This is a genomic window from Clostridium tunisiense TJ (assembly GCF_000300195.1).
In the GTDB taxonomy this organism is placed as follows: Bacteria; Bacillota; Clostridia; order Clostridiales; family Clostridiaceae; genus Clostridium_J; species Clostridium_J tunisiense.
Genome location: NZ_AMQH01000016.1, coordinates 57,672 through 115,342, shown reverse-complemented (window position 1 = coordinate 115,342; position 57,671 = coordinate 57,672). Strand labels below are relative to the sequence as shown.

Below are 57,671 nucleotides of genomic sequence, written 5' to 3'. Positions count from 1 at the left end.
AAAATAGACTCTTTGAATGGTGTTATGGATGAAGTTATAGATGATTTAAATTCTATAAAAAAGAAAGAAATCTATGACTTAAACACAAAATTTGATCTTAAGAAAGATCTAGATGATGCTGAAAAGGAATTATTAGCAGCCCTATTGATTACTATATCTAATAGTGGTGCAGAAAATAACACATACCAGCAGAAATTCATACGATCGGTAAATTCATACATAGAGATAAACAACCCGCAACTATCTATTGATGTAAGTAATATTGAAAATGTTGATAATTTAAGTTCACAAAAAGCTATTTTGCAAGTAATTATGGAATATTTATTTTTAGAGTATGGTAACTTTGAGTTCTTGGAAGATTATGAAGAAAGTTTATTTGACTACTTTAATGTAAATAAAAAAGGGGTTAATGAGATTAAGGAATGTATAAAAGTAATATATAATGCTACAGGATTTGAAGGTATTGCTGAAAAGTATGGTTATGTAGTTGAAGAGAATATTGAGAATGGAGATAAGGATAAATTAGAAAAAAAATATAGTACCTATGATGGTAGTGATATTTGTGAGAAATGTGCTGACATAATTAATGTAAATGAAAAATACATAATTTTAAAGGATTATTTAGTATATAGCGATAATGTTACTGATAAATTATACAGGGTAAGAAAAAATGATGGTGAAAAAGTTGAAATAAATTCTAAACTAGATATTGAAATTACTCGTGATATTTTTAGAACAGAAATGTTAGGGTGTGGTGAAAATTTATTTTTATTTACTAGAGCCATAAAGAATAGTGTGGTGAAGGTAAATATAAACACTTTTGAAACTTCAATAATAGAACTATCTGAAGAAGGATCAAAGTATCAATGTAGTGAAGATTATTTCATTTATGTAAGTGAACAAGATAACGCAAAGAGACTTGTTAAAATAGATTTAAAAAATAATACCACAGAGACCTTAAAACATATTGTGAATGGTGAAAATGTATTAACCTGTGGAGATTATTATCTTGTAGGAAGAAATGTATATTTTAAACCCCAAGGGTCCCGTGTGGTTCATGGATATCCAATTTCTGATGAGAATTTATTAAACAGTGATAATTTATATGAATTTAACTTAGAAGATGGTACTTTAGAAATAGTATGCGAAATCCCAGGCGGCAGCTATTATTATCTTTCTCCTAATGATACAAGCAGGTATGGAAATATTTTATTTTCAACTCAAAATGGTTTTTCTTTCGAAAAGTTTGGTTATTCATATTTGGATTTGGAAAATCCAAAAGCCATAAGAAATACAGCTATTATGAACTATAGTTGTGATACTTATCCATTCTTAGCATACGATAGCATTTTTTATGTTGTTTTAGATTATAAGATGTCTATAAGAAAGTATAATATTATAACAGGAGAATCTAGCATTATATTGGAGTCAACACAATGTGCTGATAGCTATACCACGGGAGTATTTAAAAAAGAAACACATTATAGCATGATGGGAACTACGCCACAGGTTGTAGGAAGATGGTTATACTACTTAGGAAAAACAAGTAATAATGTACGCAAAGTGTCAATTGATGTACAAATGGGCGAAAGCGAAGTACTTCTTTTAGATGGCAATCCTGTACATAGATATAGATAGTATTTAGGAGGAAGCCTAAAATAAACTACTACAACAAAAATTAACTTTAGCTAAGATCTTATGCAATGAAAATAAATGTAAATTGGAGAATACTAAATGAGAACTAAATTTGTTGAAGTAATAGACACAGATGGTAAAGTATATCAATATAATGGAGTTAAAACAGCTTGTTTGGAATGTGATTTACCTATTTGGTATGGAATATATTCACATAGAACCTTACCTAAAAAGTATGAAGAGACCTTCAGTAAAATAGCATTAGTAAAAGTTGATGATGTTATTAGACATGAGAAAAAGTAAAAGATCTTGTTGATATAACAGGGAATTTATATGGCAACGGAAGAAGCTAGGAGTTTGTAGTTTAAGCTACATAATTGAGATTAAAAAGTTGAAGAAATAGCTAGATCAGTTATGAATTAATATGAAGAGCCATGTGGAGAAATACCATATGGCTCTTATCATCTAAAAGTCTTTTGCTAAGTATTCATAGTAATTCCACATAACAAAATTTTATTTACTGTGATTTTAGATATTTGATTAAGTATTAACAACAAGAAAAAGGATATATAAAGATGTTATACATTCGGTAGAAGATTTAGTATTTTCTAAGGGCGAAAAATCACCCTAATACCTTCAAACCCGCATGAACACTATATCTCCTTATCTTCTTTTATTGATATATGGATATATTGAAATCTTCATATATTTTTTTATGGTTATCTTCTTTTCTTGAAATCGTTAATTCTTAAAATCTTAAAATCACGAGAACACTATAAATCTGTTGTTTTTAGGGGAGAAGAGGCCAGTTTCTATAGCTTTTCATGCAAAGGGGAGCTGTTGTTACAAATTATTGTTGTAAAGCAATAGATAAATATGTCGATAAAAATAATATAGTGAACAATATTTTAGCAAAGTTCAAGTTAGGTTATATTATTAATTTAAAAAGTCATTATGATGAAAAAATACATGAAATTTCAACAAGTTTCTCAAAGTTCTTGTTAAGTTTGTAAGTAAATTGTCTTATAATTACTTGTATAAGCAAGTTTTTATAAAGGAGATTTATTTATGGGATTTATTATATTAATAATGATGTTTGCAGCGATAGTTCAGTACATAGAAGTCAAAAATTATAATAAAAGTAATTACAAAAAAGAAACTAGATACTCCTATACTAAAGTTAGATTTAACTCAGGGTTATACGGGGAATACCTATCATTTAATATCTTAAATAAAATAGAAGGACACAATAGAATACTCGCAAATGTTTATGTTCCAAAAGAAAAAGGTGGAACTACAGAAATAGATGTGGTAATGATTCATGAAAAGGGAATCTTTGTGATTGAATCAAAGAACTACAGTGGATGGATTTTTGGAGATGAAAAGAATAAAAACTGGACTCAAAGCTTTAAAAATGGAAGAAAAGAAAAATTCTATAACCCAATTTGGCAAAACCAAAGTCACATTAGACATCTTTCAAAGTTACTTAATATAGAAGATAAAAATTTAATGAAGTCAATTATTGCTTTCAGTGAAAGATGCACTTTAAAAAAGCTACAGGTATACTCTGAGAGCATAAGAGTCATAAACAGAAATGAACTAGAAAAAACTGTGAACATGATGATACTAGGTAGCTGTTGCTACTTAGGAAGAGAGCAAGTAGATGAAATATATAATAAATTGAAGAGCTATAGCAATGTGTCAGAGGAAGTTAAGAGGAGACATGTGGAGGAAGTTAGGGAGATGAAGGGCTAAAAGCTTAAGTAAAGTTAGTTAAATTAGAAGGAGGAAATATGGCAGGATATATTTTTAGTCTGGATAGTATTAATTCTTTAAGACAATGCATTGAAAATGGAGTTTATAGCACTAATTTAACTTCTCCAAGAAATAATACTTGGGGAGTACACCATGAAGGTACATTTGCAGATTATTTAAGCATGAAGCCAGGTGATAATGTTTATTTCTTTATCAAGAGAAAGGTTTATGGTATTGGGAAGTTGATTAGTATTAAAAATGAATGCAAGTTTCTTAATTTTCCCAATGCGCTTCAGCCATATAATTTCAATAATGAAGAAATAAATGATGAAATGTTAATGAAAGATTGCAATGGGAATACTAACAATAGAATTTTATGCATATTTGAGCCAAGCCCCAACTTTTTCTTAGAGGGAATTGATATGGATGATGTTTTATCGTCAAATCCTAATAGTTTCAAAAATTTAAGAGCATTTTGGAAACTTTCTTTTATAAAGGTAGATGACAATGAAAACAAAGCACTAAGAGATATTATATTAATTAGGAATGAACAATCCATTAATAGAAAACATGATGTATATAACTTTAATACGGAAATTCATAATTATTTTAGTACCAAAGTTAGCAATAACTATTTTGTGAATGAGAAAGCTATATTAATGTATAGTCATAAGGACAGTAAGATTAAACATGAAATGGCGATCGAAGCAGCTATTACTAGTATGGTATCAAGAAGTAATAATACTATATTTGGAAGGTGGGATTATATTTCTCGTCAAGTTATTGCCTCACCATTCAAAGCTATAGATTACATGGATAGGATGGATATATTTGGATATAGATATATAAGTGGTTTTGATACGATTTCAAAGTATCTCGTTTTAGAAATAAAAAAAGATGAAGCTGTATTTGATGCTATAGATCAAGTAATTAAATATGTTGATTGGGTAAGCCAAGAATATACTTTTGGTAACTATGAAATGATTGAGGCTTTTATTGTAGCTTATGATTTTTCTAAAGAAGTAAGAGCTTATAAAAATAATGTTGCTATTAGAAATTTTGCCATAGGGAGAAGACCAATCATTTCAAAAGTTTGGACAAATCTTCGACTCATAAAATACAAATATAACATAGAAAACAGCGAATTAGAGTTTGAAGAAGTTAATTAATAAAAAAACCAGTTCATCTACATTAAACCTATAGATGAACTGGTTAAAAAGAAAATATTAATCAAATAGGCATATTTGATCATAAGCCACTTCATCATTCACTAAATAATGAAGGTTAAGCTCTTTTTCCTTTTCAAAGATACTATTCAAAGTAATGCCCATTTTTTCAACTAAGCTTACAACAAGAGCATTTCCCATGCAGAAATACCTAAAATTTTCGGGCATTCCAGTATCTGTCCAGTTATCAGGGAAACCATTTAGTCTCTCACATTCAACAGGGGTAAGCAGTCTATATCTTCCAGTTTTGAAATCTTCAATTACATGGGTGCTCCTATTCACACTACCTTCGCTAGTAAGCATTGTTCTTCCAGGTAAGTCTAGAGAATCAGGAAAGTTCATACCACCTTCAGAATAAAAATACTCAAAACCATTTTTGTCTACACGTTGTATTTTTTTTGGCCCCTTAAGGTATTTAAACTTCTCTAGTTTTTTTTCATTATTGTCAATAAAGTATTTTTCATCAACTTCTTGCTCTATACGGATTTCTCTTAGGGTTTTAGGTATGAAGTTATCAGCATTAACTTCCATAGTTGTAATTAAACCATTACTCATAACTCCTGAATTTTTAAATTCAAACTTAAAAGAATCAGATATTTCAACTATATCTTCAAATTCATTTAAATTACAAGATAAGTTACTATGTAAAAACTTAGAAGGAAATTGACTTTGAAAAAAGCCATGTGAGAGTAGCCACTTTTCAAGATTGTCTAATTTTCCAAGTTTTTTATAGTATTGAGTTTTATTGTGGAATGCAAAGATAAATACCCTTCTTCTTTTTTGAGCAAATCCATAATCCGCTGCATTTATTATTCTCCATTCAACAGAATAGCCTAATTGCCACAGTGAGTACAACATAATACCAAAATCACGACCTCTTTGTTTGGCAGGAGACTTTAATAATCTATCTACATTTTCTAGGAGTATAAAAGGAGGTCTTTTCTCTTTAACAATTCTATTTATTTCCCACCAAAGAACCCCTTTATGACCTTGTATTCCTTTTGCCTGAGTTCTAGCTACAGAATAATCTTGGCAAGGAAAACCACCAACTAAGAGATTATGATTAGGAATATCAATTGCATTAATTGCTGATATATCTTCATTCACATGGCAGTCGCATTTTCCAAAGTGCTGAGTATAGCAATCAAAGGCGTGTTGAGTTTTTTTTCCTGGCTCCCATTGATTAGCCCAAACAAAATTCCACTCATTATCATCCTGTTCACCATTAAGACCAACTCTAAAACCGCCAACACCAGCGAATAGTTCACATACGGTTTTTCTCATCTTTCACCTCTATAATATCTAGATATTTTTTATTAGTAAAAACCTATAAATACTATTATAATTATAATATAAACAAAAGTAAAGATCAACTTTTATTTTGGGGGGAATTTTATGAGAGATAAAAAAAATACTTATGAAACACAAGAAGAGTTAATGATATATGCTAAAGGGCTTGAAGGCAAGACCTTTGGTGAAATAGATAAAACTAATAGAATTGTAAATGAAAAGGCAAAGGGGAAGCTTGGTCAAATTATTGAAGAGAGCTACTTTGGCTATGAAATAAACTCTAAACCAGAGGCAGACTTTAAGAACCTTAATATAGAATTAAAAGTAACTCCCTACAAGAAAAATAAAAATGGAAGTCTGTCAGCTAAGGAAAGATTAGTACTAAATATAATTAATTATATGGAAGAAATACATAAAGATTTTTATACTAGTTCTTTTTGGATGAAGAATAATAAGCTACTAATTGTGTTTTATAATTATGAAAAAGATAAAACCGTGGGACAGTATGAGATTACAAATACAATTTTGTATGAAATTCCCGAAGAAGATTTACCAACAGTAATTCAAGATTGGGAAACAATAATAGGTAAAGTAAGAAATGGAAAAGCTCATGAATTATCTGAAGGTGATACCTTCTATTTAGGAGCATGCACAAAAGGCAAAGATAGTTCATCTTTAAGGCAGCAGCCTTTTTCAGATATTTCAGCAATGCAAAGGGCATATTCCTTTAAACAATCTTATATGACTCATATATTGAGAAGTAACTTAAATAATGAGTTCTCAGAAAAACTTATTAAAGATGGTAATTTTTCAATCAGAGGGTATGTAGAAAAGCTACTTAAGCCATTTATTAATAAAAGCTATGAAGAATTATGTGAAGTTTACGGACAAGCATCGTGTGCAAAAAATTCAGTTCAACTGTTGATATCAAAAATTTTCAATATAAAAGGAACTGATCTTTCAAAAATACAAGAATTCGAAAAAGCAAATTTAAAGTTAAAAACTATTACAGTAGATAAGAATAATAAAATCAAAGAAAGTATGTCTTTTCCCACATTTAAATTTAAAGAAATTATAGAAACTTCTTGGGAAGAGTCAGACTTGAAAAGAATTTTAGGAGAGCAAAAATACTTATTTATAGTTTTTAAAGAAAACAAAACTAGTGATTTAATATTTAAAGGTTTTAGATTCTGGAACATACCATATGAGGATTTAAATGAGGTAGAAAGGGTATATAGGAAAACCGTAGAAGTGATTAAAGCTGGTGTAGAAATAAAAGAAAAACTAACAAAAAATGGAATTAGGCATAACAATAACTTACCTTCAAAGAGTGAAAGCTATGTCTGTCATGTAAGACCCCACGGAAGAGATGCTAGAGACACCTATGAATTACCAGATGGTAGAAGGCTTACAAAGCAATGCTTTTGGCTAAATAATACTTATATATTAGAGCAGGTCAAGGATTTATTTTATAAATAAAAATATGTTTTAAAAAAATCAAAGGTTTTAACAGAAAGTTTTTACTGTGCAACTAAAATTTTAGCTGCTCGACTGAGGAACTCAAGCTTATATGGGAAATGTTAAAAATTAAGGACTAGTGTTGGTTTTCTTACAAAGACTTTCAAACTACCTAGTACTTAATTGAGGAATATCTATGAAAAATGAAAAAATGGCTAATATTTTTAGAAACAAAATTGAAGCTGAACTTGAACTTATAAACATAGAAAATTTTGAGGAGTATACTATATACTCAAATATTAGTTAAGATTTAATTGATTTTTATGCTAAAATAATTAAAATTGCTATTGATGAGAAAGTTACTGTTACAGGTTATGAATTAAGTGGTGGTAAATATAAAGTTGTATTTTTAATGTCTAATAAAAATGGAACACTATTTAACATCCAAGTCAAAGGATACAAAAGTGGAAATATTAAGTTATTACATGAGTATAATACAAGATTATTTTTAGGGTAAGTAAAACTTTAAATTACGTTAATAGAATAATGTTAACGAAGTTGTTAGAGTAGTTAAATGGTGTAAGAATCCATAAAAAACAAACTTAGAAAATAATTCAGGTTTAAACATAAAATACATAAATAATTCATATTACCATAGAATTTATAATGATTCTATGGTAATATGAAGTGTAAGCAAATGATAATATTCGTAAAATATGAATACGATTTCATGTTAAATTGTATTAGGTTTCAAGATATAAATATACATACTAGATTTTATATGGAATGTTTGTCATATTGCTTTTAAAGAAATTATACAAATTATAATAAGAGGGGGAATTGAGAAATGGCAAAAATGACACAATGTAAAAGCTGCTCTAAAGAAATAGCATCTACTGCTAAATCTTGTCCGGGATGTGGAGCAAAAAATAAAAAACCAATATATAAAAGACCTTGGTTTATAGTAATAGCATTTTTTGTAATAGTTGGAGCAATACGTGGATTAGGTAATGACGATTCAACTAAAACAAACAGTGGAACAACTGGAACTGGACAGGAAATTAGTCAGAATCAAAATAAAGTAGAAGAAAAGAAAGTTGAAGAAAAGAAAGTAGAAGAAAAAGTAGAAAAAAAAGTAGAAGATAACGTTCCAACAGAATATAAGTCTGCATTGAGAAAAGCAAAATCATATGCTGACACCATGAGTATGTCTAAAGCTGGAATATATGACCAGTTAACATCAGAATATGGAGAGAAATTTACTGCAGAAGCAGCTAAATATGCAATAGACAATGTACAAGTAGATTGGAAAAAAAATGCGTTAGAAAAAGCAAAGTCATATCAAGAAACTATGTCAATGTCTCCAAGCGCAATCTATGATCAATTAATATCAGAACATGGAGAGAAATTTACAGCAGAAGAAGCAAAATATGCTGTAGACAATCTGAAGTAGTATATTATCTTATTGGTACCAGACACTGGATAACTCAACTAAATGTTGATAAATGAATAAATATGATGTTTTCGTATACTGAATACTCATATTTGTGCGTTTAAACAAAATTGAGTTGTCTTAAAACTATAATTCACAAAGTATATGAGAGAGAGTTCTAATAAAAATAATTAGTAATAGTTAATGTTTCTACTGGTTTTGCTGTCAAGGATTGTACAGTGAAGAATGTAGACTGTATAATTGATAGTTTTTGGGACAGTTATTTTAAGACTACCTCTTTTTATGAATTTAGTTGATAGAGTATTCATTGTTTTTTTGCATTAAAAATCAATACTGTTTAAGAAAATAGCCAATTTATTGAATAAGATTTAATAATTAATTTTGAGGACATGTAGTCCAATAATTCTACATGTCCTTTAAGTTTACGTAAAACTATTAAATTCAACAATTAAAGTAAAATTTAGTACAAAAATATGAAGAGATTAAGGTAATCATGTTAAGTGATAGTTTAACAGGTAGGTGAGTAAATAACTTAACATGATAATTTAGCTTATAAACTACTGAACTTTAGAATGATTAAACATATTTTTGAAGAATATTGTAACAATATTAACATAATTTATTTATAAGTAAATTCAGTTTTATATAAAATATGAGTTATAACAATCAAAAACTCCATGCTATAATTATAGTATTGGAGTTTTTTTCATACATAAAAATATTTAACTAAGAATTATAAATAGTGTTTAAATAATATAAATAGCTCCGGGTTAGGGGGGAATAACCTTGAATAAAATCATAATACCAGAAAATCAAATAATACTACCTAAGTCAGCAGAGATGATACCTTATAGCAAAGAAGTAGATTATTCAACCTTTTCAAGGGTTTTAGATGATAATGTGGTTACTGCAAGTTATAAGATGTATTGGCTAATTGCCTTGCTTGATGAGGTTTCTTTAGGTAATGTGGAGATTCCGTTTAAAAAGTTAGTTTCAAGGATGGTAGTTAATGCTTGGTATCCAATAAGAGCTTTTAAGCTGAGTTTTGGAAGTTGCGATAATTTAGCTACTGTGGTTAATTACATTGCCGATACCTATGGGTTTGAAAATAATTATGAGGAAACTAAGCTTCTTAATTTCCTATATAATACAGAAGATAAAGCTCTTAATAAGCTGCTAAAGGATTTAACCTTAAATGTTCCCTATAGATTTTTATCTCCTTTTCTTAATGAGAAAGTTCTTCATAAGAAGAAGCCTGTGAAGGAGCTAGAGGAGTTATCTAGGGTAGAGGATAACTGCATTTATGGAATATTTAAAGATCATAATAATGAGAACTTTATAAGAATAAAAGATGGTTGGATAGATTATTTAAAATATAATTATAGGATAATAAAAGGTTGGGCTTATTATAAGTTAGTGTGTTTTCTTCAGAAAAGAAATCCAAATGTACCAGCTATACCATTTAAGCTAGAGCCACCAAGGAAACGGGAGCTTACAAAGGCAACAAATCTTTGGAAGGATGTAATAAGCACATCTAAGATTGTGGATATCTACACAGGAAAGTGTTTTACTGAAGAAAATTATGATCTTCATGGTGGCTTAAGCATAGACCACTTTATTCCCTGGAGCTTTGTGTTACATGATCAAATTTGGAACTTAGTGCCTACCTTTAAGAATATTAATAGTAAAAAGAGTGATGATTTATTAATTTATGATAAATATATAGCTGATTTTTGCGATTTACAATATGAAGCTTTTGCGCATGCCTGTAAGAAAAAAGATAAGGACATTGTTGCTGAGTACACAGATGCCCTTAGAATAGAAAGTATTTATGAATTCTATAAAAACGGTACCAAGGAAATGTTTAGCCAGGAGCTTAAAAAGTGTATTTCCCCACTGTACCAAATTGCTGCTAATCAAGGGTTCAAAGTGAGAGAAAAATTGATTTAATTAAAGTATTGTAAAGATCAAGTTATATTGTTTTGTAAGTTGCAGTTACAATTTCTTTAGTTATTACTGTAAGAGTTTATCAACAGTTAAAGAATGAAACTGAGTTGTAACAAATTATTTCTAAAAGAAAGGCATGAGAACTATGAGTTTAATGAGTAAAGATAACCTAAAAAATATATACTTAATTAGACACTGCAAGGCAGAGGGACAACCTGCTGAGGCAAAGCTCACTGACCTTGGAGTAAGCCAAGCTAAAGACCTTATGGAGTTTTTAAAACCTTATGATATTCAGTACATAGCCTCAAGTCCATATGTGAGAGCAGTGGATACCATAACTCCACTAAGTAAGGAACTTAATTTATCTATAAATATTGATGAAAGACTTAAGGAAAAGGTGTTAACATCAAAGGATGTGGAGGATTTTACTCCGCTGTTAAGAGCTGCTTTTAAGGATATGGATTTAAAGTATGAAGGTGGAGAGTCCTCAAGAGAAGCTACTTCTAGAGCTATAGAGGCTCTAAAGGATTTACTTAAAAGAGAAGAAAGTAATATTGCGATGGTAACTCATGGAGAACTTTTTTCATTGATTGTAAAACACTTTGATAATTCCTTTGGTTATGAAGGCTGGCAAAGCTTAACTAATCCAGATGTGTATGTGTTAACTTTTAAAGATAATGAAATCAATGAAGTTGAGATAAATAGAATTTGGAAGTAAGGATATTGGTAATATAAGTCTATAGCAAATTATTTCGTGGCAGGGAATTGAAGTCATGTTTGTACAATGTTACAAACATAGGGCAAATAGTAAGGGTATATGGTATAATTAACCAGAGATCAATTACTCCTTGTAGTAGGAATATAGCAATATATATGGGGGATTAAATGAAAGCTTTAAGAAAAGCAAAGAGGATATTATTTATAAGTTTATTAGTATTAATGATCATCATAACAATAATATATGTTTACAATAAAATTCAGTTAAAGAGAGAAGCTAAGCTGTTTACACCTTTGGGTGAAATAGTGGAAGTTAATGGGCATAAAATCAGTATTTATACAGAAGGTCATGGAGAGAAAACCCTTGTGTTTATGTCAGGTGGGGGCACTTCTTCTCCAATTCTAGATTTTAAATCCTTGTTCTCACAGTTAAGTGCTGACTATAGAATAGTTGTAATAGAAAAGCTGGGTTATGGCTTTAGTGATATAGTTGATGAAAAAAGAGATATTGATACAATATTAAATCAATCAAGAGCTGCATTAACACAAGCTGGTATTGAAGGACCTTTTATCCTATGTCCTCATTCTATGTCTGGCATTGAAGCCTTGTATTGGGCACAGAAATATCCAGAAGAAGTGAGTGCTATTATAGGACTAGATATGGCAGTGCCAGAAGCCTATGAAAATTATAAATTAAATATGCCATTAATAAAAGCTGCAGCCTTTGCTAACAACATAGGAATAACTAGGATTTTGCCTGGAATAGCAGAAAGTGAAGCTATTAAGCATGGCACTTTAAGCGATAAAGAAAAAGAAATATATAGAGCTATATTTTTCAGAAGAACTGCAACTAAAACTATGCTAAAGGAAGTAGAAGAAATTAAAAATAATGCAAAAATAGTGGACAATGGTAAGTTGCCAAAGGTTCCAATTTTAATGTTTTCTTCAAATGGTAGTGGCACTGGTTGGAATGAAAAACAATGGACACAATTTCAAGAAAATTTTATCAATAAGATATCAGGTGGGAAAATCATTTATCTTAATTGTAGTCATTATGTACATGACCATGAATACTTAAATATTGCAAGAGAAATAAAAGCTTTTATTTCATAATGAAATAAATAAAGTTGAAATAAATAGAATTTGGAAGTAAGGGGTATTAAAAATGAAAGTTTACAATAAATTAGTTCGTGATAAGATTCCACAGGTTATTGAAGGGGATGGAAGAAGGTGTGAAACTTCTATTGTACCAAAGGAGGAGCTTTTACCACTTCTTGAAGAAAAGCTTAAGGAAGAAGTTAATGAATTTATCCAGGATAGAAACCTAGAAGAACTTGCAGATATTATGGAAGTTGTCTTTGGTCTTGCAGAGAATTTAGGTTACTCTGAGGAAGATCTTCTTAAAAAGAGAGAAGACAAGAAGGAAGCTCGTGGAGGCTTTAAAGAGGGAGTGTTCTTAAAGACCGTTGAGTAAGATAAGTTGTAAGTTTGGCTTCTTTAATTGCAAATATTGTTCTTGCAATTTATCAGTTTAACAAGACCTAAAAAACAAACTAAATCCTTTAAAAAATCATATTTATGGTGAAACAAAGGCTTACAAAACGAATACTAAAGAAAGTAGATAGGAAATTTGAGAGATATAATTTATAACAAAGGGGATAATTAGGAGGGTTAATTATGGTAGGGGAAAATATAAAACAATGTGAATTTGAGTACACTAAGTGCTTTTGTGAATATTATAAAGATAAAAATATTATTAGATATAGAGATGACGAACTGAAGGATATGTATTACCACAACTACACATATATAAGAGATAACATGGGCAATGATGAAGTTAAAAAAAATATAGAAAATGAAATATCCTTAGCTGTAAATGAAGGAAAGAAGTTTTGCAATATTCTCTTTGACTTTGCAATTGATGAAACACTGTTAAAGGATTTAAAGTATAAAGGTGAAGTATCAAGAAATGGATATTATTCCTTCGATATTACAAAACTTTCAAATATGAGTTCGGTGAAAGGTTGTAACATAGAAAGAGTATGTAATATGGAAATGGTTGAAGATATTTTATATTGTGACTTACAGTTAGATGAGGCAACATTAGGAAGAGATTTTTGCACTAGAAGATGTCATAGGCGTGGTAAGGTGTACATTTCAGACAAGGGTGTAAATTCTTATATTTGCTATCATAATGGGGAAAGAATTGGCATCTGTGATTTGTTTATTCATGATGGTATTGCGAAAATAGAGGATTTTACAGTTACACCACAGTGTCAGCGTAAAGGCTATGGAACTACAATTCTTAAGCATTTAATTCAAATAGCAATGAATGAAGGGTGTAACACTATTTATCTAGTTACGGATGAGGATGACACTGCAAAAGACATGTATAAGAAACTAGGCTTTAATAAGGTAGGCGAAAGAACTGATATATTCTTTAGATTAAATTAGTTATAAAAAGTGAAAAATTAATTTTTATCAGTGTAGGGGTGAGTTTATCTTGCCTCTTTTTATTTTTGGAGGAAGGAAAAGTATAGATAAATTAAGTTACTCATTTTAGATATAAACTTTTTATCTATTCTAAAGTTATATTAAATATGCATCCCAATATTCAAGGAGATTAGTAATGCCATAATGAGTAACTATTGCTGATAATAAAGTGAATTAAAAAACTGGTAATATATTACTAAAATGTGTAGTATACTGTATATAGGGCAAATAAGTTTTAAATTAAATAGTCATAATTTTGAGCTGTAAGAATTAATTGTTTTTACAGCTTTTTTTGCGTCAAGTTACAATTTTAGGGGGGGGAGAAAATGAGGACTGTAGTTATCAAGGAAATGGAAAGTATGAGTGTTGAAGCTGCTTTTACACTGGACTTTACAGAAAGAAAGGTTAAAGGCTGCATTGGATGTTGGACCTGCTGGTGGACAACACCAGGTAGATGCGCTTTTAAGGACTTGGAGGATTTTTATCATGAGTATATAACCGCTGACAAGGCTATATATTTTTCAAAGGTTTCAAGGGGCTTTGTAAGTAGCAATTTAAAAACTTTGTTTGACAGAATGCTGCCACTTTATTTACCCTATATCTCTTATGATACAGGAGAATCCATGCACGTGAAAAGGTACGAAAAATATCCAGATATTGAGTTTTATTATGAGGGTGAATTTGAAGACGAAGATAGCAGAAAGATTTTTGTAGACTATGTAAATAGGGTGTTTTATCAGTTCCATAACAAGAATGTTACTGTAAAGCCTATTGAAGAATTCATTTCAGAAGGAGGTAGCCAGAAATGAAAACATTAATTTTAAACGGTTCACCTAAAGGAGATTCTAAAAGCTGCAATAGCTTGATTTTTGCTCAGCACTTTGTAAAGGATATGAAAAACCCTTGTGAAATAAGGAATATAGTAAATAGTGATAAAGGGGAGCTAGCTGAGTATATAAAAGCTTTTGATGCAGTTATTATCATAATGCCTCTTTATATTCATGCCATGCCAGGAATTGTCATGGAGTTTTTCGAGGCTATGGAGCCTGCAGCTGAAGGTAAGTCTCTAGGTTTTATTATTCAAGCTGGTTTTACAGAAACCTCACAGGAGAGATTTGTTGTAAGATATTTGGAGAGCTTTACAAGAAGGCTTAATTACAACTATTTAGGTACAGTTTGTAAGGGTGAAGCTGCTGCTACTTATATGATGCCAAAGATGTTTAAGAAGGTACTAAAAATGGTTTCTGATTTAGGTGCTTTTTATGAGGAAACAGGTGCTTTTCATAAAGAGCTAGTTAATAACCTTGGAAAGCCCTATGAGATAAAACAGCCTATGCTTGGAATTCTTAAAGTGGTTACAAGGTCAGGGATAAACAATATATTCTGGCATAGGGAAATGAAAAAGCATAACGCCTATGAAAAAAGGTTGGATAGACCTTATCTCTAACATGCAATGGTAAATAAAGAATATTTATATATTAAAATCTATGGGGATGGAAAGTGATGAAAAGGAAGCATTATTATATTATTATGGGAGCAGGAATGGGAGGAGTAAGTGCTCTCCACCATGGTAAAAAAGATTAACACAAGATTTTTTAGCAACTCCATTTTATGGAAGATTCTGTTATGATAAAATTAGATAAGGCATCTGAAAATAAATAATATGTCAAAGATATGAAGGATATTTTGAGTGAGGCATCGTAAAAAATAAATAATTAAAAATGCGAAAAATATTTTGCGTAAGACAAGGACGTAGGTTCTATTTATAGTAGAGCTATTAATAGGTTCTGTGGACATAGTATTACACAAAATAGGCGAGTAGACTGATTAGTTATTTTTAAAGATGCCTAAAGGTAAGAGGGGGATCTACGGTGAAAAATGTTGTGATTACTGGTAGTACTAGGGGCTTGGGACTAGAAATGGCTAAAGAATTTTTAAAAGCAGGGTGTAATGTTACTATATCTGGATCAAGGGAAAATTCCTTTAATAGAGAAAACCATCGGGTTAAAGGCTTTGAAAAACAGTTTATTTATGTACCTTGTAATGTAAGAAATGTATCAGAGGTTAAAAACCTGTGGAGTAAATCTGTAGAGAAATGGGGAACTGTTGATATTTGGATTAATAATGCAGGGCAAAATGTTCCTCATGAGTTTGTGTGGGATACTGAAGAGGAATATATTGAAGCAGTGGTGGATACCAATATAAAAGGGATTATGTATGGCTGCAAGGTGGCTGTTGAAAATATGCTTAAACAGGGCTATGGTCAGGTTTGGAACATGGAAGGCTTAGGCTCAAATGATATGATTATAGAAAAAACCATTTTATATGGAACTTCAAAGCGTGCACTTACTTATTTTACAAAGGGTTTAGCAAAGGAACTTAAAAATTCTCCAGTTAAGGTAGGTAGATTATCTCCAGGTATGATGCTTACTGAGTTTATTACTAAAGCCCCTACAGGAGAGATTTCTACAGTTACTCAGGATAACCAATTTAAGAAAGTGTTTAACATTTTAGCAGATAAGCCTGAAACTGTTGCAAAGTTTTTTATTCCTAAAATTTTAGAAAATACAAAACAGAATGCACATATTCAGTGGCTTACAAATACAAAGTCTGCTCAAAGATTTATCATGTCACCCTTCAAAAAGAGAGAGCTAATTTAATTATAGGATTAGTGTAATTATAAGATTCCTTACCTAGGAAGAGGATCTAAAGAATCACTAAATCAGAGTGATTTTGTAGTATATGTCCCACCAAGAGGTAGGCTTTTGGAGAAGTTCTACTTCATCTAGTTTGAGCTACAAGCAGTGGTTGTTATGAGCTAACCTAGAGTTTTTAGCAATTACCCTTGTGGATACTATAAAATTATAAGAAAAGCCCTAAATTAATAGGGCTTAATTTTTTCTGCTTATTTAGGAAATAGAAAGCCTCGAGCTTAATAGCTTATTTCAACGCTTCCATTAGTTTTACAGGGTTTACTACCTTCTTTAATTCGTATTCTTTTCCGTTATTTTGAACTTTAATTGTATCTCCAGTTTTTAGTGCTGTTGACCAGAAGATTTCAGGAGTAACCTCTGGATTAACCTCACAGGCTAAAGCGTATAGCCCTGCTACATATGGAATTGACCAGCTCCAGCCTCCTTCTCTGTAGAACACATAATCCTTAGGATCTGTAGGACTTGCAGTGGTTCTTGAATCCATTGGAATTAGTAAAACTTCATCAATTTTTACTCCTGCCTTTTCTCCCATCATAGTATAAAATTCATTACCATATTCATAATATCTGTCTTTCCAAAACAAACCTGGTTCATAGGAAGAAGTAGCTTCTGGATCACTTAAAGGGTTTCTGCCTAAGCCATTAAACATATACCCATCAGTGTTTATAAGTGAAGAGGAAACAACAAACACTCCTGCCTTCTTTGCTCTATCAACAGCTGCATTTACTTCCTCATAACCTTTTTGGCTTTTATCCCAACCAACAGAAATGGAAATTACCCTAATTTTTTTATCCTTAGGAAGGGTATTATTTACTTCAAGGATTCTGTCTATAGACTTTGCGACCCAAGTGAAGTCATATTCAAAATCATTATTTTTATATTCTCCATGAGTTTCCGCAATATAGTATAAATCTGCATCAGGTGCTACCCCTACATTTTTTCCTACAGCTATAGAAGCTACTGCAGGACCATGCATTTGTGCCTGATCGCCAAAAGAATGAATTTCCTCATACATTTTAAGATTATCCTTATATTCAATGTGGTCTACTAAGAGAGGTTGGTCTATTATTGCCAGACCTACACCTTTTCCTGTTATTCCTTTTTTATGAAGCTTTTTTACATTAAGGCCAGGACTTTTGCCAATGTCCATTTGCTTTTTAGGGTCGAACTTGTCAGGTAAACTTTTTGGCCAAATTGTTTTGCTATCAAACTCTGCATATTCTAAATCCTTTGCTTTATCTTTTAAATCAAGGGAACTTAAATCATAGCTCCTAAGATCTAGGGTCTTATCACCCTCGTAAGCAGGATTTGGTGGTGGCAAGGTTCTTACACTTTCACGATTGAAAGTTGCAGGTTCTGGATGTTTAGTAATTTTCACTTGGGTGCTTGGACTTACATCAGTTTGTTTTGTTTCCCCATTTACATCAGTTGTTTTGGCTTTAGGACTACAGGCCGTTACCGTAAGTGACATAAGCAATAAAGCTACTAAAAACACTCTTTTCATTAATATTTAACCCCCCTCAGAAATTGCGATTTATACAAAATAATTGAATAAATATACTTTACCATAAATTAACTTTAAATTCACACAATTGAAGCTATTGTTAATAAAAATTTCAATTGCAAAGTACAAATATAAACTTATGTTCAAATATTAAGTGATAAGTTTACAAAATTCATTTTCTGTTAATCATTGATTTAAAATCAGAGCATATATCCATTTCCACCTGTTCAATTAGGTTCATACTAAGGTATTTTAACAATGGTTTGATAAAACCTTTAAGAAATAGTACGGGCTAAGTTATGGTTTTTGGAATTTTCTCGGGGGTGACTAACATTAGTTCAGATAATATAGCAAAGAATAAGAGAAGTCATCTGACTTCTCTTAATATTTTATAAGCTGCGAACTACTAATTATTTAAAAACTTTTTAAATGAATTATCATCTTGAGGCATCTTCAAAAAATAAATAAGTCAGTATGCTCGTCTATTTTGTGTTATACTGCGTCAACAGAACCCTTTAGATAGCTCCACTATCTAAGGAACCTGTTTCCTTGTCTGCACAAGCTTGCTTGTGAACTCAAAATATCCTTCACATCTTTAACTTGTTATTTATTTTCAGATGCCTTAAATAAATCTTTTAAATTGCCGCCATATTTCTGTTCTAAACTTTTTCTATCATATTTATAGCTAATTTCACCTATGTTATCTACATTAAATTCTATGACCTCAGCATTTTGTACAAGAGCTAATAAAACTACGGCATTTTTTTCTAAAAACTCATTAACTTTTTTATCACTCCAAAATTTATTATAATTATCTTCACCCAAATTTTCCTTTGCTTTATAGTTAATAGTTATGCTGTAAGGTTCTTTATCAGTTTGCAAACTAAATCCTGCATTATACTCATTACCAGGCAACTTTGCTATTATATTTCCTACTGAACTATTATCACCTACATAGGAGTCTTTGTATTTTATCAAATCAAATGCTTCAAGCTGTGAAGTAGTTTTACCATCCTGATTTGATATTTTATCAGAATTATTCCCACAACCTATTAAACTTAATGACACAGTTAGTATTACAGGTACTAATACTTTAAATTTATTCTTCATATAAACCCTCCTGTTTTACAGAATGTTATGGCCCAAATATATATTGATTTAAGTAATGGCTTGCTTCTATTTTTTTATTTGGATACTGAAAGACATGAAATGATTATCCTATAAGAGCTAAATTGTTAATTAAGCAAGGGGATTATTGAAGCTTTAAAAGAATCACTTCATAGGAGAGTTATTTTAAATTAAAGTCACACAAATTGCTTTTAACTTAAAACAAAGGGGAAAACTTCTCCCCCTCTTCATTATAGCATATGTAATTTTTAGATAACAGACTTATAATTTGGGGTTATTGTGTGTATTATAGGAACAGACGTTATTAGAGATAATTGCTTCACCTAGACCTAAAAGAGAGGGAGGAGAATGTTTATGAATTCATATGTGCTTAGCTTTGAGAAAATTGACAAATCAAAGATTTCCATGGTTGGAGGAAAAGGTGCCAATCTAGGGGAGCTATATAAGATTCAAGGAATTGCCGTGCCAGAGGGCTTTTGTATTACCACTGAAGCCTTTAAAAGAGTAATAGGGGAAAAACCACTTATTAAGGAGTTACTTAATAAGTTAGCCCTTTTAAAGGTGAAAGATATAGAGAAAATCACTGAAATTAGTAGTGATATACGCAGAAGTATTGAAGAGGTAACCATTCCACAGGATATTAGTGAGGAAATCACAAGCCAGCTTTTAAGTTTTGGAGAAAATAATGCATATGCTGTTCGTTCAAGCGCTACTGCAGAGGATTTGCCAAATGCCTCCTTTGCAGGTCAGCAGGATACCTATCTAAACCTTAGGGGAAGAGAAGCAATTTTAGACCATATAAAAAAATGCTGGGCATCTCTATTTACAGATAGAGCTGTAATTTACCGTATACAAAATGGTTTTGACCATAGAAAGGTATATTTATCTGTGGTGGTTCAAAGAATGGTTTTTCCACAGGTTTCTGGCATTATGTTTACTGCTGATCCTGTTACAGGGAACAGAAAAGTCTTATCCATTGATGCAAGCTATGGCCTTGGTGAGGCTTTGGTTTCTGGACTTGTAAATGCAGATGTGTATAAGGTTCGTCAGGGGAACATAATTCATAAGCATATAGCAACTAAGAAGTTAGCTATTTACCCTTTAGAACATGGAGGGACAGAGAAGCAGCACATTGAAGCTAAACTTCAGAATAAACAAACACTAACTGATGAACAAATATTGGAACTTCAGGTCATGGGCAGAAACCTGGAAGAGCATTTTGACTCTCCTCAGGATATTGAATGGTGCTTAGCTGATGATAAGTTTTACCTTGTACAAAGTCGTCCAATCACTACTTTATACCCAGTTCCTGAAGTGGAGGATGAAGAAAACCATGTATATATTTCTGTTGGACATCAACAAATGATGACTGACCCTTTAAAACCACTGGGAATGTCTTTTTTTCAGTTAATATCCTTTGGAAAGAGGTTTAAAGCTGGTGGAAGACTTTTCGTTGATGTGGCACAAATGCTGGCTTCACCTGAAAGTAGAGAGGTTTTATTAAAGGGCATGGGACAACATGACCCTCTTATAAAGGATGCAATCACAACCCTTTTGCAGCGAGGGGATTTCATAAAAGTCTTACCAGAGGAGAAGGAACATCAGAACTTAAGCAGAGGCAATAAAAGTGAAGGTCCTAGTAAAGAGGAGCCAGAGATGGATAGTGATCCTAACATAGTTTCAGATTTGATTAAGAAATGTGAAGCTTCTGTTGAAGAGTTAAAACAAAATATTGAGAGTAAGACAGGAACAGAGGTATTTGATTTTATTTCAGAAGATATTGGGGAGTTAAAGAGAATTTTATTTGACGCACAAAGTTCAGCGGTATTTATGGCAGCAATAAATGCTTCAGCCTGGGTTAATGAGAAAGTCCAGCAGTGGTTAGGGGAGAAAAATGTAGCAGACATACTTTCTCAATCTGTTCCAAACAACGTTACTTCAGAGATGGGCCTGGCCCTAATGGATGTGGCAGATGCAATACGTCCTTATCCAGAAGTAATTAATTATCTAGAGCAGGCAAAGGATGACGACTTTTTAGAGGAAATAGTAGAGCTTCAGGGTGGGCAGGAAGCAAAAGAAGCTATTAGCGAATATCTAAAGAAATATGGAATGCGTTGCAGCGGAGAAATTGATATTACTAGACCTCGCTTTAGTGAAAAACCAACTACACTTATCCCTATGATTCTTAGTAATATTAAAAACTTTCAGCCTAAGGCTAGTGAGAGAAAGTTTCAACAGGGAAGGCAGGAAGCGTTGAAAAAAGAACAAGAACTACTAGAGAGATTGAAGGAGCTACCTGATGGTGATGAAAAAGCTAAAGAAGCAAAGGGGAAAATTGATTTAATAAGAAACTTCATTGGTTATCGTGAGTATCCAAAATACGGCATGGTTAATCGTTACTTTCTTTATAAACAGGCTTTACTAAAAGAAGCTGAAAAGCTGGTTCAGGCTAAGGTTATCCATGATAAAGAAGATATATACTATCTTACTTTTGAAGAATTTCGTGAAGTGGTAGCCTCAAACAAATTGGATTATAACATAATAAATCAGCGTAAAGAAGAGCATAAATTATATGAAAAACTAACTCCACCACGAGTTATGACTTCTGAGGGTGAAGTGATTACTGGTAAGTATAACCGTGAAAATTTACCCAAAGGTGCAATGGTAGGTTTAGCAGTTTCCTCTGGAGTTATAGAGGGACGTGCACGTGTAATTTTAAACATGGAAGATGCTAAGCTAGAAAAAGGAGATATTTTAGTTACCTCCTTTACTGACCCTAGCTGGACACCACTATTTGTGTCCATAAAAGGGTTAGTCACTGAAGTTGGTGGACTAATGACCCATGGAGCAGTTATTGCAAGAGAATATGGCTTACCAGCAGTTGTGGGAGTTGAAAATGCTACTAAACTAATAAAGGATGGACAGCAAATTCGTGTTCATGGAACAGAAGGGTATGTAGAAATCTTGTAATGTGATATATAATAGAAATAAATATCTTATCCTAGGATTAGATAAAATAAAGTTTTAACCAAATAAAAATATGAAAACAGTTTTTATATTGGCTACTCACTAAAAAATATATGTAGCAATTAGCCAATTTACCTATTATAGTAATAAACTCACTACAAATTTAAAGTAAATTAAATGGAGGAATGAGTTATGTCAAATATTGAAATATTGAATGTTCTAAAGGATCGTTTTGCAAAAAATATGAATCGTCATAAAGAACTTCAATGGGCTAAAGTGGAAGCAAAGTTGGAAGCTAATACAGAAAAACTTTGGGCACTTAACGAACTAGATTCTATGATTCAGCCTCAATAATTAACATTAGCAAAAAATATGTAACACCACTACTTAATTAAAAGTAGTGGTGTTTTTTACATTTTAATTTAGTGTGATTTTTATGCTTTTATATTGAAACTAAAATATTATTAATGCTTCGTAAACAAAGAACTGGGAGAATGCTTAAGTTATATACTCCTTAATAAAACTCATCTTTATCAATGACCTAAGGTGAGTTTCCTTGAATTTATTTATTTGGTGCAATACCTTTAATCAGCAGTTCTGTCCATTGGGCTGTATAAGGAAGAATTTTTCGGTAGATATGTGGGCTGGAAATCCCTTCAACAAGAGCTTGAAAATAAACTAAAAGAAATTCATCTGAATATTTCAAATCAACCTTGCCTTCTTTACGACCGCGATGGAATAAATCCAACATGATATTGTAGCTTTCCTTAATGTATTGCTGCATCATGATGGATAAACCATCATCACCCTTCTTGGTAGCAAAATCCATTAGATCCAAATAAAATTGCTTGTTGATTTTTTCTAAGTAATTGATTTTATTCTGGCTCATGGCAATAAGGGTTTCTTCAAAAGGTTTATTTTCTGCCATTATTTCTAGAGCTGTTTCCCTTATTTTATTTAAAAAGAACTCAAAAACCTCCTTGATAAGGTTTTCTTTACTACCAAAATATTTAAAGATGGATGTTTTACCAACATTTGCATTTTTGGCAATGTCATCCATTGTTAAGTTTTCTATGCCTGTAGCTGTATTCATCAAATAAAAAGTTGCTTCTAAAACTTGATTTTTCTTCTCTTGTGTCCGTTTTTCATAACCATTCATTAATTATTCCTACTCTCTATATATGATGATTAAAATATTTCTAAGAAGATTTAGTTCATAATTATACTTTTTTTTATTATATAGTAAAAGTTATGAATCATCAAGCATATATATAGTTTTAAATACCATTTTACTTGTTGACTATGGGATAAAAAAGGAATATAATCGAATCAATAAGTGAATTTTAGTTTAAAACATGCTTATAAATAAGATAATATGAACTAAAACATATACTGAAGTTCGAATAAATTCATTTAAAATATAAACGTCGTTTTAAATTAGAAAGCACCTTATAAAACTATTTTAAAATATTTTAATAAGGAGATTTGTATTATGCAAGAAATCGTAAAAGTTCAAGGATTGCAAAAAAAATTCGGTAAATTTAAAGCATTGCATGATGTGACATTCACAGTAAAGGCTGGAGAAGTTGTTGGCTTTATTGGGCCAAATGGTGCAGGTAAATCAACAACCATTCGTACTTTGCTGGGAATTATCAAGAGAGATGCTGGGGAAGTTAAAATTTTTGATAAAGATGTTTGGAAGGATAGCCTTGAGATTCATAAGCGAATTTCTTATGTTCCCGGGGATGTGGCTCTTTGGAGCAGTTTAACTGGTGGTGAAATTATTGATTTATTTATTAAATTACATGGTGGTGGAGATAGGGATAAGCGTGACTATTTAATTAAGCGTTTTGAACTAGATCCTAAAAAGAAGGCAAAAGGCTATTCAAAAGGAAATCGTCAAAAGGTTGGCTTGATTGCAGCATTGTCAGTTGAGTCAGATTTATATATTTTCGATGAACCCACTTCTGGACTTGACCCTTTGATGGAAGCAGTGTTTCAAGAGGAAGTTGAAAAGATTAAGAAGGCAGGGAAAGCAATTTTACTGTCCTCCCATATATTAAGTGAAGTTGAACGTTTAGCAGATAAGGTGGTTATTATTCGTCAGGGTAAGGTTGTTGAAACTGGCACATTAAATGAATTACGTCATTTAACTCGTTCTACAGTAACTATAGAAACAGAAGGTGATGTGGCTAAGATAGCAGCTGTTAAGGGTGTCCATGATTTTAAGCATAAGGACAAGGAAGCTACCTTCTCAGCAGATAATGAATTTATCAATGATATATTATCCGAAGCTGTAAAATTAGGTGTTAAGAAGTTTGAATCTGTGCCACCAACCCTTGAAGACTTGTTCATGCGACATTATGAAGTCTAAGAGCTGGAAGGGGGGAAAATGCTATGAGAGAAAAATTTGCACGTTGGAATGTACTATTTGTGCAATATCTTAAACGTGATTGGAAAAAAAATATCATCTGGATTCTAGGGTTAGGCTTATTTGCAGGTGCTTATGTTCCAGCTTTTGAGGAAATTGGGAAGGGACAAGGCTTGATAGGAATGTATGAAACCATGCAAAACCCTGCCATGATTTCAATGGTTGGTCCCACACCAATAGATAAGGCAGCAGACTATACTTTGGGTGCAATGTATGCCAATGAAATGTTGTTATTTTGTGGTTTGTTTGCCATGATTATGGCAGCGCTCCATGTTGTTAGTCATACTCGTAAGGAAGAAGATCATGGGCTTACTGAACTAGTGCGTTCCTTCCAAGTAGGACGTCAAGCTAATTCTCTTGCTGTGATGATGGAAATAGTTATTATCAATATTTTGTTAGCTCTTTCTATTGGTGTGGTTATGACTAGCTTTGGTGCAGCTACAATTTCCACTGAAGGATCATTTTTGTTTGGTGCATCCATAGGAATAGCAGGAATTCTTGGAGCTTCCATTGCATTAGTTATGGCACAAGTTATGCCAACATCATCTGGTGCAACTGGTTCATCTCTTGGAATTGTAGGTTTGCTCTACATTGTTCGTGCTGGTACAGATGTGTCAAATGTTAATTTATCAATGCTGAATCCAATGGGGTGGACTTATCTAACTTATCCCTTTACTAAAAATAACTGGTATCCGCTAATTTACGGTATAGTTTTTTGTATACTTGTTGTGGTTATGGCTTTTGCTCTTGAAGGTGGCCGCGATATGGGAGCAGGTTATTTACCTGAAAGAGAAGGACGTGCAACAGCGAAAAAGTCATTACTATCCATACCTGGTCTCTTTATAAAGCTTAATAAAGGTGTAATAATTTCTTGGTCAGTTGCTTTCGTAATTATGGGGGCGGCCTATGGTTCTATTTATGGAGATATGCAGACTTTTATTGAGGGCAATGAAATTGTTAGCAAAATGTTTATGCTAGCAGGGGTTTCACTGGAAGAATCCTTTACAGGAACTATTATGATGGTAATGATTGGATTAGTCTCTATTTTACCAATTGCTATAGTTAATAAGCTTTTTTCAGAAGAGTCGAGATTACATTTGAGTCAGCTTTATTCAACAAAAGTTACTCGAACTCAACTCTATTGTACTAGCGTTATAATTGCAATAATTGCTGGAGTAGTAGGGATTTTACTAGCTTCAGTAGGTCTTGGTGGTACAGCAATTTCTGCAATGGGAGACAGTTCAGTGATGAATATTGGAGATTTTATTGCAGCAGGCTATAACTTTCTTCCATCTGTATTATTCTTTGTAGGGCTTGCTGCCTTGGCTTTGGGATTTGCACCAAAACTAGGTAAGCTTGTATATGTATATCTTGGCTATTCTTTTGCACTAAACTACTTTGGGGGAATTTTAGACTTACCAGATTGGTTTTCAAAAACCGCTGTTCAAAGCTGGATTCCACATATGCCAGTAGATAAATTTGATGGAGCAACCTTTGCTACTATAACAGTGATTAGTATTATTTTAATAGTACTTGGTTATATTGGATATGTAAAACGAGATATGGTTGAGGGTGCTTAGTGGCTCAAGAAAAATAGGATTGGTTCACGCTAAGGTTATCCATGAAGAAAAAAAGATATAAGCTAGGAAGGCGACTCAATAAGAGTCGCTTTTTCTTATATCAAGAATCCTTTCTAATATTTCAGCAAATATGGAGTGTGTATTTTTGGTTGACAAGTGGAGTTAGGTATTGCTATTATAAAAACAAATAAATAAATTGTTTTTATGTTTAGATAAAATTCTAATATGAGGTGTAAATATAATGCCAAAGTTTACAGAAGCAGAAAAAGAAAAAATTAAATTAGAAATCATGGATATAGCTCACCAATGTTTTATAGCAAAGGGGTTAAAAAATACATCTATTGAAGAGATAACTTCTGCTGTGTCCATAGCAAAGAGTAGTTTTTATGTTTTTTTTGAATCAAAGGAGATGCTATATCTTAAGCTTTTAGAACATGAAGGACAAGAAATTGAAAAGAAGGTTTGGCCCAAGGTTAAAAAAGCAAAAGATGTACCCTCTGCAATTAAGATTTATTTGCATGCAATGGCTTTAGAATTAGAGTCTAAAGTATTAACACAAAGATTGATTACTAATCTAGAAGAATATAATTTAGTAGCTCGTAAGGTAGACCAAAAATACACAGCAACCAACACCTTAAGAAGCATTGTTCCACTAATGGAATTTATCAAGAAAAATAAGGAATTGAAGAACTTAATCAATGAAGAGGTTGAAGTTATAGCTGGAGTTATTCGAGCTACATTAGCAATGGTAATTCACAAAAGGGATGCTAGTGAAGAAACTTATCCTAAAATTCAAGAAATTCTTTTTAATGCTGTAGCAAATGAACTTACAAATAAGGCTTTAAGGAGTGAATAAATAAAAAGATTAATCATGAAAACCTATATCTTCTATGACAACATTATAAAGATTATAGCAATATTTACTGTAATTATGATTTTTATATTGAAAGAACTATTAAGTTAAAGAGGGAGAGGAAATGTTATAAAAGAAGGCTATTTATAAGAAATAATAGTATTTAGGAGTGATTTAAATGAGTAGAACACAAGAAGTTATGGAAATAGCAGAAAAAAATGGTCTAAAGCTAAAAGAGAATACTTTAATATTCAATGAGTCAGGTCTCGACTTCCAAGTTGTATTTGCCAATGATTTAGACGGAAATCATTGGACTTTACGGTTACCTAGACGTGAAGAGGTTATGGTGAGAACAAAGGGTGAAAAAAAAGCATTAGATTTGATAAATCAATGTATTACAAGCTTTGAAGCACCAAATTGGACCATTTATACAAAGGAGCTCATTGCTTATAAGAAATTAAAGGGTATACCAGCTGGGACAATTGATCATAACATAGGTAACTATGTTTGGGAAATTGATATTAATAATGTACCAAAAGAATTTCATGAAACTCTAGGAAAGGCACTGGCAGAACTTCATGGTATCCCAAAGGATATGGCTGAAAAGGCTGGATTAGTTGTCCAGACACCTGAGGAAACAAGACAGTCAATGAAACAGCGTATGGATGCAGTGAAGGAAAAGTTTGGAGTTGGGGAAGCACTGTGGAATAGATGGCAAGAATGGGTGAATAATGATGAAATGTGGCCAAAGAAAACCGGTGTTATTCATGGTGATATCCATGCAGGTCATATTTTAATTGATAAAAATGCAAAGGTCACAGGAATAATTGAATGGACTGAAGCAAAGATGACAGATGTATCAAATGATTTTGTATTTCATTATAAAGCCTTTGGTGAACAAGGTCTTCAATCTCTAGTTGAAGCATATAAAGCAGCAGGGGGTTACTATTGGCCTAAAATGAAGGAGCATATCATTGAATTGGTTACTGCCTATCCCGTTGCCATTGCTGAATTTGCGATAGTATCAGGGGTTCCAGAATATGAAGAAATGGCAAAACAGGCATTACATGCAGAGGACATACCCCACAAAGTGGTGCAGGAAATGTCGGATAGGTAGTTTCAGTCTCTGTTAATCTATTGATATGAGGAGGTCATAACATGGATTCAATTAAAAATATGAACAAAGCACTTAGTTATATTGAAGAAAATCTTGATGGTGACATTGATTTGAAAGAAGTTGCTAAGATAGCTTTATGCTCACAATATCACTTTCAAAGGATGTTTTCTTTCCTTGCAGGAGTAACCCTATCAGAGTACATCAGGCGTAGACGACTAACCCTTGCAGCCTTTGAACTTAATAACAGTGATATAAGAGTTATTGATGTTGCAGTAAAATACGGCTACAGCTCAGCGGACTCCTTTGCAAGAGCTTTTCAAGGGTTACATGGAATAACTCCTTCTGAAGCTAGAAACAAGGGTCAATGTCTGAAATCCTATCCAAGAATGACCTTCCAATTATCAATACAAGGGGGAAATGAAATGAATTATCGAATTGAAGAAAAAGAAGCCTTTTCAATAGTTGGCATAAAGAAAACAGTGCCAATAGTTTTTAACGGAGTAAATCCAGAAATTGCTGCTATGTGGCAAAGCCTAAACATGGAGATGATTAAAACACTTAAAGAACTTTCAAATGTGGAGCCAATGGGCCTAATAAGTGCATCAGTGAACTTTTCAGAGGGAAGAATGGAAGAGAAGGGCGTGCTTGATCACTACATTGGGGTAGCAACAAATAAGCAGTGCCCAAAGGATTTAGCAGAGCTTACAGTGAAACCTTCAACTTGGGCTATATTTGAGGCAGTAGGACCTTTCCCAGAGACACTACAAAATGTCTGGGGACGCATTTACTCTGAATGGTTTCCATGTTCAAATTATGAAATAACAGAAGGACCTGAGATACTGTGGAATGAGAGCAAAGATACAACTTCTCCAAATTTCAAAAGTGAAATATGGATACCAGTGAAGAAAAGAAAGTAGCTAAGGATGAAAGAGGAGAATTATAATTAGCTTGTTATAGTCTTGCTCTTGAATATTCAGCACTAGGGGACTTAATTAGTAAATTTATAAAAGCTGTAGAAATATAGAACAGGTAGGCAAAACTTCTTAAAAATTTTACAAGTATTTAAGTAAAATTGAAGTTGAGCCTCCTGTTACTCTATTTAATGGAAAAATATCCTGTTATAATAACAGAATAGAGATTTAATAATGAAAATAGAGATAAAACTAAAGGAACATACTAAATGGAAATGAGTAAGGAAAAGAGGTGGTGCTTTGTCAAAAAACGATAATATGCTAGCCATTCTGTGGATGCTGAATTCAGGAGAAAAAATAACGGCTAAGCAAATAGCAGAAAAATTAGAAATAAATATAAGAACAGTTTACCGCTATATAGATTCTCTCTGCGCCAGCGGGGTACCTATAGTATCCGACACAGGTCAGAAGGGTGGTTATAGTTTATTGAACAATTTTATCAGAGCACCTTTGTTTTTTTCAGTTGAAGAACAAAAGGCTATACTTCAAGCGGCTACATTTGCAAAAGAAGCTGGATATCCTTTTAGTGAATCCTTAGACAAAGCTACAGAAAAGTTAAAGATGTATTCTAATGTGGAACAGGAAAAACTACTGGATGATCATTTAGCTACCTTTGATGTAATAAATCGTGTTTCTGACCCTAAGGTTAAGGTTACATTACGGGAACTTGAGCAAGCTGTAGTGAATCAGCATTCTGTTGAAATTGTGTACCGAACAAGTAAGGAAGAGCAACCAAAACAAAGAACTATTGACCCTTATGGAGTACTTTATTGGAATAACAAATGGTACACTGTGGCATTTTGTCATCTTAGGAATGAAATCCGCAGTTTTAGAGTTGAGAGGATTTTAGACATAAAACATATTAAAAGGGACTTTATGCGTCCAGAAGACTTTTCAGCAAGAGAGTTTTTTATGCAAAGTATTTTACCCCACCAAGAAGGTAAGGCAGAAATGGTTTCATTAGTTATAAGTGGTAGGGCAGAAGCCTTGGACGATCTGTGCAATCATTGGTTTTTAGGGCATCATCTTGAAGAAAGGACTTTAAATGAAGCTACTTTTTTACTTGATGAAAGAGTAATTCATAAATACGTACCATATTTTCTCTTATCCTATGGTAAAGCTATTCAGGTGATAAAGCCTGAAACCTTGAAAAAGGCATTGGTTTATGTTACAGCAGAGTTAATGGAATATTATCAAAGTTAACAGCTTCACTGACAGCAGTTGTCAGTGAAGCTGTTTTATAATAAGTATAACAATGAAGAAAGGTATTTCGTGAATTTAAAGGAGGAAGAATTATGAGTAAACATATTGGAGTAACTGGTAAATACACAAAGAACGGAATCCCAAAGGGCTTTACAACTATAACACCATTTATTGTAGTAAAGAATCCCAGAGAAGCAATAAAGTTCTATAGCAGTGTTTTTAACGCTAGGATTAAGGATACTACTGAATTTACTGATGAAAGTGGAAACAAAATAATTGCTCATGCTGAATTAGACTTTGGAAATGGCTGTTTACAGTTAGGTGCAGCTAACCCAGCATATAAATTAATGTTGCCGCCAACAGGGGATGAAGCTTGCTATTCTTTGGCAATTTATGTTGATGAAGTAGATAAGGTCTTTGAAAATGCAGTGGAAAGAGGGGCAAAGGTTAGAGAGCCCATTGCTAACTTTGTTTCAGGGGATAGATTTGGAAGCATTTTAGATCCTTTTAACGTAAGATGGACCATCATGACTAGAATCGAAGATTTATCAGAAGAAGAAAGCAGCCGTAGAGTAAGAGAATGGGCTGACAGCTTTAATAAAGTTGAAAAGTAAAACTATATATTCAATTAGAAGTGGAAGTTTTTCAGTACACATAATGAACTTAAGTGAATGCAATTTATAGACATAAAAATTAAGAAAGCACATTGATGATTTTATCAATGTGTTTTTTAATTTTTGTGTTTTTAATTTTTCGGAAGTTTTACAAGAAAATGATGTAGAAAATTTTATTCAGACTAGGGGGGATTGATCTCAGGGTTAAGGATTTGCCTGTTTGATTTTAGTCTTATTTGCATGCATTTATATAGAGAGAAACTATATGGAAAGTTAAAGTGTTTTATCTCTAGGTTATTGAGAATACTCAACTTCATTTTTATAATCCCTAGTATTATTTTAAATCTTGCTGATAAAAATAAAAAAGTGTATTGACATCAGCACTACTGCGTGATACTATATAGCTGTAGTAAGTAATACTGAATACCAGTAATACAGAATAGCAAGGAGTGGTTACATTGGAGAACCTTACGGAAATGCTTAAAGGAGTGCTAGAAGGCTGTGTTCTAGAAATTATCAGCCATGAAGAAATATATGGCTACGAGATTACTAGGAGGTTGAATGCATTGGGATTTTCGGATGTTGTAGACGGCACAGTTTATACCATCTTAGTACGACTTGAAAAAAACAAGCTAGTGGAAATTACGAAGAAACCATCGGATATGGGACCACCGCGAAAGTTTTTTAACCTCAACGATGCGGGGCGTGAGGAACTGAGGAGGTTCTGGGAAAAATGGGAGTTCGTATCATCAAAAATTAATGAGTTAAAGGAGAAGAAATAATGAATTTTTGGGAAAAAATCACGGGAAGTGACATTACTAAAGAATTTAAAACTTTTGAATCCCGAGCGAAAAGGCTGCCTGCTGATTATCAAGGGGCATGGGAAATAATTAAAGCAAATCTTTGGTCCCACTCAGATTTCACTGGTCGGAACCTTATGCCAATTCTTGATGGTGTCCTTGGACTACTGGAGGAAACGGCAGCGGATGGACAGAGCATCCAGGAGGTTTTGGGTGACGATATCAAAGGCTTCTGCTTAGCCCTAGTGGGTGAAGAAGGGGCAAAGTCTTATCGTGACAAGTGGCGAGAGCAACTTAATAATAATATTGCTAAAAAGTTAGGTAAATAGGAGGATGAAATGAGAATACAAGATATAATTGAAGGCAAAAAAGAATGGAAAGCCCATGTGGCTCGTGTTAAAACCCTTCCACAAGATTATCAGATTGTTTATAAAGAGATTCAAAAATATCTCTTTAAGGTGGGTCCAGTTGAGTTAACTGATGGCATCGATTTGTTATCAGGGATTATAGATCTTTTTGAAGAGGGTGTAACCTTGGGTAAAGGTGTCCTTGAGGTGACGGGTAGAGATGTAGCAGCTTTCTGCGACGATTTAATCAAAGATTCAAAAACTTATGCTGACATCTACCAAGAATCTGCTAACCAAGAAGTTAATAAGGCCATGAAAAAGGTAACAGATAAAACAAAGTAAAAGTGAGATATGGGATGGAAAAAGCAATTAAAATAGAAAAATCTGCGCTCCTCCCAATGTGGGAGTACATTGAATTGCAGCTTAATGGTTGCAGGTATAAAAATTATAGTGGTTAACAACAACCTGAAGTAAGGGGATGGTACAGTGTGTAAATATGAGTGGATATTATGCCCAGTGTGTGGTAACAAAACAAAGGTGAAGATAGGTGTTGATACGGTACTTGAAAACTTCCCGTTATTTTGTCCTAAGTGTAAACAAGAAACCATAATAAATGTAAAACAAATGAATATATCAGTTATCAAAGAGCCAGACGCTATGACGCAGAGCCGATAACCGTGAGTAAAATCACTGTTGTCGGCTCTTTTTTATGATAATTCTCTAGCTGCATTGAAAAAGTTAGACGCAGCTTTGAGGAAGGTTACTATATTGTAGGGGAGGAAAAGAAAATGAAAAAAAATATTATAGAAGTTAAAGGGGTAAAGAAAGCTTATAAAGATGTAGAAGTACTTAAGGGAGTGGATTTTGAAGTAGAGCAGGGGGGCATCTTTGCACTACTAGGTTCCAATGGAGCAGGAAAAACAACCATGATTAGAATTATGGCTACTTTACTTAAAGCAGATGCTGGAAGTGCTCAGATCAATGGTTTTGACATTGAAAAAAGTCCAGGAAACATTAGAAGTTCCATAAGTCTTACTGGTCAGTTTGCTGCTATTGATGAAATTTTGACAGGTCGTGAAAATCTTCAAATGATAGCAAAACTTAGACATCTTAAAAACCCAAAGGTGGTAGCTGATGAGCTAATTAAACGTTTTGGTATGGCAGAAGCTGCAGATCGCAGAGTGGGTACTTACTCTGGTGGTATGAAAAGAAGAATTGATATAGCAATGAGTCTTGTGGGTAATCCAAAAATCATTTTCCTAGATGAGCCAACAACAGGGCTTGATCCAGAAGCACGTTTAGAAGTTTGGAAAATTGTAAAAGAATTATCAGCTACAGGAACTACAGTGTTTTTAACCACTCAATACTTAGAGGAAGCAGAACAACTTGCAGATAAAATTGCTATTCTTCATGGAGGAAAAATCATTGCTCTAGACACACTAGAAGGGTTGAAAAAATTATTTCCACCTGCAAAGGTTGAATATGTTGAGAAGCAACCTACCTTAGAAGAAATATTCCTAACAATCATTGGCAAAAAGGGGGATAAATAAATGGAATCAATAAAAAAATATTTTTTAAAAGACATGAGTGTTATGTTTGGACGTTCTATGCGTCATATTTTTAGAAGTATGGATACAATTATTACAGTTTGTATTACACCAATTGCTATGATGCTATTATTCGTTTATGTATTCGGGGGTGCAATTAAGACTGGTACAGAGAATTATGTTAATTACCTATTACCAGGTATAATGTTAATGGCTATTGGTAGTGGCATTGCATATGTATCTTACCGATTGTTTATAGATAAAGAACGTGGTATTTTTCAGCGTTTTCACTCTATGCCTATAGCTCGTTCTACAGTATTATGGGGACATGTATTAACTTCATTAATTTCAAATGGAATTTCCGTAATAGTGATTATACTTGTTGCATTATTAATGGGCTTCCGCTCTTCAGCAGGAATCTTAGAATGGTTAGGAGTCTTTGGAATTCTTGGGATCTTTACACTTGCTTTGACTTGGGTGGCTGTAATTGCTGGACTTGCTGCTAAAACACCAGATGGTGCAGGGGCCTTCTCTTACCCAATCATTTTCCTACCCTTTATCAGCTCTGCCTTTGTACCAACAGATACTATGCCTTCGGTAGTACGTGTCTTTGCAGAAAATCAACCTGTAACCCCTATGGTAGAAGCTATTCGTAATTTATTAGCAAGTAAGCCCGTAGGAAATGATATATGGGTTGCCCTTGCGTGGTGTATTGTAATAATGTTGGTAGCTTATAGCTTTGCCATGAAGGCTTATAAAAAATTGTAAGTACTGGGTTTGACATCACTCATATATAAAAGTTAATATTTTCACTGAATTTTACCCCTCCACAGGTGTTTATAGGAACATATGGAGGGGATTTTCTTTGGAGAGATATGGATGAGTTTAGAATATTATCAAAAGAAAAAAGGATATTTCATTACTGAAATAGGAGAGATAAAGAGATTCAAACACCTTTGAATTTCTATTCCAATACTGGGGTAAAAATATAAAAACTAGGATTACTACCACTATTTACCCTTGCATATTCTTCAGAAGGTTATAAGTTCCCATGCTTAGTAATATAAATAACCGTACCCTTGAGTACGGAACATAGAGTGAAAGAGAAGGATAAATTTAATACTTCATTTTAAAAGACAATTGAGATCTTTGTAATAAAAAAGCATGAGTACCATAAACATATTTTAAGTATAGTTGAAGATTTGTTAAGGAAATTGTAAATACTAAAAATAATATGATAAAAAGGGGTGAGGAAAATGAATAAACAAAGGACTTCTCGGCTTAAGCTATTTATTTTTACAATTCTACTCCTGATTTTAGCCTTGGTGATTGGTATTAATGTCTTAAAAGAAAAAAGTTCAGTTAATGAGGAATCAAATATAACTGACCACAACAGTGGTAAACCATTAGATTTGGATAAGGATGAGATTTCAAAACTTGAGGAATTAGTTAAGAAAACATTTTCCTTAGCTAAGGAAGGTAAAGTTCCTAATATTTCTTTTGTTTCTGGGAAAACACAGTGGAAGGAAGTTAATGAACAGTCGGGAAAATCAAATCATATTTCGGAAACAGCTGAAGGTAGATATGAAGAGTATGAAAATCGTCATGTCACTCTTGGTTATACTCATGACATTGTTAATGATATAAGAAATTATAATCCTGAACTACAAGCCATTTCTTTAAAAGAAATCAAGAAAATTGGTGGAGAACCTAATGATCTTAGATATTATAAGGATTCAACCTATGATCAAATCATACTTGTCTATCATATAACTACTTCCACTGAGTTATTATGGGTTTTGCCAAGACCTACAGATAAAGAACCAAACCCAAAGGTAGACCATAGTTCACTCTACTCACAGATTGATGAAAAATCTAATGAACAAGGAAATCAATATATTTCTGAGGAGGTTTCTAAAATGGACTTGGAAGAAAAAATTGGGCAAATGATCTTTGCTGGGGTCTCTGGAACTACAATGGATACTGGAGCACAAAAATTAATAAACCAATTACATGTTGGAGGAATTATTTTTTATAAGAATAACTTTGAAAACCCTACACAAACTGTTGAACTTGTGAATCAAATAAAAGCTGAAAATAGTTCTAATATACCCCTATTTCTAGGTGTTGACCAAGAGGGTGGACGTGTCATAAGATTACCAGGGGCACTTACTAATTTTCCTCCAAACAAACAGATTGGAGAGGTAAATAACTCTGAATTTTCTTATAAAATTGGAAGACTTTTAGGCTATGAGTTAAAAGAATTTGGCTTAAATCTGGATTTTGCACCTGTTCTTGATATTAACAGCAATCCCAATAACCCTGTGATTGGTGACAGATCCTTTGGAAACAACCTAGAAATAGTAAGTAAACTTGGCATTGAAACCATGAAGGGGATACAGTCTCAAAAGGTTATTCCAACAATTAAGCATTTTCCAGGCCATGGAGATACAGCAGTGGACTCTCACCTTGAACTGCCAATTGTAAATAAAACCCTTAAGGAACTTATGAAACTAGAGTTAATCCCCTTTAAGCGTGCCATGGATGAAGGAGCAGAGGTTGTGATGGTAGCACATATGTTAATACCTAAATTAGATAAAAATAATCCGGCTTCTATGTCAAAGGTGGTTATGACGGATGTTCTTAGAAAACAACTTGGTTTTACTGGGGTAATCATAACGGATGACATGACAATGGGGGCTATTGTAGAGCATTTTGATATTGGCAAAGCAGCAGTAGAATCAGTAAAGGCTGGGAGCGACATTATCTTAGTAGGCCATGGCTATGATAATGTTGAAAAAATCCAATCCGCTTTAAAATCAGCTATTGAAAAAGGAGAAATCTCGCAACAAAGAATAAATGAAAGTGTGGAAAGAATTATTAAGTTAAAAAGAAAGTATGGTATTAAGGATGAGAAGGTTGAAAATCCAGACATAAATGGCATAAATCAATTAATTGCAGACCTTCTAAATAAGTATTTACATTAGCTATTAAAATCCTTTTTAATGTGTGTTTTTTATAAAAATTGAAGTATGTTTTATGATCCTTCAGACTAAATAGTTTGGGGGATTTTTTTATTATATAGGAAATTCAACTTTTTTGCCATGGCAAAACACCTGGAAGGCCTTGGAGTTTCAGGGTTTCAGAATGCATGTAAAAATGTGTAAGTAATCACTAGCTTTTATGAGGAAGTGTGAAAACACTCATTTGTCCTTTGGGTGGAACTCTCTGAGGATTATTAACATAGGTTTTCATTGATAGCTTAACATGTTACCACCTTGACCTGATTGAGGTTTAATGAAGTTTAGACTTACTAATTTTTGCTAATAAAGAAGAAAATGAAAAAAGTTAAACAAAAAACTCTTGCACCTCACCTTACGTTAGGCTGTAAGATTTATTTACTACCTTATATAGCCTTACGTAAGATATGGATTCCATCATGCAATTTTAAGATTATTCATGGTCATATACCTTTAAGGGAGCTAGGGAAGGACTTATGTGTAATTTACGTTTTAACTCTGGTTTCCGGTATTTGAAGAAGTAACTTAGAAACTTATCAATAGAAAAATTACGAGAAAACTAAAAAACTTAAGAAAGGACTGAAATAAAATGAATAATTATATTTTAAAAACCTTAGCATATAACAAAGAAGTTAGAATTTTTTTCCTGGAAGGTACAGATATGATAAAGGAAATCTGTAATCATAAAAATATTGTCAAGACTTTAAAAGATGCACTAGGAAAAACTGTGTCAATTGCAACTTTAATATCTGCAACCTTAAAAGGAAATCAGAGAGTTAGCATAAAGGTTAGTGGAAGTAATAGAAAGCATAAAATTTTTGCAGACGCTGATTCCATGGGAAATATCCGAGGATATATAAGTGATGAATTATTAAATGTACCAATGGATAATATAGATAATTTATCCATTGAAGATTTAATAGGACAGAAAGGCTGTATCCAAGTACTTAAGGATTTAGGAATGCATAGTATTTTTACTGGCATAACAGATATGCCTTATGGGAATATTGTTGATGATTTTTCCTATTATTTCAAACAAAGTGAGCAAACTGATTCATTTTTTTCAATAAATATGGTTTATAATGAAAATAATGAAGTTATATTATGTAGAGGTATAATGGCTCAATTGCTTCCTGGTGCACCTATTAGTGTTATTGATACCATTAAAGAAATTATTTTTGAAAATCACTCAATTTTGTCAAACTTAGGACATAGTGAGAGTTTAAAAGAAATACCGTACTTATTATTTGAAGATATTGAGATAGTTGAGCAGTATCCAGTTAGATTTTTTTGCGGATGCTCAAAAGAAGGTTTTTACCCTATGCTATACTCTCTTAGTAAAGAAGAGTTAGTAGATGCATTTCAAAATAAAAAGTCCATGGAGATTGTTTGTAATGTTTGTGGTAAGAAATACTCTTTTAGTTCCCAGGAAATAAAAAATCTTATACAATAGATAAAAGTTTAGAAGGATGTGATCACAGTGCAGAATAGAACCTGGAAGGTAGGTGAGCTATCTAAGCTCACAGGGCTTACAATAAGAACTCTTCACCATTACGATGAAATTGGGCTTTTGAGTCCAACCTCTAGAACCAGCTCTGGACATCGTTTATATGATGAAGGGGATATCATAAAACTACAGCAAATTATGTCACTGAAGGAATTGGATTTTTCTTTAGATAAAATAAAAGAGTTCTTAGAGAACCCTGAGTATAATCCTAAGGAAATTATAGAGATGCAAATTGAAAGGTTAAACCAAGAAATTAAACTCAAAGAAGAATTAAAGGGTCAGCTACAGGAACTATGGGAGGTTTTCCATTCCTGGAGGAAACCTAATTTAGAACAGTTTATTAACTCAATAGAATTAATTAAAAATCAAAAGAAATACTTTACTCAGGAACAAATCACCCTTATAAAAAAACAATATAATGAACTAAATAATAATGAAGCAGATAAGTATACTAGTAGTTGGGGCGAATTAATTTCTTTATTTCAATATGAAATGGAAAAGGGCACATCTGTAGATAATCCAACAGTGATTGAACTAGCAAGAAAATGGAAGGAAGCAATGGATTTTTTTACAGGGGGAGATACAGAAATTATAAGTTCAGCTGAACGATATTACTCAGACAATCCACATGCAGCAAAAGGAAGTGGTATCAGTGGAGAGCTTTATAAATATATGAAAGATGCATTAGCAAATATAAAATAGGCGGATATAAATACTGTAGTGTATTTATCCTCAGACTAATAATTAAAATTAAAAATCACTAGGAAGTAACCTTCCTAGTGATTTTTTATGTTCATAAGTTTGTTTTTCACTGTATAACTTTGTAACGGCTTAATTATGCCTTTAAATTAGGTTTTCTTTTTAAGAACCATAATCCACTGAAAATAACAAATGCTAAACCTAAGATTCCATAGGTGATGTTTGAGTACACATCCATAAATCCTAGGATTTCCCCCCAGGACTCACCAAGGGCTGCACCTGAACAAACCAGTATTATGTTCCAGATTAGGGTTCCTGCTGTGGTATAAAGTATAAAGAGACTGAACTTCATACCAGCCATACCAGCTGGTATTGAAATTAAACTTCGGATTAGTGGAACCATTCTGCAGAAAAAAATAGCTTTGTAACCGTAGCGAGTAAACCAAGAATTAGCTTTCTCAATATCACTAACTTTTAATCTAAGGATGTGCCCAAAGCGGGTGATTATTTTCTCCAGTTTTTTAACATTAAATACACGACCAATACCATAAAGTACAATAGCTCCTGCTACAGAACCAGCAGTTGCAGAGGTAACCACACCCATAATCGTCATCCCAGTATTTGTGGTCATAAATCCTCCGAAAGTAAGAATTACTTCTGAAGGTATAGGTGGAAAAACATTCTCTAATAAGATCATGAGAAAAGTACCAAGATAACCAAAGTTCTCCATAAAGTTAATAATCCAATTTTCCATATTAATAATCCTTTCTTGCTGTTAAAGTTTCATTTAAAAATACCAATTGCTTTTAAGCTTCAAGTCTTAGTTGTTTATTTTTTTTGATATAGCGGCATCGAAGACCTTATATAAGAAGAATAAACCTAAGAAGCCAACACCATATGCGGCAAGGGTGAATTCAAAAGCTGATAACCAGAAATAACCATGAAATACTGTATTAGTAAGAAGTGCTAAAACAATAACTAAGGCAATATCAACTAATACATAACCTATTAGGTAATAATGTATTGGCAGATTAAGAACACTGTTATTTTTGGAAATAGAAGAGAATTCTTGTACTCTAAACTGGTTTATTGCTATCTGGACAGCTTCTGCCTTTGTTTTTCCCTGTGACGAAAGGTCTGCAGCATAATCTTCCAAGTATGCCATGAGCTCAAGTTTGTCATCTTTACTCATTACTAAGTTATCGACATAAGTTTTAATGTCATCATATTTTTTATAATTTGCATTAACCTTTATGTGAGCTATATAATTCAAAACACTCCAAATTACTGCTGATAGAAATGCTGAACCATATGTTATCCATTGAGTTAATGGGGTAATGCTTGAGCTAATTTTTTCAAAATATAGGGATAATATAAAAATTACCATTGATAATAGTAGTAGCCACGAGTATTTGATATCCGATAAATTAAAAGTCTTTTTTAGAATATTTTTCATAAATAATCCTCCTAGATAAATTTCTCAACTATTTCAACTGTTTCTTTCCAATCTTTAATTGATTGATTCATTAAATTTATACCGCTTTCAGTAATCTTATAGTATTTACGCCTACCGCCACTGGACTCGTCACCCCAATAGGAAGCAATAGCTTCTTGTTTTTCTAATCTTTTTAAAGACAAGTATAAGGTTGCTTCTTGTATCTCAAACTTACCTTCAGTTCTTGTTTTTATTGTTCTAGAAATTTCATATCCGTAGTTATCATTTTCATTTAGAACACACAGAATAAGAATATCTATGGTTCCTTTCAACATTTCCTTATTCAAAATCAACCCTCCTTTATGTACTTAATAATGTTAGGTACATTACATAAATGAGTATATAATATATTACTTAACAATGCAAGGTACTTTTTATAAATAAGTACTTTTATTTATAACCAATTATAACTTCAGCAAGTTAAACTAATGAGATTGGCGTATTTAAATAGTATAAATAACATGAGATTAAATAAGAAAAATTGACAATAATTAATGTAAATGATAGGATAAATTAGGATACAAAATTATTTTAAAGGAGGAATATCTTATGAAAAAAAGATCACTATATAGTCTTTCATTTGGCATAGGGTATTCTACTGCTGTTTTTTTCTAAAATTTATTATTCAAGGGGTAAGTGCGCCCTTTTTTATAAGTTAATGATAAAATAATAATTTTAGAGGAGACATTTAAAATGAATAATAAAGAAAAGCTAGTAGTAAGATATAATCCGGAACCAGTTCCTGAACCTGTAGGACATTATAGTCATGTAACGAGGGTATCAAAGGATGCTGATTTATTTGTTTTTTCAGGACAAATAGGAATTGACTCCAATGATCATATTCCTTTAGACATGAATGAACAAGTAAAAAATACAATTAAAAACATAGATACTATTCTTAAAACAGAAAACTTAAGTTCAAGTAATGTTATTAAAGTTAATATATTGGCAACAGAAGAAATTGATTGGGTATATTTTGATTCTATTTGGGATGATTTTTTTCAAAGGGATTATCCATCAATGACAATTTCTTATGTTTCTGCTTTAGGCTTGACCTCTCTAAAAATAGAGATTGAAGTTTGGGCTGCTGGCTAATATTTGCTATCACTCTTTTTAAAATTTAATGAAGATCAAAACATCTTTTTATAATATAAAACAGTAATAAAGTAATATAAAAATACCGTACTATCCATAATGATATGCTCTCTTTAGAGTAGACAGTTCATAAATGGATCTTACGGTATTTTTTTATAATCTGAGAAGGTTGCAACTTTAAGCTTGAGTAGAACCACATAGCCTGAAAATTAGATTTTTCATTAGGTAGATAATATATTAAACCCTCCACTGTGGCACCAAGGTTTTAGTAGTGTGCTATAATGAAAAAAACAATTTTGATATGAAGAATACAGTATTTAATAAGTAAAAAGTAGATTTTGAGGTGAAAAGCATGGAGAAAGATAACAGAGAAGAATTGAAAGAAGCCTTAGAAGCTATAGCTTCAGCCATAAATGAAAGTGAAAAAATACATCCAAAGTTTCCAGAGGGTACTTCTCAACACACACTCCTTAGGAATAGGATAAAAGCCTTGTATATTTCAAAAGCCTTAATAGGGGAAGAAAATATTGTAGACAAATATACAAAAGAAGAGCTAAGAGAAGCATTACCCCCTGTAACTTCTCTTATGAGTAAATGTGAAAAAGCACACCAAAAGTTTCAAGAGGGAACCTATCATCATACCCGCTTAAAGAAAATAATAAAAGCTATGTATATTTCAAAAGCATTAATAGAAGAGGAACTTAGTAAAAGAAATTAAATCTTAGTTTTCATAAGAAGTCACCACAATAAAGCACCCCAGGCTAAGGTATTTCCTAGGGTGCTTTGACATTTTTATTGATTACAATTTATATCTACAGATGTTAGTTGGTTCCTGCTAGTTCTTTGAATTATAATATTTTAGGCTGTGAAAGTTATTTGGTAGTTAAATTACGAATATAGATATTCGAGGTTCCTAGATTTTTAAGTGATAGATTTTGGGCAGGGTAAGGACCACCAGGTAAATCTAGTTTATAGGGTTTTAGTTCCTCAGTTACAGCTACAAAAGTTAAAGGTTGGCCATTAAGAAGTACTACAACCTGAGAAGTCATACCTGTGTCTGTCTTTGCAAGGAACTTAATGCTGTTTATCTCTGAAGGTACACTGGGTAATGGATAGCTTCTACCAGGTACTATTTTTATTCCCCCATTAGAAGAGCATTGTTTTGATTCACAGCTTCTTAAAAATGGTACTTCAACTTGAACAAGCTTTTTAGATTTAACTGTTGCAGTTACTTTAACAGTGCAGTCTGAATTATTATTACAGCATATTCTTGTGCCTTCACTAACTTCACTACAACCACAAGTTGCATTATTAATTTCACAGCTTAAATCTCCACCTTCAGGTAGCATAAGGGTAACATTCTTATGAAAATCTATTACTTTTTTAAAACAGCTGTTATTACAACCGTTATTTGTTATGCGAAGAACTACTTTTATTTGCAATTTAACGTCAACTAAATTCTGCTGTTCATCTATTTTAGTTACATTCAATATAGAACATTTAGTTTCTAAAACCTCACATTGAAGCCCTTGGATCTTATTTGAAACTGGAATTTTTATTGTTTTTTCCATATCAAACATGCAGGAATCAAAGATTCTGGTTGTCTCTATACACATTCTATCTAATGGAGCTGGGCAAGGAAAGTTAATATTTCCTATAGCTACTCCAAGAGGAAGATTGCCAACAGTAATAGTATCCACTACTGTATTGGTGTTTGTAGCTATCACTGCTACCTTGTTATCACAGGCTCTTGTCACATAAGCAAAGCCTCCATCAGGTGTTATTGCTATGCCAAAAGGGCAGGGACCAACAGGAATACTCTTTATCACTGTATTTGCTCCTACATCTATAACAGACACCGTATTATCACCAACATTTGTAACATAAACAAAATTCCCATTTGGAGTTATAGCTACATTAGTAGGTCCAAGTCCAACGGTGATAGTTGTTATTACTGTATTAGTACTTAAATTTATTACAGATACTGTATTAGATAAAGAACTTTGACCTTGGTTTGCCACATAAGCAAAGTTACCATTTGGGGTTATTGCTATACCTTGAGGAAAATCTCCCACAGCAATGGTGGTTACTACTGTATTTGTAGCAGTGTCTATCACAGAAACATTATCTGATTTTGCATTAGTAATGTAAACGAAGTTTCCATCTGGAGTTATTGCAACTCCAACAGGATCTCTACCAACAGGTATGGTGGCTATAACTAAATTTGTATTTGTGTCTATTACAGAAACAGTGCCTGAAGTAGAAGTTGCAAGGCCGGAATTTGCCACATAAACATACCTACCATCTGGGGTTACTGCTATACCTGAGGGAAAATCCCCAACAGTTATAGTTGTTACAACAGTATTAGAGCAGGTGTCAATAACAGCTACCACATTATAAAGATTTGTTACATAAAGATACCTACCATCTGGAGTTATTGCAATAGCTTTTACAATATTATCAGGAGATAAAACAGGTATAGTATTTATCACTGTATTGTTACTTGTATCTATAACTGAAACTTTATTATTATCATTTGCCACATAAGCAAATGTAGGCATACTAATCATCTCCTATATTTTTGCCTGAATTTATTTTCTTACTATTATATATGCTTGGACATAGCAATAAGTTAATAGTTTCAGTAGTTATAGACTATAAAAAGTTATAGGTAATTTATGGACTTATATAAGGAGTAATTGCATTAACAAATCAGTAGTAAATCATGAAACATCAAAGAATATTATAAAGCTTTTTTTTTAGTTTTAAATAAGTAAGGTCATTAGAAAAAGGGATTATTTTTGCAAAAAAAAGAATTAAGGATTGGTATCCTTAATTCCTTTTAATTATCCTAAAGCTACATCTAAAAACATCATCACAGCAAATCCAATCATGGCTCCTATTGTAGCTATATCAGATTTTCTCTCTAACTGTGATTCTGGTATCAATTCTTCAACTACTACATATATCATTGCTCCTGCAGCAAAGGATAATGCATATGGAAGTATAGATTTCATTCCAATAACTGCAAATGCACCAATTACACCAGCTATAGGTTCAACAATCCCTGATGATTGCCCGTATAAAAAGCTTTTAGTTCTAGACAATCCTTCTCTTCTAAGAGGTATAGAAACTGCTGCTCCTTCTGGGAAATTTTGAAGTCCTATTCCAAGAGCCAATGCTATTGCACCAGCTAGAGAAGCTGATGGTAAATTTGCAGCTACTGCTCCAAAAGCTACTCCTACTGCTAATCCCTCAGGAATGTTGTGAAGGGTGATTGCAAGTACCAATAAAACGCTTCTTTGCCAACCAGTCTTTACACCTTCCGCCTTATCAGTGGGGGTTCCACTATGAAGATGGGGCATTACTTTATCTACAGTCCATAGGAAAGCCCCTCCAGCTAGAAAACCAACAACTGCAGGTAACCAAGCAGGAGTACCTGATTGCTCTGCCATTTCAATAGAGGGTTCTAATAAAGACCAAAAACTTGCGGCAATCATAACCCCAGCCGCAAAGCCTAACATTCCATTAAGTACTTTTTTATTGATAGTCTTAAAAACAAAAACTAAGGCTGCCCCTAATGCAGTTACAAACCAGGTGAAAAGTGTTGCTAGAAGTGCTTGAACCACTGGGTCTAGTCCAGTAAACCAATTAATCATAAAAAAACCTCCAAACTAAAAAAATATTATTCCATTAAAAATAATCACTACCTATTAATATATATATCTATTCTATATAAATAGTTTACCAAAAAATTCTTATTTAATCAATAATAATTATCAATTAATTATACTTATTAAATATTCAGTAGAAAATCATTGCTTAAAGAATTTTTATATATAGAAATAATAAATGATCGATTGTTTGTTGTAATCTCAGTTTTAGTACAACTCAAGAACTTCTTCAGCTTTTTTTCTAATTTCAGAGATAGCCTCAATTGGCTCAATTATTTCTATTGACTTACCATATCCAAAGGCAAATTCTACACCTTGCCAAAGGGAATCGAATTTAATTATAAGATAAGTATTGTCATCCTTTTGTAAGATTTCAGATATAGTTATAAATTGTCTTTCCTTAATATTGTTTAATATCTTGGGATTAATTTTAAAAGTAAAAGTAAATTTTGGAATTAAGCTTTTAAAGCTTTTTGTAGAATCTATCCAGTAACTCTTTAAATTAAAGTTATCTGGCCTATTAAAGGTATTGAGCGTTAGCAAAGCTGACTCAATAGAAGTAACTTTATAGGTTTTAATAATCTCATTATTTATTGCAACTAAATACCAAGTGCCCCGTTTACAAACTAATCCCAGTGGATTTAGTTCTACTTCTTTTACTGCATCTTTTTTTCTGTATAATATTTTTAATGTGTTGGAATTCCAGATAGCATTTTGTAACACAGAAAGAATATCTGTATTTAAGATAGTGCTAGGCTCGTTCCAAGTATTCATATCTACATAAATATAGTTTTGAAGGTTTTCAAATTCTTTTAGTTCATCTGAGGAAGAGTCTCCTAAAATCTTTAGAATTGTAGAGTCTTTAAGCTTTTCCTTACCTAAATCCTCTAAAATTTTATCCCCAGTTGGAAGAAATAAAGAGAAAAGTTCATTTTTATTTATTCCAGTAATAGAAGTTTTGTAGTCTCCAATAAGTTTAATTCCTCCATTTATGCCTTTATCAGCTACTATTGGAACTCCAATACCACTAAGGGTATCAATGTCTCTGTAAATAGTTCTAACAGATACCTCAAGTCTTTTTGATAACTCAGAAGCAGTTAACTTTTTATGTATTTGTAGTAACATTAATATAGAAATTAATCTGTCTGCTCTCATAAATTTCCTCCAATTATATGACATAGGATGTCAACTATTATAACGTATAATAAGTTATGAATCAAAGGATAATAGTTATTATTGTAAAACTAAAAATACAATACTCAAATAGGGGAGGAATTTATAATGAAGAGAAAAATAATTTTAAATTTAGCAGTGAGTCTTGATGGTTATATAGCTTCGGAAGATGGTGGATATGATTGGATAGTAGGAGATGGTGATGATACATTAAATACTGAAAAAAAGTATGACTTTGAAAAGTTTGTAGAAGAAGTGGATACTGTAATTATGGGTAAAAATTGTTATGATCAAAATATGCACAAAGATTATAGCAGTAAAAAAGTATATATAGCAACCACAGAAAATATGGAAAATCACGACAATCTTCACTTTATAAGTGGAGATATATGTAAGGTAATTGAAGAGGAAAGAATGAAGGAAGGCAAAGACATATATTTGTATGGTGGTGGAGTTGTTGTTGATAGCTTTATTAAAGCAGACATTATCGACGAATATATCATTGGCATAATTCCTATAATATTAGGCAAAGGAAGACCACTATTTTTAGGAAACAATCCAACAATAAGATTACATTTGGATGAGTACATTACGGACAATGGTATTGTTATTTTAAGATACAGCAAGGTCTAGGAGGTTTTCAAACTTCACTTAATTAGCTATGGTATGTGAATATACTAAAAAACTCTTGTCTATTAGAATTAGGCAAGAGTTTTTTTAAAAAGTATAACTAAATTACTTATTAATACGTATATTATAGGGATCTATGGTGGAGTTTTAACTTGTTCATTATAAATGAAGTTCATATCTATAAACACTTAAGGGAACCAGGGTAGGACTGATGTATAAGTTAAGTTTAATTTTTGGTTTCCTATATAATGAATTTTACTAAGAAGATTGCTTTTTTCTAATAAAAAATAAATAATAGTAATTATATAAGTGATAACACCATAGATAATATTAAATAGATAAGGAGAATAATAATGAATAAAGAATTATTTCATTCATTGGTGGGTAAAAGCATTTACTTTAAACCCTTAAATACAGAAGATGCTCATAAAGTACATGATTATGCATCAGATAAGGAAGTTAAGAAGTATATTGGTTGGAATTTAATGAAGTCCCTTGAGGAAACTACTGAATTTGTTAGAACTATGATAAAACGTGAGGAAGCTGATACTCATCTATACGCATCTGTTGCTTTAAAATCCACAGATGAAGTTATAGGCACAGTAATGTTATTTAATTTTGATAAAATAGCAAATAAAGCTGAAATTGGTTATGTTTTTCATAAGAACCACTGGGGCAAAGGATATGGTTCAGATAGTCTATCCTTAGTGAGTGATTTTGCCTTTGAATCGCTTAAACTACATAAACTACACGCTACTGTAATAGATGCAAACATTGGCTCTGCTAAAATATTAGAAAAGGACGGATTTGAGCTAGAGGGAAATTTAAAAGATCATTTTTATATAGAAGATCAATACTATGGAGCATTACTCTATGGTAAATTTAATAGCAAATAGATAGTTAGAAATTGTTTATATTTAGTTCATTGGATGTAAGAGTTGTATCTTTATAAAAGAAAAAATTGTGAAATTGCAGGAGCTTCTAAAGAGTTTCAAATAAGAACTAGATATTACCAAAAACATACTTGCAAAAATGATACTCTTTGATTATAAATAGCCCTAATCAAAATGACTAGGGTTATTTTCTTGCAAAAAAATCACTGACATTTAATTGTCAGTGACTATTTCATCTTTGTATTCTACGGATTCTCCTAATTCCCCCGCATATTTAAAGCCTTGCTTTGCTAGAATAACAGCAAAAATTTCGTTTATAACAGCTGCAGCAGCTATAGTACCCTGAATAATTTCAGCATATTCTGGTGCAGGTCCTATTAAGGTGTTCACAGCTATTCCAGTGAAAATTAAGGATACTCCTGAGTGGGGTAAAAGAGTTAATCCTAAATATTTTTTTACCGTATCAGGGGCATTACTTTTAACAGCTCCAAAGTAAGAACCACCAATTTTTCCTATGGCACGAGAAATTATATAAACTGCTGTAAATAAACCAGCTCCTATTATTAAATGATAATCTAGCGGTGCTCCAAGGTTTAATATAACTATAATCATAGCTATAGCTATGATTGGATTAACAGCCTCCATTACCTCACTTAACCTTTTCTTCGAAATCATATTAGAAAATACTGCAGAGAAAGTTACTCCAACGAGCATTAAGTTCATAACTGGAGAAGGAAGTATATAGTTATTTATAAAGATGCCCACTGCTGCAGTTCCTAGTATACAACTTAAAGCAATTATTGTTGTACTTTTTCTATTACTTTCTTTTTTTAGAGCTTTTCCTGATATAAAGCCAGCAATTGTTCCCACAACAATAGGGAGCAAAATCATTAATGGCACAAAATATATAGGAAAACTTGTGTCGGAAACTAGTTTAGTAACTATCCCCATTACAATAAAGAATACTAATAAGCCAATAACGTCATCTAGTGCTGCTAAAGGTATTAAAGTCTTGGTTACAGGTCCTTTAGCTTTATATTCATTTATAATTGATAGAGAAGGGGCAGGAGCTGTTGCTAAAGCAATTGCACCAAAAATAAAGGCTAAATAAAAGGGAATATCCATAAAAACAAATAAAAGCCCAAAGGCAAGGGTTACAACAAGGAAGGCTCCTAGAGCTTCTGTAAAGCAAATAACTAATATCTGTTTACCAGACTCCTTTAAGTCCTTCCAGATAAGCTCAGTTCCTATCATAAGACCTACTGCAACTTCCCCAAGGTTTATTAGAATATGAAACCAAGGTTTATTCATCATATCATTACTCATAAATCCAAGGGCATAGGGGCCGATGATCATACCTGTGATTAACCACCCTAAAATTGCAGGTAATTTAACTTTTGCCACAAGCTTACCAACAAAAATTGCCATAAACACAAAGACAATTAATAAAATTACTTGTTTTAACATAGTCTTTCCTCCAAAGTTTTATTTAAGGCATCTTCAAAAAATAAGTAAGTCAATCTGATCGTCTATTTTGTGCTATACTGCGTCAACAAAACCCTTTGATAGCTCCACTATCTGCGGAACCTGTTTCCTTGTCAGCACAAGCCTGCTTGTGAACACAAAATAGTCTTCACATCTTCGACTTGTTATTTATTTTCAGAGTCTAATAATTCCATATAAAATTATATTTAACATATGACTAAAAGCTTTATCCTGCTGGGCTATAACATCAGCGTAATTATCTTTTCTTTCTTTATATATAGATTTAAATTTTAGTTGAAGATAATTACCGAATTCTAAAATCATATTTAGAGCATTGTCCTTATCTATATTGTCCTTTAGCTGACTATCCTCAAGAATTCTATTTAAAAATTTTTTATTTGTATCATCTAGTACCTTTTTTAAGTTTTTTATATCATCCTCTAAACCCTCTGGCGGATTGAATACTGCAGATATAAAGATTTGGTTATAATAACTATTTTCTTTAAAAAACTCTAATCTCTTATTTAAATAATTATTTAGTTCCACATCTATTCCTCTGCCTTGCCACTGAAAATTTTCTTCCAAATACTTGCTTAGTTCCTCAAAGCATTTCTCAGCACAAATTAAAAATAATTCTTCTTTATTCTTGTAGTAATGAAACAATAACCCTTTAGAGATATTATTGGTTTTACATACATTGTTTAAGGATGCAGCTACATACTCATTAGTACCAAATTCTTTAATGCAGCCATTGATTATTTTTTCTTTACTCAATTCATTTTTTTCTTCTCTATTCATATACATCACCTTTCAAACCATGTAGTCTGTTTTTATTTTATCAAAAACAAACCATGTGGTCAATGATTTCTGGTGGAAGGATTTTGAAAGATGAATATTATAAATTCTCACCTTTAACCCTATACTGTATCACCTAATGATAAATTTAAATTAATAAACCACCACATTAAGCATGAACTTAATGTGGTGGTTTTGTATCTTAACTATAGTAAAAAAGTTATTTTCCACGGTGTTTTATAGTTTATTTTAAACTTATATTTTCTTTTATATCTAGTACTCCATAGTAAGATTTAGCAGTAGATGAGGGATTTCTCAATTATAAATATTTGCCAGCTAAAGAGTTTTTTAATCTACGGCCTCACTGACCATTACTTTTTCTGGAGAAAATTTTATCTGTGATACAAGTATTCCTGCAAGGATAAGAGCACAGCCAAGATAGCCTCTACCACTCATGCTCTCTCCAAGAAGAACTGCACCACCAATTGCACCAAAAACCGATTCCATACTTAATATAATTGCAGCATGAGAAGGTTTAGCATCCTTTTGTGCTACTACCTGAAGGGTATAAGCTACTCCTACTGAAAGAAGACCACCGTAAATTATAGGTATAAAAGCACTTGAAATACCACTGATTGTTATATCTTCAAATATGAAAGCAGTTATAAGACTCAAAATAGAGCAAGTTGCAAACTGAATAAAGGAAAGCTTTAAAGGATTTACTCGTTTGGTAAAGTTGTCTATTGCCAATATGTGTACAGCCCAGAAAATTGCACCTATAACCTCAAGAAGGTCACCATAGCTTATGCTGAAATTTTCATTTATACTTAAAAGATAAAGTCCTATAATTGCAAGGATAACTCCAACCCAGGAGTTTTTACCAATTTTATGTTTTAAAAATATGCCTATAATTGGAACGAACACCATGTAAAGCCCTGTTATAAAGCTTGCGTTACCTACTGTTGTATAGAAAAGTCCCACTTGTTGAAGGGTTGCACCAGCATATAAAATCAAACCCACCAATATTCCAGGGAGTAACGTGGCTTTTAAATTTGGTTTTTCTGTACTTTCCTCACTATTTTCTTTTCTTTTATCTAAAAAAATAATTAAAGGTATTAATGATAGAGCTCCAAGAGCAAACCTAATTCCGTTGAAGGTGAAGGCTCCTACAAATTGGGAACCTACTCTTTGTGCAACAAAGGCAAAGCCCCAAATTGCAGCGGTAAGAATTAGAAGCAGGTTAGCAACTAATCTTTTATTATTCATTTAATCATCTCCTTCATTACACTAAGATTTTTTATTCGTTACTTTAATCATACCATTTTTTTTACTTGAATTTATTTGTACAAAATATAAATATAATAATGAATTTTTGTACTTTGTACAATTGTATTTTTATAAAGTTGGAAATATAAAAAGAACCTTAGAAGTATTTTTATTCTATAGGTTCTTTAGAGCTTTTAAGATTTTAGAGTTAGTATGAAGTAATCCTTCACATATTTGGCTTATTATTTATTTTCGAATACCTTAGAGTTTTTCACTTCAGTCTACAGGTTATATATCTTATACAACTTTACTGCTATTGACAGCTGCTCATAGAAGCTTCCTTCACAATCCTCCATGTTTAACAGTTCTTTTATTTTACCGATTCTATATCTAATTGTGTTTTTATGCAAAAATAAAGTATTTGCAGTTTCAATTATTTTTCCGTCATTTTCAATATATTTTATGGCTGTAGGAAAGAGCTCAGTATTGTATTTTTCATCATAACTTTTAATAGGATGTATTATTCTATTGTAAAAGCCTTGCATCCAAGTCTCATCTACAAAGGGCATAAGGATGCTGAAAATTCCAATGTCATTAAAATAATTAAAGGATAGAGTGGAAACCTCACCAGTTTTTTGAGCAAAAAGGCTTTCCTTTATTCCTTGATCTAGTTCCACAAGGGTGTAGTGGAGGCTACTTACTCCAATATAGTAATCTGGAGCCTTAATGCCAAGAGTATTTATCAGATGATCTACACTGTTTTTAAAGTTTTTTAGCTCTATCCTATCCTCAGTAAAAATAATCAACAGCCCATTTCTGTATTTCAAAGCAGTGCTGTGAAGTCCAATTTTCTTTTTTCTTTTTAGGCTCTCAATAGAACTTATTATGCCATCGCTATGAATATATTTTATATTTTTGCAATAAAGCACAAAAAAGTTTTCTTTAAAGCTGCTGTTAATCTCTAAGGCTATTTCCTTTACTGTGGTTTTATTTAGGCTCTTTTTAATAAGAATATCAATTTTGGATTCCATTAGTTCATGATTTTCTGAAAATCGTATTTTATCCATTACCTCTGTAATAATATCTTCAAAATAAACACTATTATCAAAGATAAATATAGGAAAGGAATTTTTATTTGAATAATCTATAACCTCCATAGGGAGATCCTTATAATAAATATTCTTGAAGGCTAAACCACTGGCACCATCTTTAATTAATTCTTTAACAGCTTCCAATATAAACTCTGGATTATCCCTTGCAAATAAAAGACTAGTAAGGACAAATTCCCCTTTATTAAAGACCCACTCTGATTTGGAGAAGAATTCCCAATCAAGTATGCCAACTTTTTCAACTTGTCTGTTTAGTCCGCTAATGCCTGAAATTAATCTAAAGTTTTTAAAGGTTTCTAGTTTTGTTGCTTCAATTATAGTTATAGCCATGTAAAATTCTCCTTTCCAATAGAAGCTTTGAAGTAAATCAATTAGGTGTTCAGGTTACAGCAACACACTGAATACTACTACCTTAACAGGTATATAATAGCACCTATAATTTATTATTTTTTCTGTAATCACAGCAAATAAAGCCAACTTTATTGTATAGCTCCAATTCTGATTCAACTGAATTAACAAAACATAAATACATATCATGCTCTTTTACCTTTTTAAGTGCTTGTGTTAAGGTCACTCCAACAAACTCATCCTTATGAGCTTTTTCAGTTGTTGAAACCAGATATATACCGCAAAGATCATCATATAATCTTAAAAAGGCAGCGGTAGAAACTGGTTTCCCATTAATAGTTCCTAAAATCAACCTAAATTCATAATCCTCATTAGATACAATTTCCATTAATTTTTCAAGGAATTCACTTCTTCTATCAACATTGATATCTAATCCTTCTGCAAGGGTTGTACACCAAATATGCTTTTTCTCCATGGTGTCAGCAACTTCAGTTTTGAAATCTTCAGAAATTTCTATGGAGCCACTTTCATTTCCATTAAGAATATACAAGCAGTGGGACTCTTCAGTGATAGCTGGCAAATCTTCTCTCAAAGCTTTAGTAGCTTCTTGGAATTTTTTATCACATTCATCATGCCATTCTATAAACACTTTAGGGGTTCCAGAAATTATTCCAAACCAATCGGTGTAAACTCCTTCATGTATAAATCCACATTTTTTTGCAAGGCCTGGTGACATGCTGTTTCCATCTACAATTGTAAGGAAGGGCACATGACCTGATTTTAATATCTTGTTAGTAAGGTCAAGGGTAACCTGTTCTGCATAGTCTCTTCCTCTGTATTCTTCCTTAGTATACATAATACCCATTGAATTATCGTTGTGTATAAGTACCCAGGAAGCAATGTCACCATCAACATATATGGCAGAAGAAGGTCTATTTTCAATATCGTCTTTTATTTTGTCAAGGCTTATCTCGTCTTTGTAGGTGTAGTAATGGTTTATAATCTCTGCATCTTTTATATCAATTGGTCTCACTTGATTTTTAATTCTACTTAAATCAACTTCTTTATTAGGATAATAATAAAGTGCATTTAAGCTTTCCCAATTAACCAGAAATTTACTTCTTATTTTTTCAGCTATAGGTCTGTGTACTGCTCTGAATCCATAAAAGCCATCCTCTTTATACAAGGTATCAAGAACTTCATTAAGAAAATCATCATTTTCAGTGTATAAGCTGCTAAAATAATCCTTTCTTGCTACAACTCCTGTAGGATTGACTTCATTATCAACATAAACTTCAGCATCAGGTACATTTTCTAAAAAACCAATTAGGTTAAGATTAATAATTTTATTTTTATTTAAAAAGTCATATATTGGTTTTCCGTAGGTAGTTTTAATTATCATATGTATCCCCCCATATATTAAACCAGCATTGGGTAGACTCTTTAAAAAGTCCACATATGTATAATTCTACCATTTGACCTAGAGCTTTCAAAGAAAATTTTTATAAAACTCTCCCATTATCTTCATTTTATTAATCAAAGTATTCTTAATTGCTTCTAAACTCCTTATTAAAAAGAGGGAGCAAGCAAATAATAAACATAATTACTCCAATGGCTATGAAGGTATACTGAACATTTAGACTTTCGCCTATAATTCCTGAGGCAGCAAAGCCCACTGGCATTCCAATCAATCCAATAGTTTGCATGGTGGAAATAACTCTTCCCATTTTTTCTTTTGGGGTATGAGTTTGTATTACAGACATACCTGTTGCAGAAATTATAGGTAGACAAGCTCCCATGAGAGCACTAAAGATTACAGCTAAAAGTAAGGTATTAACAAAGCCAAGTGCTATAATACTTCCAGCAAAAACTAAGAAACCAGCTATTATAACAGTACTTTTCTTAAATTTATGACCTATTTGACCAACAATAAGTGAACCAAGTACTGTTCCTACCATTATAGCTATTCCCATTACGCTGTAGCCTTGTTCTCCAGAATTTAAGATTTTATCTGAATACACTGGCATAAGCACATTAAAAGGTGCCAAAAGTATGTTTATAGCTGCACCAATTAGCATATTAATAAAAATTAGTGAATTTGTTTTTATAACCTTTAAGCCTTCAAAGAGTTCTGAAAAAAACTTAGAAAAATTAAGCTTCTCAGTACTGCTTATAACCTTTTCTATATTCGCAATTAAAGCAGTTATACCTGATATTATAAAGGTTGCTGCATCTATTAAAATTGCAATCCCTACGCCCCAAAGCCCGATTATGGCAGCAGCAATTCCCATACCTAAGATTTCAGCAATAGCCCCAGAGGCTTGGCTTAAGGAATTTGCTGTTAGGTAGTGTTCTTTTTTAATTAATACCTGCATTGCACTTGAACGGGCAGGGGAGGAGAATACCTCACAAATTGAATTAAAAAAGGCAAAGGCAAAAAGTTGCCACACCTGTAAGCTATCTACTATGAATAAAATTGCAATTATGGCTGTAGAAATTCCTCTAAGGAAGTCCATTAACACCATTACCTTCTTTTTATCCATTCTATCCACAAAAACTCCTGCAGCCATTCCAAATAAAGAAGGAATAGCACTAACTGCCATTACTGACCCCATCAAAAGTGTAGATCCTGTAAGTTTATACATAAGCCACATAAAGGCTATCCCATCTAGGGCATCTCCAAACCTAGATATTGTCCTACCTATCCAAACCTTTAAAAAATCAGGATAATCTTTTAAAACTATAAACCCACTCTTTTTAGTTACTTCAACACTCGCTTCCATTCTCCATATCCCCCTCAACATCATGCTTTCTAAACAATGCATAGCCAAACATATAGGCTCTCGCATTCTCTCTTTGTTCCTTATCTTTCATATACCCAGTAATAAGCTCAGTAAGCTCTTCTACTTCCTCATCTGTTAAGTAAGTTAATCCATAGTTTAATTGTTTCTTTTCGCCTTTAGTTTTACTTTTCATTGATTCTAAAAAATCTTCATGCATTATGGAAATCAAGTTTTCACTTGCTTTTTCATATTCGTCTTCCTCAAGTATCCCAATATCTTTTTTTACTTTAAATATTTCTGCTGTTGGAAGATAGAACTTCTCTATAATGCCACCTTTTTCTTTTGTTTCAACAATTTCTAAAACTCCGATTCTCTCTAGTTCCTTCACATGATAGTGGACCTTTGAAGGTACTTCCTGTAGCTTCACTGCCATTTGCTTTACTGTTAAAGATCCACTTTCTTTATTAAATAAAACTAGTATCTTAAATCTGAAAGGGTCGGAAATCACCTTTATTTCTTCTAATGTGCTTAGTACTTTTTCTTTTCGCATAATTCACCTCAAATAAATTTTATCGATAAAATAAATTTTATCGAGTAATATATTTTTATTGTATGCGTAAAGGATAGCATTGTAAACAGTTAATTTGAAATTTTCTGAATAATACTTTCGACAATAAGTATTAGAGTTAGAAGCAAAAATAATCCCCCAATCCTGAAGGGAAAGGGGGATTATTTAGATTAGTTTTACCTCTGAAGTCTATATCAAATTCATATTTTACTCTATAGCTTCTTCTATAAGCGATGTTAAAACTTCAATTCCTTTAGGCTGAAGGTGCACACCATCATATGCAAAATATTCAGCATGGTTAGTTGATGCAGAATACCAATCAATCAAAGTTACATTATCTCTTTCTTCTGTTTTTTTACTCAAAGCGTTGTTAACTTGTTTTTCCCATTGACGTGGAACACGAACGTTTACTAAGTAAATATCAGCTTTATCAAAGGAATCAAGTAAGGTATTAATTTGGCTATCAGTAAAATAACCATTTGTTCCCAGCCCTATAATTACTGCTTTATTTGCAGCATTAAAGGCTGAATATGTAGGTGCAAGTTCAATAGCTTGAAAGAGTTGCCTTCCAACTTTTCCGTCTATGGTGATGTTACTATGTATTTTATGGAGACTTTCCTCAATATCTAGCATCACAGAATCGCCAATTGCTAGTACTTCATCATAAGATTTAGTGCTAGCAGGAGAAATTGGCTCAATTTGTGCAATTTCAGTTACAATTGGATCTTCAATTACCTTGAATTCCTTTGTATGTTTTGTAATGATTTCAGGTTTAAGCAATTCAGTTACATAGGCTTGCTGTTTAGCTCTTGCAATAACTGAACTAAAAAGGTTAACCATTATAAATACAGAAAATACTACTGTAATTGCAAGGCTTCTAGAAAAAGATATCTTTTTAAATTTCAACTTATTAAACTTTAACTTATTAATTGGATTATGTTTTTTATAAAACTCCCTAAACCCATACTTTTGTATAGGTATTTCTATGTACTGGTAAGAAACCTCTGCAATAATAAAAGTAAAAAGCAGTTGGAGGAATATACGAATGTAAGTATAATTTCCTGTTTCAAAAGCTGGTGTAGTTAAAATAATAATAGGATAATGCCAAAGATAAAGTCCATAGGATCTTTTACCAATTAAGCTTAGAGGCTTCCAGGAAAGTAAGTGACCTAAGTAGCTCTTAGGATTACATATGCAAGCTGTGAGTATTGCTGCATTTAAGCTAAGTAGTAGCATACCACCTCTGTATAAAAAGCTTTCATATTCATTGACGAAGATTACACTGAGAGTAAACACAGTGAAGGTAATCATACTTGTAATATTTAAGGTTTTTATTTTTTTCGTATTAGTTTTAGAGGATAAAACTTTTTTTATTGGAAAA

General features: G+C 32.3%; 54 protein-coding genes (2 of these 54 cut by a window edge). 36 read left to right on the top strand and 18 right to left on the bottom strand.

Annotated features, from left to right (window positions below; genetic code table 11):
• From C661_RS0117235 to C661_RS0117215, 4 genes are all read left to right on the top strand, one after another.
• Nucleotides 1–1,638: the 3' portion of a hypothetical protein gene (locus tag C661_RS0117235; protein ID WP_017416598.1), read on the top strand. 111 nt of this gene lie to the left of the window's left edge; only the last 1,638 of its 1,749 coding nucleotides appear in the window; its start codon lies beyond the left edge, outside the window; the stop codon is at nucleotides 1,636–1,638.
• Nucleotides 1,639–1,734: 96 nt separating this feature from the next.
• A complete protein-coding gene (locus C661_RS0117230; RefSeq protein ID WP_017416597.1) occupies nucleotides 1,735–1,938 on the top strand; it encodes a hypothetical protein in 204 nt (67 codons plus the stop codon).
• A gap of 765 nt (nucleotides 1,939–2,703) precedes the next feature.
• Complete coding sequence (locus C661_RS0117220) at nucleotides 2,704–3,390, top strand: nuclease-related domain-containing protein (protein WP_017416595.1); 687 nt, start codon at nucleotides 2,704–2,706, stop codon at nucleotides 3,388–3,390.
• Nucleotides 3,391–3,428: 38 nt separating this feature from the next.
• Nucleotides 3,429–4,559 (top strand): PDDEXK family nuclease, encoded by a 1,131-nt coding sequence (locus tag C661_RS0117215; protein WP_017416594.1) that lies wholly within the window; start codon nucleotides 3,429–3,431, stop codon nucleotides 4,557–4,559.
• A gap of 57 nt (nucleotides 4,560–4,616) precedes the next feature.
• Here the strand turns inward: C661_RS0117215 and dcm are convergent, their stop codons facing one another.
• Nucleotides 4,617–5,900, bottom strand: coding sequence for a DNA (cytosine-5-)-methyltransferase (gene dcm, locus C661_RS0117210; protein ID WP_017416593.1), 1,284 nt, complete (start codon nucleotides 5,898–5,900; stop codon nucleotides 4,617–4,619).
• 111 nt (nucleotides 5,901–6,011) lie between these two features.
• Between dcm and C661_RS0117205 the strand changes: the two genes are divergently transcribed.
• From C661_RS0117205 to C661_RS0117150, 10 genes are all read left to right on the top strand, one after another.
• Complete coding sequence (locus C661_RS0117205; RefSeq protein ID WP_017416592.1) at nucleotides 6,012–7,385, top strand: Sau3AI family type II restriction endonuclease; 1,374 nt, start codon at nucleotides 6,012–6,014, stop codon at nucleotides 7,383–7,385.
• Nucleotides 7,386–8,211: 826 nt separating this feature from the next.
• Nucleotides 8,212–8,817 (top strand): Ltp family lipoprotein, encoded by a 606-nt coding sequence (locus tag C661_RS0117195; protein ID WP_017416590.1) that lies wholly within the window; start codon nucleotides 8,212–8,214, stop codon nucleotides 8,815–8,817.
• Nucleotides 8,818–9,603: 786 nt separating this feature from the next.
• Nucleotides 9,604–10,767 (top strand): HNH endonuclease domain-containing protein, encoded by a 1,164-nt coding sequence (locus C661_RS0117190; protein ID WP_017416589.1) that lies wholly within the window; start codon nucleotides 9,604–9,606, stop codon nucleotides 10,765–10,767.
• Nucleotides 10,768–10,918: 151 nt separating this feature from the next.
• Nucleotides 10,919–11,482 carry a histidine phosphatase family protein gene (locus C661_RS0117185; protein ID WP_017416588.1) on the top strand — a complete coding sequence of 188 codons (564 nt, stop codon included), beginning with the start codon at nucleotides 10,919–10,921 and terminating at the stop codon, nucleotides 11,480–11,482.
• 167 nt (nucleotides 11,483–11,649) lie between these two features.
• On the top strand, nucleotides 11,650–12,594 hold the full coding sequence (locus C661_RS0117180) for an alpha/beta fold hydrolase (protein ID WP_017416587.1): 945 nt from the start codon (nucleotides 11,650–11,652) through the stop codon (nucleotides 12,592–12,594).
• A gap of 52 nt (nucleotides 12,595–12,646) precedes the next feature.
• Nucleotides 12,647–12,955, top strand: coding sequence for a nucleoside triphosphate pyrophosphohydrolase (locus C661_RS0117175; RefSeq protein ID WP_017416586.1), 309 nt, complete (start codon nucleotides 12,647–12,649; stop codon nucleotides 12,953–12,955).
• 203 nt (nucleotides 12,956–13,158) lie between these two features.
• The gene (locus C661_RS0117170) at nucleotides 13,159–13,935 is read left to right on the top strand and encodes a GNAT family N-acetyltransferase (protein ID WP_017416585.1); all 777 of its coding nucleotides are present in this window, start codon (nucleotides 13,159–13,161) and stop codon (nucleotides 13,933–13,935) included.
• A gap of 365 nt (nucleotides 13,936–14,300) precedes the next feature.
• The gene (locus C661_RS0117165) at nucleotides 14,301–14,783 is read left to right on the top strand and encodes a flavodoxin family protein (RefSeq protein WP_017416584.1); all 483 of its coding nucleotides are present in this window, start codon (nucleotides 14,301–14,303) and stop codon (nucleotides 14,781–14,783) included.
• Nucleotides 14,780–15,421, top strand: a complete 642-nt coding sequence (locus C661_RS0117160) for an NAD(P)H-dependent oxidoreductase (protein WP_017416583.1) — start codon at nucleotides 14,780–14,782, stop codon at nucleotides 15,419–15,421. Before C661_RS0117165 ends, C661_RS0117160 begins: the two co-directional genes overlap by 4 nt.
• Nucleotides 15,422–15,845: 424 nt before the next feature.
• Nucleotides 15,846–16,634, top strand: coding sequence for an SDR family oxidoreductase (locus C661_RS0117150; protein WP_017416582.1), 789 nt, complete (start codon nucleotides 15,846–15,848; stop codon nucleotides 16,632–16,634).
• Between the two features lie 280 nt (nucleotides 16,635–16,914).
• Here C661_RS0117150 and C661_RS0117145 read toward each other — a convergent pair whose 3' ends face one another.
• Both C661_RS0117145 and C661_RS0117140 read right to left on the bottom strand, forming a co-directional pair.
• Entirely contained in the window at nucleotides 16,915–18,192 is a 1,278-nt protein-coding gene (locus C661_RS0117145) for a S8 family serine peptidase (RefSeq protein ID WP_017416581.1), read from the bottom strand.
• A gap of 603 nt (nucleotides 18,193–18,795) precedes the next feature.
• Nucleotides 18,796–19,302 carry a DUF4825 domain-containing protein gene (locus C661_RS0117140; RefSeq protein ID WP_017416580.1) on the bottom strand — a complete coding sequence of 169 codons (507 nt, stop codon included), beginning with the start codon at nucleotides 19,300–19,302 and terminating at the stop codon, nucleotides 18,796–18,798.
• Nucleotides 19,303–19,674: 372 nt separating this feature from the next.
• Between C661_RS0117140 and ppsA the strand changes: the two genes are divergently transcribed.
• Nucleotides 19,675–22,290 carry a phosphoenolpyruvate synthase gene (gene ppsA, locus C661_RS0117135; protein ID WP_017416579.1) on the top strand — a complete coding sequence of 872 codons (2,616 nt, stop codon included), beginning with the start codon at nucleotides 19,675–19,677 and terminating at the stop codon, nucleotides 22,288–22,290.
• A gap of 189 nt (nucleotides 22,291–22,479) precedes the next feature.
• Complete coding sequence (locus C661_RS23395; protein ID WP_017416578.1) at nucleotides 22,480–22,641, top strand: DUF4256 domain-containing protein; 162 nt, start codon at nucleotides 22,480–22,482, stop codon at nucleotides 22,639–22,641.
• Between the two features lie 208 nt (nucleotides 22,642–22,849).
• Here the strand turns inward: C661_RS23395 and C661_RS0117125 are convergent, their stop codons facing one another.
• The gene (locus C661_RS0117125) at nucleotides 22,850–23,446 is read right to left on the bottom strand and encodes a TetR/AcrR family transcriptional regulator (protein WP_017416577.1); all 597 of its coding nucleotides are present in this window, start codon (nucleotides 23,444–23,446) and stop codon (nucleotides 22,850–22,852) included.
• A 333-nt stretch (nucleotides 23,447–23,779) separates the two neighbouring features.
• Between C661_RS0117125 and C661_RS0117120 the strand changes: the two genes are divergently transcribed.
• The 16 genes from C661_RS0117120 to C661_RS0117040 all read left to right on the top strand — a co-directional run bounded on the left by C661_RS0117120 (nucleotide 23,780) and on the right by C661_RS0117040 (nucleotide 38,979).
• Nucleotides 23,780–24,661 (top strand): ABC transporter ATP-binding protein, encoded by an 882-nt coding sequence (locus C661_RS0117120; RefSeq protein ID WP_017416576.1) that lies wholly within the window; start codon nucleotides 23,780–23,782, stop codon nucleotides 24,659–24,661.
• A 23-nt stretch (nucleotides 24,662–24,684) separates the two neighbouring features.
• Nucleotides 24,685–26,298 (top strand): ABC transporter permease, encoded by a 1,614-nt coding sequence (locus tag C661_RS0117115; protein WP_017416575.1) that lies wholly within the window; start codon nucleotides 24,685–24,687, stop codon nucleotides 26,296–26,298.
• Between the two features lie 241 nt (nucleotides 26,299–26,539).
• Nucleotides 26,540–27,154 (top strand): TetR/AcrR family transcriptional regulator, encoded by a 615-nt coding sequence (locus C661_RS0117110; RefSeq protein ID WP_017416574.1) that lies wholly within the window; start codon nucleotides 26,540–26,542, stop codon nucleotides 27,152–27,154.
• A gap of 175 nt (nucleotides 27,155–27,329) precedes the next feature.
• Nucleotides 27,330–28,268: a macrolide 2'-phosphotransferase gene (locus C661_RS0117105; protein WP_017416573.1), complete on the top strand. Its 939-nt coding sequence runs from the start codon at nucleotides 27,330–27,332 to the stop codon at nucleotides 28,266–28,268.
• Nucleotides 28,269–28,309: 41 nt separating this feature from the next.
• Entirely contained in the window at nucleotides 28,310–29,185 is an 876-nt protein-coding gene (locus C661_RS0117100; protein ID WP_017416572.1) for an AraC family transcriptional regulator, read from the top strand.
• Nucleotides 29,186–29,479: 294 nt separating this feature from the next.
• Nucleotides 29,480–30,442 carry a helix-turn-helix transcriptional regulator gene (locus C661_RS0117095; RefSeq protein WP_017416571.1) on the top strand — a complete coding sequence of 321 codons (963 nt, stop codon included), beginning with the start codon at nucleotides 29,480–29,482 and terminating at the stop codon, nucleotides 30,440–30,442.
• A 92-nt stretch (nucleotides 30,443–30,534) separates the two neighbouring features.
• On the top strand, nucleotides 30,535–31,056 hold the full coding sequence (locus tag C661_RS0117090; protein WP_017416570.1) for a VOC family protein: 522 nt from the start codon (nucleotides 30,535–30,537) through the stop codon (nucleotides 31,054–31,056).
• Between the two features lie 458 nt (nucleotides 31,057–31,514).
• Nucleotides 31,515–31,838 carry a PadR family transcriptional regulator gene (locus C661_RS0117085; RefSeq protein ID WP_017416569.1) on the top strand — a complete coding sequence of 108 codons (324 nt, stop codon included), beginning with the start codon at nucleotides 31,515–31,517 and terminating at the stop codon, nucleotides 31,836–31,838.
• A complete protein-coding gene (locus C661_RS0117080) occupies nucleotides 31,838–32,185 on the top strand; it encodes a DUF1048 domain-containing protein (protein ID WP_017416568.1) in 348 nt (115 codons plus the stop codon). Before C661_RS0117085 ends, C661_RS0117080 begins: the two co-directional genes overlap by 1 nt.
• 9 nt (nucleotides 32,186–32,194) lie before the next feature.
• Nucleotides 32,195–32,545 carry a DUF1048 domain-containing protein gene (locus tag C661_RS0117075; RefSeq protein ID WP_017416567.1) on the top strand — a complete coding sequence of 117 codons (351 nt, stop codon included), beginning with the start codon at nucleotides 32,195–32,197 and terminating at the stop codon, nucleotides 32,543–32,545.
• 144 nt (nucleotides 32,546–32,689) lie between these two features.
• Entirely contained in the window at nucleotides 32,690–32,878 is a 189-nt protein-coding gene (locus C661_RS0117070) for a cysteine-rich KTR domain-containing protein (RefSeq protein ID WP_017416566.1), read from the top strand.
• 113 nt (nucleotides 32,879–32,991) lie between these two features.
• Complete coding sequence (locus C661_RS0117065) at nucleotides 32,992–33,753, top strand: ABC transporter ATP-binding protein (RefSeq protein WP_017416565.1); 762 nt, start codon at nucleotides 32,992–32,994, stop codon at nucleotides 33,751–33,753.
• Nucleotides 33,754–34,518: an ABC transporter permease gene (locus tag C661_RS0117060; protein WP_017416564.1), complete on the top strand. Its 765-nt coding sequence runs from the start codon at nucleotides 33,754–33,756 to the stop codon at nucleotides 34,516–34,518.
• Between the two features lie 488 nt (nucleotides 34,519–35,006).
• Nucleotides 35,007–36,737 carry a beta-N-acetylhexosaminidase gene (gene nagZ, locus C661_RS0117050; RefSeq protein ID WP_017416563.1) on the top strand — a complete coding sequence of 577 codons (1,731 nt, stop codon included), beginning with the start codon at nucleotides 35,007–35,009 and terminating at the stop codon, nucleotides 36,735–36,737.
• 622 nt (nucleotides 36,738–37,359) lie between these two features.
• Nucleotides 37,360–38,223: an Hsp33 family molecular chaperone HslO gene (locus tag C661_RS0117045; RefSeq protein WP_017416562.1), complete on the top strand. Its 864-nt coding sequence runs from the start codon at nucleotides 37,360–37,362 to the stop codon at nucleotides 38,221–38,223.
• Nucleotides 38,224–38,250: 27 nt separating this feature from the next.
• Nucleotides 38,251–38,979, top strand: a complete 729-nt coding sequence (locus C661_RS0117040; protein WP_017416561.1) for a MerR family transcriptional regulator — start codon at nucleotides 38,251–38,253, stop codon at nucleotides 38,977–38,979.
• Between the two features lie 133 nt (nucleotides 38,980–39,112).
• Here the strand turns inward: C661_RS0117040 and C661_RS0117035 are convergent, their stop codons facing one another.
• The 3 genes from C661_RS0117035 to C661_RS0117025 all read right to left on the bottom strand — a co-directional run bounded on the left by C661_RS0117035 (nucleotide 39,113) and on the right by C661_RS0117025 (nucleotide 40,758).
• Complete coding sequence (locus C661_RS0117035; RefSeq protein WP_017416560.1) at nucleotides 39,113–39,730, bottom strand: DedA family protein; 618 nt, start codon at nucleotides 39,728–39,730, stop codon at nucleotides 39,113–39,115.
• A gap of 66 nt (nucleotides 39,731–39,796) precedes the next feature.
• Complete coding sequence (locus tag C661_RS0117030) at nucleotides 39,797–40,432, bottom strand: hypothetical protein (RefSeq protein WP_017416559.1); 636 nt, start codon at nucleotides 40,430–40,432, stop codon at nucleotides 39,797–39,799.
• Nucleotides 40,433–40,443: 11 nt separating this feature from the next.
• On the bottom strand, nucleotides 40,444–40,758 hold the full coding sequence (locus C661_RS0117025) for a PadR family transcriptional regulator (RefSeq protein WP_017416558.1): 315 nt from the start codon (nucleotides 40,756–40,758) through the stop codon (nucleotides 40,444–40,446).
• 406 nt (nucleotides 40,759–41,164) lie between these two features.
• On the opposite strand from C661_RS0117025, the gene C661_RS0117020 reads away from it, so the two are divergent.
• Entirely contained in the window at nucleotides 41,165–41,566 is a 402-nt protein-coding gene (locus tag C661_RS0117020; protein WP_017416557.1) for a RidA family protein, read from the top strand.
• A 352-nt stretch (nucleotides 41,567–41,918) separates the two neighbouring features.
• Nucleotides 41,919–42,284 (top strand): hypothetical protein, encoded by a 366-nt coding sequence (locus C661_RS0117015; RefSeq protein WP_017416556.1) that lies wholly within the window; start codon nucleotides 41,919–41,921, stop codon nucleotides 42,282–42,284.
• 154 nt (nucleotides 42,285–42,438) lie between these two features.
• On the opposite strand, the gene C661_RS23240 is transcribed toward C661_RS0117015, so the two are convergent.
• The 3 genes from C661_RS23240 to C661_RS0117000 all read right to left on the bottom strand — a co-directional run bounded on the left by C661_RS23240 (nucleotide 42,439) and on the right by C661_RS0117000 (nucleotide 46,395).
• Nucleotides 42,439–44,127, bottom strand: coding sequence for a YncE family protein (locus C661_RS23240; protein WP_017416555.1), 1,689 nt, complete (start codon nucleotides 44,125–44,127; stop codon nucleotides 42,439–42,441).
• Nucleotides 44,128–44,412: 285 nt separating this feature from the next.
• Nucleotides 44,413–45,222 (bottom strand): ZIP family metal transporter, encoded by an 810-nt coding sequence (locus C661_RS0117005; protein ID WP_026051103.1) that lies wholly within the window; start codon nucleotides 45,220–45,222, stop codon nucleotides 44,413–44,415.
• Nucleotides 45,223–45,447: 225 nt separating this feature from the next.
• Nucleotides 45,448–46,395 (bottom strand): helix-turn-helix transcriptional regulator, encoded by a 948-nt coding sequence (locus tag C661_RS0117000; protein WP_017416553.1) that lies wholly within the window; start codon nucleotides 46,393–46,395, stop codon nucleotides 45,448–45,450.
• A 126-nt stretch (nucleotides 46,396–46,521) separates the two neighbouring features.
• Between C661_RS0117000 and C661_RS0116995 the strand changes: the two genes are divergently transcribed.
• Together C661_RS0116995 and C661_RS0116990 are read left to right on the top strand one after the other, a co-directional pair.
• Nucleotides 46,522–47,046 carry a dihydrofolate reductase family protein gene (locus tag C661_RS0116995; RefSeq protein WP_017416552.1) on the top strand — a complete coding sequence of 175 codons (525 nt, stop codon included), beginning with the start codon at nucleotides 46,522–46,524 and terminating at the stop codon, nucleotides 47,044–47,046.
• Between the two features lie 350 nt (nucleotides 47,047–47,396).
• Nucleotides 47,397–47,939 carry a GNAT family N-acetyltransferase gene (locus C661_RS0116990; protein WP_017416551.1) on the top strand — a complete coding sequence of 181 codons (543 nt, stop codon included), beginning with the start codon at nucleotides 47,397–47,399 and terminating at the stop codon, nucleotides 47,937–47,939.
• A 210-nt stretch (nucleotides 47,940–48,149) separates the two neighbouring features.
• On the opposite strand, the gene C661_RS22210 is transcribed toward C661_RS0116990, so the two are convergent.
• From C661_RS22210 to C661_RS24460, 8 genes are all read right to left on the bottom strand, one after another.
• Nucleotides 48,150–49,403 carry a cation:proton antiporter gene (locus tag C661_RS22210; RefSeq protein ID WP_017416549.1) on the bottom strand — a complete coding sequence of 418 codons (1,254 nt, stop codon included), beginning with the start codon at nucleotides 49,401–49,403 and terminating at the stop codon, nucleotides 48,150–48,152.
• Nucleotides 49,404–49,595: 192 nt separating this feature from the next.
• Nucleotides 49,596–50,219 carry a TetR/AcrR family transcriptional regulator gene (locus C661_RS0116975; protein WP_017416548.1) on the bottom strand — a complete coding sequence of 208 codons (624 nt, stop codon included), beginning with the start codon at nucleotides 50,217–50,219 and terminating at the stop codon, nucleotides 49,596–49,598.
• Between the two features lie 345 nt (nucleotides 50,220–50,564).
• On the bottom strand, nucleotides 50,565–51,482 hold the full coding sequence (locus C661_RS0116970; protein WP_017416547.1) for a DMT family transporter: 918 nt from the start codon (nucleotides 51,480–51,482) through the stop codon (nucleotides 50,565–50,567).
• Between the two features lie 281 nt (nucleotides 51,483–51,763).
• On the bottom strand, nucleotides 51,764–52,921 hold the full coding sequence (locus C661_RS0116965) for a PucR family transcriptional regulator (protein WP_017416546.1): 1,158 nt from the start codon (nucleotides 52,919–52,921) through the stop codon (nucleotides 51,764–51,766).
• 103 nt (nucleotides 52,922–53,024) lie between these two features.
• Nucleotides 53,025–54,341: a GNAT family N-acetyltransferase gene (locus C661_RS0116960; RefSeq protein ID WP_017416545.1), complete on the bottom strand. Its 1,317-nt coding sequence runs from the start codon at nucleotides 54,339–54,341 to the stop codon at nucleotides 53,025–53,027.
• Between the two features lie 145 nt (nucleotides 54,342–54,486).
• Entirely contained in the window at nucleotides 54,487–55,722 is a 1,236-nt protein-coding gene (locus tag C661_RS0116950; RefSeq protein ID WP_017416543.1) for an MFS transporter, read from the bottom strand.
• Complete coding sequence (locus C661_RS22900) at nucleotides 55,706–56,272, bottom strand: helix-turn-helix domain-containing protein (RefSeq protein WP_017416542.1); 567 nt, start codon at nucleotides 56,270–56,272, stop codon at nucleotides 55,706–55,708. The genes C661_RS0116950 and C661_RS22900 overlap by 17 nt, the downstream gene beginning before the upstream one ends.
• 225 nt (nucleotides 56,273–56,497) lie before the next feature.
• A protein-coding gene (locus C661_RS24460; RefSeq protein ID WP_017416541.1) for an acyltransferase family protein crosses the window boundary here: on the bottom strand, nucleotides 56,498–57,671 show its 3' portion. 659 nt of this gene lie beyond the right edge of the window; 1,174 of the gene's 1,833 nt are visible here — the last part of the coding sequence; its start codon lies off the right edge, out of view — the gene reads right to left on this strand; it ends in the stop codon at nucleotides 56,498–56,500.

What these genes read in the sequence shown, in the direction of transcription:
- C661_RS0117230 (WP_017416597.1), top strand. Translation starts at nt 1,735, where the DNA reads ATGAGAACTAAATTTGTTGAAGTAATAGACACAGATGGTAAAGTATAT.
- C661_RS0117220 (WP_017416595.1), top strand. Translation starts at nt 2,704, where the DNA reads ATGGGATTTATTATATTAATAATGATGTTTGCAGCGATAGTTCAGTAC.
- C661_RS0117215 (WP_017416594.1), top strand. Translation starts at nt 3,429, where the DNA reads ATGGCAGGATATATTTTTAGTCTGGATAGTATTAATTCTTTAAGACAA.
- dcm (WP_017416593.1), bottom strand. Translation starts at nt 5,900, where the DNA reads ATGAGAAAAACCGTATGTGAACTATTCGCTGGTGTTGGCGGTTTTAGA.
- C661_RS0117205 (WP_017416592.1), top strand. Translation starts at nt 6,012, where the DNA reads ATGAGAGATAAAAAAAATACTTATGAAACACAAGAAGAGTTAATGATA.
- C661_RS0117195 (WP_017416590.1), top strand. Translation starts at nt 8,212, where the DNA reads ATGGCAAAAATGACACAATGTAAAAGCTGCTCTAAAGAAATAGCATCT.
- C661_RS0117185 (WP_017416588.1), top strand. Translation starts at nt 10,919, where the DNA reads ATGAGTAAAGATAACCTAAAAAATATATACTTAATTAGACACTGCAAG.
- C661_RS0117180 (WP_017416587.1), top strand. Translation starts at nt 11,650, where the DNA reads ATGAAAGCTTTAAGAAAAGCAAAGAGGATATTATTTATAAGTTTATTA.
- C661_RS0117175 (WP_017416586.1), top strand. Translation starts at nt 12,647, where the DNA reads ATGAAAGTTTACAATAAATTAGTTCGTGATAAGATTCCACAGGTTATT.
- C661_RS0117170 (WP_017416585.1), top strand. Translation starts at nt 13,159, where the DNA reads ATGGTAGGGGAAAATATAAAACAATGTGAATTTGAGTACACTAAGTGC.
- C661_RS0117165 (WP_017416584.1), top strand. Translation starts at nt 14,301, where the DNA reads ATGAGGACTGTAGTTATCAAGGAAATGGAAAGTATGAGTGTTGAAGCT.
- C661_RS0117160 (WP_017416583.1), top strand. Translation starts at nt 14,780, where the DNA reads ATGAAAACATTAATTTTAAACGGTTCACCTAAAGGAGATTCTAAAAGC.
- C661_RS0117145 (WP_017416581.1), bottom strand. Translation starts at nt 18,192, where the DNA reads ATGAAAAGAGTGTTTTTAGTAGCTTTATTGCTTATGTCACTTACGGTA.
- C661_RS0117140 (WP_017416580.1), bottom strand. Translation starts at nt 19,302, where the DNA reads ATGAAGAATAAATTTAAAGTATTAGTACCTGTAATACTAACTGTGTCA.
- ppsA (WP_017416579.1), top strand. Translation starts at nt 19,675, where the DNA reads ATGAATTCATATGTGCTTAGCTTTGAGAAAATTGACAAATCAAAGATT.
- C661_RS23395 (WP_017416578.1), top strand. Translation starts at nt 22,480, where the DNA reads ATGTCAAATATTGAAATATTGAATGTTCTAAAGGATCGTTTTGCAAAA.
- C661_RS0117125 (WP_017416577.1), bottom strand. Translation starts at nt 23,446, where the DNA reads ATGAATGGTTATGAAAAACGGACACAAGAGAAGAAAAATCAAGTTTTA.
- C661_RS0117120 (WP_017416576.1), top strand. Translation starts at nt 23,780, where the DNA reads ATGCAAGAAATCGTAAAAGTTCAAGGATTGCAAAAAAAATTCGGTAAA.
- C661_RS0117115 (WP_017416575.1), top strand. Translation starts at nt 24,685, where the DNA reads ATGAGAGAAAAATTTGCACGTTGGAATGTACTATTTGTGCAATATCTT.
- C661_RS0117110 (WP_017416574.1), top strand. Translation starts at nt 26,540, where the DNA reads ATGCCAAAGTTTACAGAAGCAGAAAAAGAAAAAATTAAATTAGAAATC.
- C661_RS0117105 (WP_017416573.1), top strand. Translation starts at nt 27,330, where the DNA reads ATGAGTAGAACACAAGAAGTTATGGAAATAGCAGAAAAAAATGGTCTA.
- C661_RS0117100 (WP_017416572.1), top strand. Translation starts at nt 28,310, where the DNA reads ATGGATTCAATTAAAAATATGAACAAAGCACTTAGTTATATTGAAGAA.
- C661_RS0117090 (WP_017416570.1), top strand. Translation starts at nt 30,535, where the DNA reads ATGAGTAAACATATTGGAGTAACTGGTAAATACACAAAGAACGGAATC.
- C661_RS0117080 (WP_017416568.1), top strand. Translation starts at nt 31,838, where the DNA reads ATGAATTTTTGGGAAAAAATCACGGGAAGTGACATTACTAAAGAATTT.
- C661_RS0117075 (WP_017416567.1), top strand. Translation starts at nt 32,195, where the DNA reads ATGAGAATACAAGATATAATTGAAGGCAAAAAAGAATGGAAAGCCCAT.
- C661_RS0117065 (WP_017416565.1), top strand. Translation starts at nt 32,992, where the DNA reads ATGAAAAAAAATATTATAGAAGTTAAAGGGGTAAAGAAAGCTTATAAA.
- C661_RS0117060 (WP_017416564.1), top strand. Translation starts at nt 33,754, where the DNA reads ATGGAATCAATAAAAAAATATTTTTTAAAAGACATGAGTGTTATGTTT.
- nagZ (WP_017416563.1), top strand. Translation starts at nt 35,007, where the DNA reads ATGAATAAACAAAGGACTTCTCGGCTTAAGCTATTTATTTTTACAATT.
- C661_RS0117045 (WP_017416562.1), top strand. Translation starts at nt 37,360, where the DNA reads ATGAATAATTATATTTTAAAAACCTTAGCATATAACAAAGAAGTTAGA.
- C661_RS0117035 (WP_017416560.1), bottom strand. Translation starts at nt 39,730, where the DNA reads ATGGAAAATTGGATTATTAACTTTATGGAGAACTTTGGTTATCTTGGT.
- C661_RS0117030 (WP_017416559.1), bottom strand. Translation starts at nt 40,432, where the DNA reads ATGAAAAATATTCTAAAAAAGACTTTTAATTTATCGGATATCAAATAC.
- C661_RS0117020 (WP_017416557.1), top strand. Translation starts at nt 41,165, where the DNA reads ATGAATAATAAAGAAAAGCTAGTAGTAAGATATAATCCGGAACCAGTT.
- C661_RS0117015 (WP_017416556.1), top strand. Translation starts at nt 41,919, where the DNA reads ATGGAGAAAGATAACAGAGAAGAATTGAAAGAAGCCTTAGAAGCTATA.
- C661_RS23240 (WP_017416555.1), bottom strand. Translation starts at nt 44,127, where the DNA reads ATGCCTACATTTGCTTATGTGGCAAATGATAATAATAAAGTTTCAGTT.
- C661_RS0117000 (WP_017416553.1), bottom strand. Translation starts at nt 46,395, where the DNA reads ATGAGAGCAGACAGATTAATTTCTATATTAATGTTACTACAAATACAT.
- C661_RS0116995 (WP_017416552.1), top strand. Translation starts at nt 46,522, where the DNA reads ATGAAGAGAAAAATAATTTTAAATTTAGCAGTGAGTCTTGATGGTTAT.
- C661_RS0116990 (WP_017416551.1), top strand. Translation starts at nt 47,397, where the DNA reads ATGAATAAAGAATTATTTCATTCATTGGTGGGTAAAAGCATTTACTTT.
- C661_RS22210 (WP_017416549.1), bottom strand. Translation starts at nt 49,403, where the DNA reads ATGTTAAAACAAGTAATTTTATTAATTGTCTTTGTGTTTATGGCAATT.
- C661_RS0116975 (WP_017416548.1), bottom strand. Translation starts at nt 50,219, where the DNA reads ATGAATAGAGAAGAAAAAAATGAATTGAGTAAAGAAAAAATAATCAAT.
- C661_RS0116970 (WP_017416547.1), bottom strand. Translation starts at nt 51,482, where the DNA reads ATGAATAATAAAAGATTAGTTGCTAACCTGCTTCTAATTCTTACCGCT.
- C661_RS0116965 (WP_017416546.1), bottom strand. Translation starts at nt 52,921, where the DNA reads ATGGCTATAACTATAATTGAAGCAACAAAACTAGAAACCTTTAAAAAC.
- C661_RS0116960 (WP_017416545.1), bottom strand. Translation starts at nt 54,341, where the DNA reads ATGATAATTAAAACTACCTACGGAAAACCAATATATGACTTTTTAAAT.
- C661_RS0116950 (WP_017416543.1), bottom strand. Translation starts at nt 55,722, where the DNA reads ATGGAAGCGAGTGTTGAAGTAACTAAAAAGAGTGGGTTTATAGTTTTA.
- C661_RS22900 (WP_017416542.1), bottom strand. Translation starts at nt 56,272, where the DNA reads ATGCGAAAAGAAAAAGTACTAAGCACATTAGAAGAAATAAAGGTGATT.